Origin of the sequence: Plantactinospora sp. ZYX-F-223, from assembly GCF_039649625.1 — a bacterium.
In the GTDB taxonomy this organism is placed as follows: domain Bacteria; phylum Actinomycetota; class Actinomycetes; order Mycobacteriales; family Micromonosporaceae; genus Plantactinospora.
In genome coordinates this window covers 230,311-277,060 of sequence record NZ_JBDJAV010000007.1, presented here as the reverse complement: position 1 = coordinate 277,060, position 46,750 = coordinate 230,311, and the positions used below count along the sequence as shown (strand labels likewise).

General features: G+C 70.9%; 32 protein-coding genes (1 of these 32 cut by a window edge). 19 read left to right on the top strand and 13 right to left on the bottom strand.

The window, feature by feature from the left end:
* Positions 1-149: 149 nt before the first annotated feature.
* Positions 150-2,597 (bottom strand): M14 family metallopeptidase, encoded by a 2,448-nt coding sequence (locus AAH979_RS10105; protein WP_346257805.1) that lies wholly within the window; start codon positions 2,595-2,597, stop codon positions 150-152.
* Positions 2,598-3,355: 758 nt separating this feature from the next.
* Between AAH979_RS10105 and AAH979_RS10100 the strand changes: the two genes are divergently transcribed.
* Genes AAH979_RS10100 through AAH979_RS10085 form a run of 4 tightly spaced genes read left to right on the top strand, consistent with a single transcriptional unit; the run spans position 3,356 to position 7,237 of the window.
* The gene (locus AAH979_RS10100) at positions 3,356-5,878 is read left to right on the top strand and encodes a nitrate- and nitrite sensing domain-containing protein (protein WP_346257804.1); all 2,523 of its coding nucleotides are present in this window, start codon (positions 3,356-3,358) and stop codon (positions 5,876-5,878) included.
* Positions 5,875-6,312 (top strand): roadblock/LC7 domain-containing protein, encoded by a 438-nt coding sequence (locus AAH979_RS10095; RefSeq protein WP_346257803.1) that lies wholly within the window; start codon positions 5,875-5,877, stop codon positions 6,310-6,312. Before AAH979_RS10100 ends, AAH979_RS10095 begins: the two co-directional genes overlap by 4 nt.
* Positions 6,302-6,667, top strand: coding sequence for a DUF742 domain-containing protein (locus tag AAH979_RS10090; protein ID WP_346257802.1), 366 nt, complete (start codon positions 6,302-6,304; stop codon positions 6,665-6,667). The genes AAH979_RS10095 and AAH979_RS10090 overlap by 11 nt, the downstream gene beginning before the upstream one ends.
* Positions 6,668-6,682: 15 nt before the next feature.
* Positions 6,683-7,237, top strand: coding sequence for an ATP/GTP-binding protein (locus AAH979_RS10085; RefSeq protein WP_346257801.1), 555 nt, complete (start codon positions 6,683-6,685; stop codon positions 7,235-7,237).
* A gap of 47 nt (positions 7,238-7,284) precedes the next feature.
* Here the strand turns inward: AAH979_RS10085 and AAH979_RS10080 are convergent, their stop codons facing one another.
* The 5 genes from AAH979_RS10080 to AAH979_RS10060 form a co-directional block, all read right to left on the bottom strand.
* On the bottom strand, positions 7,285-8,115 hold the full coding sequence (locus AAH979_RS10080) for a hypothetical protein (RefSeq protein WP_346257800.1): 831 nt from the start codon (positions 8,113-8,115) through the stop codon (positions 7,285-7,287).
* On the bottom strand, positions 8,112-9,845 hold the full coding sequence (locus AAH979_RS10075; RefSeq protein ID WP_346257799.1) for a hypothetical protein: 1,734 nt from the start codon (positions 9,843-9,845) through the stop codon (positions 8,112-8,114). The genes AAH979_RS10080 and AAH979_RS10075 overlap by 4 nt, the downstream gene beginning before the upstream one ends.
* A gap of 996 nt (positions 9,846-10,841) precedes the next feature.
* Positions 10,842-12,413 carry a pectate lyase gene (locus AAH979_RS10070; protein WP_346257798.1) on the bottom strand — a complete coding sequence of 524 codons (1,572 nt, stop codon included), beginning with the start codon at positions 12,411-12,413 and terminating at the stop codon, positions 10,842-10,844.
* Positions 12,414-13,140: 727 nt separating this feature from the next.
* Positions 13,141-13,941: an aminoglycoside phosphotransferase family protein gene (locus AAH979_RS10065; protein ID WP_346257797.1), complete on the bottom strand. Its 801-nt coding sequence runs from the start codon at positions 13,939-13,941 to the stop codon at positions 13,141-13,143.
* A gap of 95 nt (positions 13,942-14,036) precedes the next feature.
* On the bottom strand, positions 14,037-14,945 hold the full coding sequence (locus AAH979_RS10060; RefSeq protein WP_346257796.1) for an AraC family transcriptional regulator: 909 nt from the start codon (positions 14,943-14,945) through the stop codon (positions 14,037-14,039).
* Positions 14,946-15,092: 147 nt separating this feature from the next.
* Here AAH979_RS10060 and AAH979_RS10055 point away from each other — a divergent pair, with 147 nt between their 5' ends.
* From AAH979_RS10055 to AAH979_RS10040, 4 genes are all read left to right on the top strand, one after another.
* Complete coding sequence (locus AAH979_RS10055; RefSeq protein ID WP_346257795.1) at positions 15,093-15,266, top strand: hypothetical protein; 174 nt, start codon at positions 15,093-15,095, stop codon at positions 15,264-15,266.
* A gap of 25 nt (positions 15,267-15,291) precedes the next feature.
* Positions 15,292-16,287, top strand: a complete 996-nt coding sequence (locus AAH979_RS10050) for an alpha/beta hydrolase (RefSeq protein ID WP_346257794.1) — start codon at positions 15,292-15,294, stop codon at positions 16,285-16,287.
* Positions 16,288-16,539: 252 nt separating this feature from the next.
* Complete coding sequence (locus tag AAH979_RS10045; protein ID WP_346257793.1) at positions 16,540-17,457, top strand: hypothetical protein; 918 nt, start codon at positions 16,540-16,542, stop codon at positions 17,455-17,457.
* Between the two features lie 188 nt (positions 17,458-17,645).
* Positions 17,646-18,875 (top strand): epoxide hydrolase family protein, encoded by a 1,230-nt coding sequence (locus AAH979_RS10040; protein WP_346257792.1) that lies wholly within the window; start codon positions 17,646-17,648, stop codon positions 18,873-18,875.
* A gap of 68 nt (positions 18,876-18,943) precedes the next feature.
* Here the strand turns inward: AAH979_RS10040 and AAH979_RS10035 are convergent, their stop codons facing one another.
* Together AAH979_RS10035 and AAH979_RS10030 are read right to left on the bottom strand one after the other, a co-directional pair.
* Positions 18,944-19,888 carry an acyltransferase domain-containing protein gene (locus tag AAH979_RS10035; protein WP_346257791.1) on the bottom strand — a complete coding sequence of 315 codons (945 nt, stop codon included), beginning with the start codon at positions 19,886-19,888 and terminating at the stop codon, positions 18,944-18,946.
* 204 nt (positions 19,889-20,092) lie between these two features.
* Positions 20,093-21,397 (bottom strand): M20/M25/M40 family metallo-hydrolase, encoded by a 1,305-nt coding sequence (locus tag AAH979_RS10030; RefSeq protein WP_346257790.1) that lies wholly within the window; start codon positions 21,395-21,397, stop codon positions 20,093-20,095.
* 1,158 nt (positions 21,398-22,555) lie between these two features.
* On the opposite strand from AAH979_RS10030, the gene araA reads away from it, so the two are divergent.
* The 10 genes from araA to AAH979_RS09980 all read left to right on the top strand — a co-directional run bounded on the left by araA (position 22,556) and on the right by AAH979_RS09980 (position 40,585).
* Positions 22,556-24,058, top strand: coding sequence for an L-arabinose isomerase (gene araA / locus AAH979_RS10025; protein WP_346257789.1), 1,503 nt, complete (start codon positions 22,556-22,558; stop codon positions 24,056-24,058).
* Positions 24,059-24,119: 61 nt separating this feature from the next.
* On the top strand, positions 24,120-25,421 hold the full coding sequence (locus AAH979_RS10020; RefSeq protein ID WP_346257788.1) for a sugar ABC transporter substrate-binding protein: 1,302 nt from the start codon (positions 24,120-24,122) through the stop codon (positions 25,419-25,421).
* Between the two features lie 121 nt (positions 25,422-25,542).
* Positions 25,543-26,460 (top strand): sugar ABC transporter permease, encoded by a 918-nt coding sequence (locus AAH979_RS10015; protein ID WP_346257787.1) that lies wholly within the window; start codon positions 25,543-25,545, stop codon positions 26,458-26,460.
* 4 nt (positions 26,461-26,464) lie between these two features.
* Positions 26,465-27,379 (top strand): carbohydrate ABC transporter permease, encoded by a 915-nt coding sequence (locus AAH979_RS10010; protein ID WP_346257786.1) that lies wholly within the window; start codon positions 26,465-26,467, stop codon positions 27,377-27,379.
* 2 nt (positions 27,380-27,381) lie between these two features.
* Positions 27,382-29,304 carry a beta-L-arabinofuranosidase domain-containing protein gene (locus AAH979_RS10005; RefSeq protein WP_346257785.1) on the top strand — a complete coding sequence of 641 codons (1,923 nt, stop codon included), beginning with the start codon at positions 27,382-27,384 and terminating at the stop codon, positions 29,302-29,304.
* Between the two features lie 30 nt (positions 29,305-29,334).
* Entirely contained in the window at positions 29,335-34,074 is a 4,740-nt protein-coding gene (locus tag AAH979_RS10000; RefSeq protein WP_346257784.1) for a discoidin domain-containing protein, read from the top strand.
* Between the two features lie 135 nt (positions 34,075-34,209).
* Positions 34,210-37,335: a family 43 glycosylhydrolase gene (locus tag AAH979_RS09995; RefSeq protein WP_346257815.1), complete on the top strand. Its 3,126-nt coding sequence runs from the start codon at positions 34,210-34,212 to the stop codon at positions 37,333-37,335.
* A gap of 43 nt (positions 37,336-37,378) precedes the next feature.
* A complete protein-coding gene (locus AAH979_RS09990) occupies positions 37,379-38,011 on the top strand; it encodes a hypothetical protein (RefSeq protein WP_346257783.1) in 633 nt (210 codons plus the stop codon).
* A 62-nt stretch (positions 38,012-38,073) separates the two neighbouring features.
* A complete protein-coding gene (locus AAH979_RS09985; RefSeq protein WP_346257782.1) occupies positions 38,074-39,147 on the top strand; it encodes a hypothetical protein in 1,074 nt (357 codons plus the stop codon).
* A gap of 214 nt (positions 39,148-39,361) precedes the next feature.
* Complete coding sequence (locus tag AAH979_RS09980; protein WP_346257781.1) at positions 39,362-40,585, top strand: hypothetical protein; 1,224 nt, start codon at positions 39,362-39,364, stop codon at positions 40,583-40,585.
* A gap of 244 nt (positions 40,586-40,829) precedes the next feature.
* Here the strand turns inward: AAH979_RS09980 and AAH979_RS09975 are convergent, their stop codons facing one another.
* Positions 40,830-41,180, bottom strand: a complete 351-nt coding sequence (locus AAH979_RS09975) for a hypothetical protein (protein WP_346257780.1) — start codon at positions 41,178-41,180, stop codon at positions 40,830-40,832.
* Positions 41,181-41,391: 211 nt separating this feature from the next.
* Here AAH979_RS09975 and AAH979_RS09970 point away from each other — a divergent pair, with 211 nt between their 5' ends.
* Positions 41,392-41,799 (top strand): BTAD domain-containing putative transcriptional regulator, encoded by a 408-nt coding sequence (locus AAH979_RS09970; protein ID WP_346257779.1) that lies wholly within the window; start codon positions 41,392-41,394, stop codon positions 41,797-41,799.
* A gap of 249 nt (positions 41,800-42,048) precedes the next feature.
* On the opposite strand, the gene AAH979_RS09965 is transcribed toward AAH979_RS09970, so the two are convergent.
* The 4 genes from AAH979_RS09965 to AAH979_RS09950 form a co-directional block, all read right to left on the bottom strand.
* The gene (locus tag AAH979_RS09965; RefSeq protein ID WP_346257778.1) at positions 42,049-44,142 is read right to left on the bottom strand and encodes a cellulase family glycosylhydrolase; all 2,094 of its coding nucleotides are present in this window, start codon (positions 44,140-44,142) and stop codon (positions 42,049-42,051) included.
* Positions 44,143-44,324: 182 nt separating this feature from the next.
* The gene (locus tag AAH979_RS09960; RefSeq protein ID WP_346257777.1) at positions 44,325-44,966 is read right to left on the bottom strand and encodes a response regulator transcription factor; all 642 of its coding nucleotides are present in this window, start codon (positions 44,964-44,966) and stop codon (positions 44,325-44,327) included.
* The gene (locus tag AAH979_RS09955; protein ID WP_346257814.1) at positions 44,954-46,159 is read right to left on the bottom strand and encodes a sensor domain-containing protein; all 1,206 of its coding nucleotides are present in this window, start codon (positions 46,157-46,159) and stop codon (positions 44,954-44,956) included. The genes AAH979_RS09960 and AAH979_RS09955 overlap by 13 nt, the downstream gene beginning before the upstream one ends.
* Positions 46,159-46,750: the final stretch of an MMPL family transporter gene (locus AAH979_RS09950; protein WP_346257776.1), read on the bottom strand. Its footprint extends 1,538 nt past the window's final position; the window shows 592 of its 2,130 coding nt (coding positions 1,539-2,130); the start codon falls outside the window, past its right edge; its stop codon occupies positions 46,159-46,161. The genes AAH979_RS09955 and AAH979_RS09950 overlap by 1 nt, the downstream gene beginning before the upstream one ends.

Sequence of the window (46,750 nt, the reverse complement as noted above, 5' to 3'; positions counted from 1 at the left end):
ACCGGCGGGGGGGGGGGGGGGGGGGGGGGGGGGCCGCGCGGGATGGCGGTCGCCCGGATGTCCGGGTACCCCGAGCACCCGGCTCCCGGCGCGGCCGCGGCACCCGGAGGTGCCGCGGCCGCTGGACCGTCGGATCAACGGCGCGGTCATCACCGCCTGGGTGGGATGGCGACGCCCTTGCGGTAGTTCTTGCCCCGGCCGTCGGGACGGTAGTTGTTCTCGACGTTGCCGGCGGCGTCCACCGAGAACCAGTTGATCCTGGTTCCGTACGGGACGGTCAGGGTCTCCCCGCCCTCGCGGATGCCGGCCGAGCCGTAGAGCGTGGACGAGTACGTCGGCTTGCGGCCGTCCAGCGTGTAGAAGACCGCCGCCGGTTCGCTCACCTCGAACGTGACGTCCACCATCCCGGGCGTGGCGCTGCGGGTCACCGACAGGTCGCTCTCCGGCCGCCTGCGGTCGGTGTCGAAGTCCCGCGCCACCCGCATCAGCTCGACGAGGCCGTTGGCGAACTCCATCGTCTCGTCGTGCGCCTCGGCCCACTCCGGCTGGAACGAGGTGCCGACCTCGAAGTTCCAGGCGTAGATGCCGTACTTGTACCAGAGCATGTCGCCGGAGTTCCCCGCCGCCGAGTAGAGCACGTCGGAGATCGGACCGGTACGCGCCGGGGTGACCGCCATGTTCCGGTGCCGCTTGATCGAGGTCAGGATCCGCGACGAGGCGCCCCAGAAGAACGACTCCTCGCCGAGGGTCGGCCGGGGTGCCGAGATCCGGCCCGGCGTCGCGTACGCGCCCGGCGACCACATGAAGTAGTTGCCGGAGGAGTGCAGGTTCATCGAGAACTTGATGTTCGGCCGGGAGGCGAGCCAGTCGAGGTTCCTGTTCTCCGGCTCCGACAGCTCGCTCGGCCCGGCGTAGGTGCCGCTGGTGCAGCTCGGCGACGCACCCGAGTAGCCGTCGAAGAGGCTGTACTCGGTGTAGTTGCGGTTGTTGTCCACGCCCCACGAGTTGCGGCCGAGAGCGTCCGCCGACCCGGTCTGCGGGCAGTGGTTCGTCATGTTCTTGCGCTGCGAGTTGAAGTCGTAGAACGAGTAGTGGCCGCCGTCGGGGTTGATCGACGGGGCGATCCAGATGTCGAGGTTGTCCAGGAGGTCCCTGGTCCGGCGGTCGTGGCCGTAGTTGCGCAGCAGCCGCTCGGCGGTCTCGATCGTGACCAGCGGCGGCACCCATTCGCGCGCGTGCTCCTGGGCGTAGGCGAGGACACCCAGCTTGGAGCTGTTGCGGTGCTTGCCGATCCGGATCGCGTACACCGGATGCGGATCACGCGAGACGCTGGCCGGGGCGCTCAGGCCGTCGGTCAGCGGCGTCGGCGCGGCCGGCGCGACGAGGCCGGCACCGGCGTCACCCCGGTAGGTGTACGCGGCGACGAGCGATCCGGCGGTGGCGTTCAGCGCCGCGACGACCTCGGCGGCGGTGCTGGTCACCGCGCCGGTGGCGTCGGTGGCCAGGCTGACCCGGATCGCGTTGCCGGTCACGCCGACCGAGAGCGGCTGGCCGGCGGCACCGGGGTCGGCGAGCTCGACGGAGACCTCGTTGCCGCCCTCGTGCCCCCAGGCCCGGGAGTCGACCGCCACCCGGCTCGCGTTCGCGCTGCCGAGTACGGCCTGCGCCTTACGCCGATAGCCGTTCGTCTTGTACGGCAACTCGACGATCTCGGCCAGCTTCGGGTACTGCGCGGCGAGCTGGTGGATCCGGTCGTAGAGTTCGGTCGGGGTCAGGTAGCTGGCGACGAAGTCCTTCTGGTAGCCGGGCCCCTCCGGGTTCTCCCTCGGGATGGGCAGCCAGTGGTTCACCTTGGCCACCGCCACGCCGCCACCGGGGCTCGTGATCTGGACGTAGTTCGGGCGGGCCGTCACCGTCGACGCGCCACGGTGGTAGAGATACACCCCGGCGTCCACGAAGCGCGAGATTGTCTGGGTGCCACCGGAGCCCATCGGCGTGCCGGGACCGCTGTCCCGGGTGACGGTGAGGGCGTCGGTGGCGGTCTGCCCCTGCGCCCACTTCGCCTCGACGGAGAGGACCTGATCGGTGCCGGAGGTGTAGTAGTCGGCTCGGATGATCTTGACGTCGGAGGTCGCCTGGGTGCCCCGGCGCGCCTGGTTCTCGGTGAGCGCCTCGTTCTCCGCGACGTGGGCCGCGATGGTCGCCTCGCGCTCCGCGATCCGCTGCGCCGAGTCGTCCGGGGTGAAGAGCACGTCGCCCAGCCGGTAGCCGCGCGCCCGCAACGTGGCGACCTCGTTCGGGGTGACGACGGCGTGCACCACGATGCCGCTCGGGGTGCGGCTCACGTGGTGGTCGAGATCGACGCCGGTAGCGACCAGTTTGTCCAACTCGTTACTGTCGGCGAGCAGAACCTCTACGACGCTCGTCTCCTCGCCTGCGAGCCGTCCGAGCTCGATGTCCCCGCCGGAAGCCGAACCCGACGAACCCGGGTCGGGCGCGACCGCCGAGGCCGGGGTGACCAGTAGCAGGCCGGCGAGGGCGACCGATGCCGCGAGGAAGACGCGGCGCCGCCACCCGGGGCCAGGAAGATCTGACATGACGTTGCATTCCTTTCTGCGCAGTTCTCCCTCTCGGGATCGGCCGCCGAGACACGGCGAACCGTTGGATGACACGCAGGATGCAAATACCGCCCGACCGGCGGCGGTCGTCGCCCACTGCCCAGGCTGGATAAATCTTCGAGCCGCCATGATCGATCTGTCAATCACCGGGCACAGATGAATGACCACGCATCGTCACACGGTGCCGTCGTCGCCGGCATGTGGCACCGTGACCACGGTGCCTCGATGTCGCCGCCAAGGGCGTGATCCGGCCAGCGCCACGGTGACGGCGAAAACCCAGCTGGGTCGGTCCGTTCCCTGGCCGGACCAGGTGGGAGCGGAGCGGTGGGGGACCGGGGCCGCCACCGAGGGGCGGCGTGTAACCTCCTTATCCGGCGACGGCGGCTCCGGATTTCAGCCGGCCCGGCCGTCCGGATCCCGTCACAGGCTGCGGCAACTCAGGTCGGGAATATGACGGCCGAGGCGCTGCGGTGCCGTCCAGAAACGCTACGCCGCCCGGCCCACGAGCGGGGGCAGGTGCGTCGGCCGACCGCATCCACTGTGGATGTCGCGACCGACCTCGCCGGGCCCGCCGAGGGGTGGCATCGGCCCGGCGGGCACGGGCGAACGGCTGATTCGGGGTCTGGCCGGACGGGCTAGTGCGAGACCGGACAGATTGGTAGGGTTGCCCACACATCGGCACCGGCCGGCCGTCCCAAGCCGCTGGTTCCTCCGGGCTGCCCACGATTGGATCGAAGTTGGCGGACAAGCAAGCCGACAGCACGAGCCGGCAACCTGATCCGGAAGTGCAGCATCAGTCGACGGCGAGTCGTCGGCGTGGTCGGCAGCAGTCGATCAGGCGGCGCGTCATCAGACTGGTGCTCATCCCCAGTGTCGTCGCCGTCGTCATCTGGCTCGTAGCCTCCGGATACCTTGTTTTCCAAGGTTTTTACAACCGCGAGGTCGCCAACAGCGTCCGTAACGTATCGATCCCGGCGGTTCCCGCGTTGGCCTCACTCCAGCAGGAGCGCCGGCTGAGTGTCACCTATCTGGCCCAGCCGTCGAGGGACCTGCAGCCGCTGGCCGACCAGCGGAAGCAGACCGACCAGCGACTGATCGAGCTGCGCAGTGCCGCCAAGGAGGCGCTGGCCAGCGCCCCACAGTCCATCACCACCCGTTGGCAGGCGTTGACGGACCAGCTCGACCAGCTGCCGAACGTACGGGCGACGATCGACTCCAGGACGGCCGGCGGCTCCCGGGTCTACGACTTCTACAATGGACTGCTGGCTGCCGCGACCACGCTCTTCGACACCCAGGCCCGGGTGGTGCCCGACGTCGCGGCGAGCCTCGGCGGCGTCACGGCGACGGAGGCGTTCCGGGTCAGCGACCAGATGTCCCGGGCCGGCTCCACGATCGACGGCGCGTTCAGCTCCCGTACGCTCACCGAGCAGAGTCACCTGGAGTTCGTGGCCCTGGTCGGCGCCTACCGTGCCGCGCTCACCAACATCGCGCCGCACCTCGAACCATCCGCGCGAGAGCGGTACGAGGCCATCACGGCCAGTGGTCCATGGAAGGAACTCGTCGCTGCGGAGAACGCACTGATCGCGGCCGGCGCCTGGGACGACGGCGTGCCCCGGGGGCTCCCGGTCAACCGGACCCGCTGGGAGACGCTCACCCGGCAGGTCTCCGACGACCTGATCAGCCTGGCGGTGTTGCAGGCCGACGGGGTCTCGGCCGAGGCCCTCCATACCGGTAACAACCAGTTGTTGACCGCGTCGCTCGGCAGTCTGCTCGCGTTGTCGATCGCGATCGCCGCGATCCTGTGGGCGCTCCGCCAGTCACACATCCTGGTGGACCAGGCCCTCTCCATCCGGTTGGCCAAGCTGGGCCAGGACGCCGCCGCGATCGTGGACGAGCGCCTCCCGCTGATGATGGCGCGGCTGCGGCGCCGCGAGAAGGTCGACCTCGCGGTCGAGTTGCCCAGCCACGACTACGGCAGCGACGAGATCGGCCAGGTCGCCGCGGTCATCAACAGGTCCCTGAAGGCGGCCGCGGCCGCCGCGATCGACGAGGCGAAGACCCGGGCCGCCGGTATCGCGATGCTGATGGGCGTGGCCCGCCGTCCGCAACGTCCGTTGCAGCGCGGCCTGAAGGTGATCGAGGAGTTGCAGGACCGGGTCGGCGACGAGAAGCTGCTGACCGAACTCTTCGACATCAACCACCAGCTCACCCAGACCCGGCGCTTCCTGGAGAACCTGGTCATCCTCGCCGGTGGACAGATCGGCCGCCGGTTCCAGAACCCCGTCCCGATCCGCCGGGTGCTGCTGGCCGCGTTCGCGGAGGCGCAGCATTACCAGCGGATCACCCTGCGTGGCGCGCCCGACCTGGCGCTGACCGGCCGTGCCGTCGCCGGCACCATCCACCTGCTGGCCGAGTTGCTGGACAACGCGCTCGCCTTCTCCCCGCCGAAGACGACGGTCTGGGTGACCTGTAACGAGGTCAAGCACGGCGTCGCGATCGAGATCGAGGACGGCGGCGTGGGGATGAACGCCGACGCGCTGGAGAGCGCGAACGACCTGCTGGCGAAGGCGCCCATCCCGGACGTGGCGGCGCTGAAGGACGGTGCGCAGGTCGGTCTGCACGTCGTCGCCGAGCTTGCCAAGCGCGACGGCATCCAGGTGAGCCTTCGTACCTCTGCCTATGGTGGCCTGCTCGCCATCGTGCTGCTGCCCGATCGGCTGATCACCCCCGAACTCCCCGGCCCCGGTGCGGACCGGACGGATCCCGACCTCCAACTGCCGGCGATGGCCGGGGCGGTTCCGGCCCGGGCCGGGGCAGGCCAGCGAGCTCCACGCCCCGCGGCCGGCGGCCCGGGTGGCGCGGTCGGCACGGTCACGAACGGATCGACCCAGGCACGCCGCGACCCTCGAACGGCCGACAACCGACGAACCGATCGGGCGGGCGACATGATGAGTGAGCGTCAGGCCAACGGCAGCGCCAGCACACCGAAGACCTCCGCTCCCCGCCCGGCCGACGCGGGCGCGCCGCGGCCGGTCTCCCGTCCGCCCCTGCCGAGCCGGCAGCCGCAACAGCACATCGCGCCCGAACTGCGCGACGACACCAAGGCCACCGGCAGTGCGTCGCCGGCGGCCGGGACGGCGCGGTCGCCGGAGGAGGCCCGGGACCGCTTCACGAGGTACCAGCGGGCGTGGGCCGCCGGTAAGGCGGACGGCAACGACGAAGCGTCAACCAGCGACAACAACCAAGGCGGCAAAGCGTGACCAACTCGACCTCCGGGAACGACCTCACCTGGATGCTGGACGAGCTAGTAGAAGTTCCCGACGTTGTCTACGCCGTTGTCCTGTCAACCGACGGGCTGATCGTCCAGAAATCCACCTCGCTGACCCAGGATGCGGCGGAGCTCCTGGCAGCCGGCGCATCCTCGTTGCACAGCGTCGCCGCCGGGATGGGCCGACGGTTCGACAGCGGGCAGGTGCAGCAGGTCATCATCGAGTACGACGGCCGGACCCTGTTCGTCGCGGCCGCCGGCCAGAACGCCCGGCTGGCCGTACTCTGTGAGCAGAGCGTCGACATGGGAACCGTCGCGTACGAGATGAGCCGGCTGGTGACCCGGATCGGCGAGCACCTCGGCGCCGAGGTACGCCGGACCGCAACGGTCGTCAACGGTCAGCAGGGCAGGGGTTATGGCGTATGACGTGTGGGACGGCGACGACGAGGCGCAGGCCGGGCGGTTAGTCCCGCTCTACATCCTCGTCAACGGGCGGACGAGTCCGCGCAACACGAACCTCGACCTGGCCACCCAGGTCATTGCCCTGCCGGTCGACCCGAGTCGACTGGAGCTGGAGTACCGGGAGATCATCGACCGCTGCGCCCGCTGGGTATCGATTGCCGAGATCGGCGCCTATCTGCACCGACCACTCACCATCACAAAGGTCATGGTGGACGTGCTGCTCGAGCAGGGCTACCTGCGCGTCGGCGCTCCGGCACAGCAGAAGATCGCGGATCGGCGGCTTCTGGAAACGGTTCTCGCTGGTCTCGAGAGACTCTAGGCAAAGGGCTGGAACGTGGATCGCAAGTCGGTCAAGGTCGTCGTGGCGGGCGGCTTCGGTACGGGCAAGACCACCCTGGTCGGCTCGGTCAGCGAGATTCCGCCGCTGACCACCGAGGAGGTGCTGACCCAGGCCAGCGTCGGCGTGGACGACGTCACCGGGGTGGAGGGCAAGACGCGTACGACCGTCGCGCTCGACTTCGGCCGGATCACCATCACCAACGACGTGGTGCTCTATCTGTTCGGTACACCCGGGCAGGACCGGTTCTGGTTCATCTGGGACGAACTGGCGCAGGGGGCGGTCGGCGCGGTCGTGCTGATCGACACCCGGCGGCTGGACACCAGTTTTCCCGCGGTCGACTATTTCGAGCGGCGGGGAATCCCGTTCGTCGCCGCGGTGAACCGGTTCTTCGGCGAGTGTCTCTACACCGAGGCGGAGATCCGGTCCGCGCTGAAGCTCGACGACACGGTTCCGCTCCTCTGGTGCGACGCTCGCGACCGGGAGTCCAGCAAGCAGGCGCTGATCGGACTGGTCCGGCACGCGCTTGCCCGGATGCCGGTCGTCAGCTGAGGAAGCCGGCTCGGACTCAGTCGCCGAGCCGGCGCCGCCACCGGTAGTCAGTCGCCCAGTCGGCGCCGCCACCGGGTGAAGGCGGCCACCAGGCCCGGCGCGTCCGCCTGGCGCAGGCGCCGTGCCTGGTCTTCGGCGTAACGCTGGTAGAGGTGGCGGAGGCTGGTGGCCAGCAGGGGCGCCGCCTCCGCCGGGTCCAGCGGCGCTCCTGCCCTGACCCTTGCGGCCAGCCGGACCAGGGGCGTCGCGACGGCGCCAGGCTGGGCCAGATACCAGGCGATGGCCTCGTCGTTGGTGGCGGCACGCCCCATGGTCATGGCGCTGCTGTAGAAGAAGCGGACCGGGAAGAGTACGGCCTTGGTGAACCACACCGGGTCGTCGAGGAGCCGGCGGGGTCGGTGGATCTCCGCGATCACCTCGTCGGTGGCCAGCACGTCGACGGCGAACCCCGCGCTGTCGACGAGCAACTCGCCAGCGGTGGGGACGGCGACCTGCCGGGCCACGTCGGAGCCGAGCAGGAGCAGACCGTGATCGGCCAGGTCGAGGCGGTCGATGGCGGGGAACCGCCCGTCGTCGCGACCCTGGCGCAGCGCGACCAGGGAGCCCCAGAACACCGAGAGCTTGCGGTGCAGTTCGGTACGTTCGCGCAGGCCCCGGCTGGTTTCCGCGACGGTGTCGGCGTCCCCGCCGCGGGTGTCGGTGAGGATGACCGCCAGGTCGATGTCGCTGACCGCCGGGGCGTAGCCGCCATGCGCGAGGCTGCCCAGCGCGTAGGCGGCGACGAAGCGGTCGGCGAAGACGGTCCGGTAGGCGTGGGCGGCGTCCAGCGCGACCGCCCGGGCCTCGGCCGCCGGGTCGGATCCGAGGAGAGCGCTCACGTGGCGGTGTCGCGGAGGGCGCACTCGGCGATGCGGTCGGAGACCACGGTGATCACCTGCCAGGCGCGATCGAGTACGGTCACGATCTCGTCCACGGTCCAGTCGGTGCGCTGCCGGAGGATCTGGTAGCCCATCTCGAGGTGCTCGACGTCGGCCTCGTCGTGCAGCGAGAAGTACGGGTCGTTCGGGAAGGCCTGGACACCGGCCTTGCTCAGGGCGAGGCTGCCGGCCTCCAGGGCCAGGTGTGCGAGGATCGCGCGCTGCACGCCCGGAAGGGTGGCGAACTGGTCGACGAACCAGGAGGCACCCGCCTCGATGATCGGATCCCAGACCACCCGCTGGTCCTCCGCCCGGGTTCGGGCCAGGATCTCGTCGTGGCCGATCTCCTCCTTCTGGTGTTCGAGGGCGATCGTCCGGAGGGAGAGGTCGGACTCGTACGTGACGCGAGCGCTGATCATGCGCTGGAAGGCGTTCGACCAGGGCTGAAGGTAGGTCAGTACGGCCTTCTTGGTGGTGTCCGGCGTCGTCTCGTCCGCCAACAGCCGGATGAGCCGGGACGCTTCGTACTCCTCTTGCCGCGCGGCGTTGTAGTCGGCGACGCGCTGCACGTCGGGGTGGCTCAAGGTGGTGCTCCTCTCCACGAGGTCGACAGCTGCGACCGGCAGGGGCGCGGGCTGGGGATAGACGGGGAAGCGGAAGTAGGTGGTCAGGTCGCTCGGGCGTCGCGCCGCCCGGTAGCTGACCAGCTCCAGGAGGCCCCGGCTCTCCGGCAGGCTCGTCGGGGCCAGCGCGGCGGCGACGGCGTACAACGGCCGTGGGTCCACGCCCTGACGGCGCAGCAGATCCGCGGCACGATCCACCGCCTCCTGGTCCCCCGAGGCCAGGCTCGACATCCGCAGGTACGTCGTGGACTCGGCGGCCCGGCGCAGCCCGGACCGGAACGCGAGGCAGGTCAGCGCCTCCCGCCCGGCGTCGGCACGCGCCCCGGCCAGCGTCCGGTACGCGGACAGCGCCTCTTCGGTGTTGTGGTCCACCGCCACCGACGCCATGCGGTTCAGCTCGTGGATGTCGACGTCGTGGTTCCGGTAGTAGATCTTCACCCGGGACTCCGCCGTGTCGGTCAGGTCGAGCCCGAGGAACTCGACCTCACGCCGGTCGCTGCGGCCGTCCGCGTCCACCCGCCGGCGGGCGTCGTTCCACGCCTCCGCTATGCCCAGCCGCTGCATTGCCTGGTCCAGCGCGGCGAAGCGCCGCTCGGCCGGCCAGGTGTACAACCCGAAGTACGCCTTGCGGGCCACTCGGCCGGGCGGACGCCACGCCATCGAATACCACAGGGGGGCCGCCGCGAAGATCTCGCTCAGCTGGCGGAAGCGACGCGAGGTCGTGGTCAGGGTGGACCGCAGGCTGTCCGCGTCGGACAGGCAGTCGACCAGTATCCGGAGCTCGGGCCGCCCGCCCGACCAGTTCAGTGACATCTCGGCTGGAAACCCGTCGGCGGCGACGAACGACGGTTGGCGCGGCGCGTCCCCGATCCGTTCGCCGGCCCACGCGGGAAGCATCTCGCGCAACTCCTGGGTGGTGCGCGCGGCCTCCTCGGCGGGCACCGTGAGCGCATCGCACGCGTCGGCCCACAGTCCACAGAGGAACTCGCCAAACCGCAAATCTCGTCTGCGGGAGCCCTCGGACCACGGGACGGTCACCGCCCGGTCCGGCCGATGGTCCGAGTTCATGCGGCATAGAGTGACCCAATCCGCCCCTGGGTGTCAATGTGAGGAAGGGCTTTCCGGGCGCGTGAGCGGCGGCTTCCCTCAACGGAACACCGGCACCGGCGTGGCCGATTATCGCGCAGCGTAATATTGACGTATCTCGATTGTTCTCTGTGTAACTGAGCTCCTTTCTGTGAAGTGCGGACATACCGCGTCCGCTTGCCGGTCGTAATGATTGCCCCGGCCGAGTCGATCACCCAGAGCGAACAAGATCCCCAGGGAGTCGCCGGGGTCGGGGAGGGGTCGGGGTGTCGTCGACGACGGTGACCGTGCCATGTGGACCCGGCCCGGCCGGTGTGCCGGCCCTCCGGCCCGGTGCCGTCCAGAGGTGGGTGTGCTGGTCCTGCGCGACGAAGGACCGCCCGGCGCAAGGTGACGCCATGCTGCCGGTGAGGGCTGGCCGGCGTGGTCCCGGTGGCGTCCCCGCGGCGCGGCGGGGTGGAATCCCGTGCCCCGGCGCCCCGTGAAGGTGGTCGACCTAATGCGGCAGTCGGACCTCGGGCGTGGCCGAGTAGACCGCGTGATGGTTCTCGCATCCGCACCCGAGGACGTTCGGGAGGTGAATGCCCGAGCCGCATGGCGACGGGATGGGCGGCGTCCTGTCGAGTGAGACAATTGTCACAAGCAATGGCCCGCCAACCCGTACAGTGACGTTAACTGATTCGTCGGCCGCTGTTGCGGTCGCTTGGATTTCCATTGAAGTGCGTAAACGCGTTTCGCTTGAACCCGCTCCTCGGCCGGAATCGCTCACGGAGCGCGAACCCGTGGTCGGCGGAGGGTCCGGCCGCGGCGCGGCGGCCCGGTCCGGCGGCCGCCACCCGGCCGCCGTTCTGGATCCGGATCGGCCGGGGCGGGGCCCGTCGTGGCTGACGGCCCCGCCCCGAGGACCATGCCGGGTGGGTTCTGATGCCCGGCGCTCATCCGGGTGGTGTCGGACCCGGAGTACGGCGGGCGGCGCTGCTACCCGGCGTAGGTCTCGAACTCGGCGACCCTCGGCGTGCCGGTCGAACTGGTGATCTCAAAGGTGATTTTGCGTAGCGAGGTCGCGGGGAAGGTGATGACGCCGGCTCCGCTGCCGGAGGTCAGGACGGCGCCGGTGTCGTGGTTGACCACCCGCCAGGACCCGATGTTGCCCGCAGAGCCTGACGCCTCACGGATGTTGATCCTGGAAACAGTGGTGGCGGAACCCCACTTGATCGAGATGGAGCCGGTCGAGCCGGCCGGTGACCAGTAGGTGCTCATGTTGCCGTCCCGCACGTTGCCGTAGCCCGTACCGGCGGCCTTGCTGGATCCGTCGGAGCCGGCCCCGATGCTGAGGTTGGTCCCGCTGGGCTGGGTCGGCGTCGGCGTGGGGGCGGTCGGGGTGGGTGTGGGCGAGGTAGGCGTCGGCGTGGGCCTCGTCGGCGTCGGCGTCGGTCCCTGCGGCGAGCAGCTGCCGTCCGACACCCGCAGCCCCGTGTTGGCGCCCGCCGTCTGGCGGACGAGGTCCGGCACGCAACTGGCACCGTCCAGGCTGAAGGAGTACGGGATGCTGACGGTGGTGTTGGACTGCGGGTTGGGGCCGGCGGGGTTGTTCTCGCTGCCCGGGCTGGACCAGGTCACGTTGTCGAAGATGTTGCCGCTGACCTGCCAGTAGCCGGCCTCGGAGGTGTAGAAGGTGCCCAGGACGTCCTTGGAGTTCCTGAAGTAGTTGTTCTCCACCCTGGCCCGAGCCCCGGCCCGGGAGTTGATGCCGGACTCGTGCAGGCTCACGTAGTGGTTGTTGTAGATGTGCGCTATGCCGCCCCGGAGCAGCGGGGTACGGGAGTCGATGTTCTCGTACAGGTTGTGGTGGTACGTGATGAAGCCGTTCGAGCGGTCGCTCTCGCTGGACCCGACGAGGCCGCCACGGCCTGAGTTGCGCAGGATGCTGTAGGAGAGCGTGACGTACTGGGTGTTGTCCTTCATGTCGAAGAGGCCGTCGAAGCCCTCCGACTCCCCACCCGACGCCTCCAGGGTGACGTGATCGACCCAGACGTTGCGGACGGTGCTCTCCATGCCGATGGCGTCACCGCCGTTGGACGTGGGCGAGCCCGACTTCTTGACGTTCCGGATGGTCACGTTCTGGATGATGATGTTGCTGGAGTCGCGGATGTGGATGCCGAGCTGGTCAAAGACGGCCCCGCCACCGACCCCGATGATCGTGACGTTGCTGATCTCCTTGAGCTCGATCTTGTCGGCGGCGGTGTTGCAGCTGTCGCCCGACACCTTGCTGGTGTTGCCGTGGTTGATGGTCCCCGAGACCTCGATGATGATCGGGGTACTACTACTGGCCCGGCCGCACAGGGCCGCATGGATCGCGGTCCCCGTGCTGGCCCGCACCGTCTGCCCGCCCGCGCCGCCGGTGGTCCCGCCGTTCTGGGTCGCGTAGCCGGTGGCGCTGCCGGATGCCGCCGATGCCTGGTGCATCGGCAGTGCGATGCCGACCGCGACCGTGACGGCCCCGGTAGCCAGCGCCGCCTGGAGTCGCAATGCGACTGTTCGTCGTCTCATCTCCGCCTCACCTTCGTCTCCAAGTGCTGGGGTGTTGCGTTGCCGGTACCTTCCGGGGTCATTTCGCCGGCCCGGTCCCGACTGCCGACCCGCCGCGCCGCCCGTCGGCCGTCGCCCGGGATGGACGGTGCTCCTCGGTACGCGGATCTGGGCGCGGTTCCGCCACGGCCCGGACCTTCGCGGCGGTCGGCGCCGGCCGCGAGGTCGCTGGCGCGGTGGACAGGGCGCCAGCGTCGAAGCGGAATGGAAAGCGCTTTCCACAGCGAGGATAGGGAAGTGTCTATCAATAAGGCAAGATCGCGTCCGGATTGCGGGGAAGTGCGCCGGGACACCCGGCGCGGAAGCCTCTTCGCCACCGCCGGTGGTTACGCTTCGGCGCGCGCCAGCGGTCTCAGCTTCGCGAGCGCCGGACCGACCTCGGGGCGGGCCAGCGGCGCAGCGGCGCAGGCGCGGTGGCGGTCGTGCCGGCCTGGGTCAGCGCCATCCTTCGGCCGGACCCACGGGTGCCACGCGGTATCCCGGTTGGCAGGACGGCTCGGAGTTGGCGCTCCGGGTGCCATGCGGCCTCCACGGGGCATCCGGCGGCCGGTCCGAGCCGGTCGGCGTGCAGCAGGCCCTGACGTGACCGAGCACCTCGGGCCTGAATGGTCAGGCGCCCGGCCGGCGGCAATGACTTCGATCGCGACCTATGTCGTCGTGGCTGAGGGGCCACCGGTGGGATTGCTGATCATCGCAGGGCTGCCCGGGTCAGCAGGTCGCGGTGTTCGAGTGTCCAGAGTGCGGCGCGCGACTGCCAGGCCAATGTCCAGAGTCCTTCGCCGTTGCGTGACTCCCGGGTGAAGCCCTGGGTGCGCGCGTACCAGCCGTTGTCGATGATCGCGAATCGGAGGATCCGCTCGACGAGGTCTGCCCGCGCCGCGCGGGCCAGGCCGTAGCCGTCGAGGAAGCATCGAAACCACTCGGCGCGGGTCGCGGCCGGTGGGAGTCCGATCCGTTCGGCGATGTCGTCGTCGAACATCTGGACGCAGTACCAGGCGGTGACGGCGATCTCGTCGACGGGGTCGACCGGGCCGGAGTATTCCCAGCCGATCAGGCCGACCGGGCGGCCGTGCCGGAACACGACGTGCCAGGGCGCGACGTTGCCGTGGCTGATCACCGCGTCGGCGGCACTGCTCCGCAACGACCACGGCATCCACCGCGCGTCCGGTGGTGGTGCGAACGTGCGTCCCAGCTCGTGCAGTCGACGGAGGGTCGTCCCGACATCGTGGAGCGAGAGTTCCGGATCCGGCCACACCGCCTCGGCGAAGATCGTGCCGTCTATCCAGCTCAAGATCTCGTTTCCGGCATCGTCGAACCCCGATCCCACGACCCGCGGTGCGGCCTCGAACCCCTCGGCCGCCAGATGCCGCAGAAACGCGTGAGTGCTCGATGTCCACGGCTGGGCCGGATGGGCCACCGTCGATCCGCGGCGGCGGGTGGGATTCGTGTGGTTGAGATCTTTGGTGCGGTCGTACGGCTGCCCCTGCATGGCCGGAACCTAGGGAGCCGTCGGGCGGAGAGCCAAACCATTTTCGGCAGGTGGCGACGAACCGCCTCGGGGCGCCCGGCGGTCGGGGCGGGCAGTCAGACCAGGGCGGCAGGTGCGGTGTCCGGCGTGGTGCCGCGCAGCCGGGCCGCGTCCTGGCTGGGGGCCGTGCCGAACTGGCGGCGGTACTCGCGGCTGAACTGGGACGGGCTGTCGTAGCCGACCCGGTGGCCCACCCCGGTGACGTCGTTGGGATGGGTGGCGAGCAGGAGCCGGGCCTGCTGGAGCCGGATCTGTTTCTGGAACTGGATCGGGCTCATCGCGGTGACGGCCTGGAAGTTGCGGTAGAAGGCGGACGGGCTCATCCCCGCGAGCTGCGCCACGTCGTCGACCCGGAACGACTGCGTGTAGTGGTCGCGGATCCACCGGACCGCCCGGGCGATGTGACTGAGGCTGCTGTCGGCGAGGCCGAGTTGGCGGACGGCCCCGCCCTGCTCGCCGGTGATGACCCGCCACAGGATCTCCCGCTTGATCAGCGGGGCGAGCACCGTCAGGTCGCGTGGCCGGTCGAGCAGGCGTAGCAGCCGGATCACCGCGTCGAGGAGTTCGTCGGGTGCGGAGCTGACGGCCATGCCGGACGGCGGGCCGCTGTCGGCGGGCGGCAGGTCCCCCGGGGCCGCCTGCAACAGCAGTTCCGCGACGGTGGCCGGGTGCAGGGTCAGGCCGAAGCCCAGTGCGGGCCGTTCGAGGCTGGCCTCGGTGAAGTGACCGGTGATCGGCAGGTCGACCGAGGCGATGAGGTACTGCCCGGCGCGGTACTCGTAGACCCGCTCACCCAGCGCGATCCGTTTCGCGCCCTGGACGATGAGTGCCAGCACCGTGCCGGACATCGACGGCGACGGCGGATAGGGCCGCTCGACCTTCGAGACCAGGACACCCTCGATCGGGGTGCGTTGATCGGGTCGGGCGTGCCGGGCGATCAGTGCGGCTAGCTCGTCAAGGCTCACGAGCTGATTCAATCACGGCTTGATCCTCGCTGTGTTAGTAGGATCAGGCAAGGGTCCAGGAGCATCGTTCTGACATTTCTCCTACTCACGATGGTTTTATGGGTTGGTCGCTATCCCAGGAGCCTGCGATTGCTCCGCGAATGAGAGGTGTGGCCGCCCATCCGCGTCGAGCCCGGTTTCCGGGCCACCATGACCGCCCGGCCCGGGAACGGCGACGAGGTGGTGGAGCTGCTGCTCGCCGCGCCGCCGCTGTCCAACGCCGCCGAGCAGCCACGGGGCCGACGTGCCATTCCTTGCTCGACCGTCTCCCCGGTCAGCTGACCGAGTTTCACTGAAGGGACCCACCGTGACACGTACCCGACCCGACACCGATCCCGAACTGCGCGCGTTGCTCGCCGACCTGCCGCTGAGGTCCGAGCTCAGTTCCGAGGTGCTCGCGCAACTGCGCCGGTTCCCGACGCCGCCGGTCGAGAGCCTCCTGGAAGGGCATGCGGTCGATCGGCGCGAGGTCACCATCCCGAGCCCGGACGGGGCGCAGATCCCGCTGTCCATCTTGACTCCCGCCGGCGCCGACCGTGCCGTGCCGGCGCCCTGCGTCTACTGGATCCACGGCGGGGGCATGGTCATGGGCGACCGGTTCTCGCAGCTCGACATCCCGCTGGACTGGCTCGACCGGTTCGGTGCCGTGGTGGTCTCGGTGGACCACCGGTTGGCGCCGGAGGCCACCGGCACGACCCTGGTCGACGACTGCTACCACGGCGTGCTCTGGGTCGCCGAGCACGCCGACGAGCTGGGCATCGACCCTGCCCGTATCGTCGTCGCGGGCATCAGTGCCGGAGGTGGCCTCGCCGCCGGGGTCACCCTGATGGCACGCGATCGAGGTACCCCGGCGATCGCCGCCCAGGTGCTGATCTGCCCCATGCTCGACCACCGCAACGACAGCACCTCCAGCCGCCAGTACGCCGGCGTGCCCGGACCCTGGACCCGGGAGATGAACCAGTTCGGCTGGCGGTCGGTACTCGGCGACCTCACCGACGGGGACGTGACCGGTTACGTCTCACCGGCGGTGGCCGACGACCTCTCGGGCCTGCCGACCAGCTACGTCGATGCCGGCACGGCCGAGGTCTTCCGCGACGAGGACGTCGAGTACGCCAGCCGGATCTGGGCGGCCGGCGGCCAGGCGGAACTGCACGTCTGGGCGGGTGGCTTCCACGGATTCGACGCCCTGTTCCCGACGGCGGGGGTGTCGGCCGCCGCGCGCCGAACCCGTACCGAGTGGCTTGCCCGGGTGCTCGGCCGGGCCTCCGACGCACCCGCGCCGACCCAGTACCGGCGTTCGTAGCTGTCCGAACTGGACGCCCACTCCGGGGTTGCCGCGACCGCCGTCGGTGTCGGCGCGGCCCCCGAGGTGGGCGCCGGCGTGCTTTTGGAGCCGTCGTGGCGGCACCGTTAGCCTGTGCAGACCGGCGGCCGAGCAGGGTGCCGACCCAGGTGACCCGGGCGGTGGACCGGCCCGGCCGAACCGACCACGGGGTTGGCGGGACCGGACGATGGGCAGCCGGCGCTACGGCGGGCCGGTTGAGGAGGCGAGGGTGTGACGGCAGGACCGTTCGGTCGGCTCACCGAGGCGATGCTGGGCGGCGTACGGTCTGCCCGTGACAAGGCCCGCGAGCTGCGCGACGAGTTCCGCACCAGCGACGAACCCGAGCGCCTGATCGTCGCGCCGCTGCTGCCCGGAGAGCAGCTCCGCTACGTCGGGCTCGCTCCGCTGGGTGCTCCAGAGACACATCGGGCCGGCAGCCAGATCGCCGACCGGATGGCCGGCGAGCTGGCCGAGGCGGTCGATCCGCGCGCGCTGTTCGGACTGCTGCACATCGTCAACCCGGCCGCCTGGTTGGACGCGGTGATGACGCCGGTCCGGCTCGCCTCGGGCATGCTGCTGCATCCGGCCGGGGCCGCCGCGGTCGCCGACGGTCTGCCCGAGCGGACGACGCCGGAGCCTGCACCGCGGCACCAGCCGCCGCACCGGGAACCGCCGCCGCACCGGGAGCCGCTGGCGTTGACCGACGAGCAGGAGGCTTTCCGGGCACTGTTCCGGTTGAGCCGGTACCGCCCACTGGCCGACCAGCTCGCCGAGATCGCCTACCGGCGTCGGTACGTCTTCAGCGGCGATCTCGGCACCCTCGCCGGCAGCCTGCTGCTCTTCCTCGACCGCTACACCGGCACCCCGCTCGCGGTGACCGACACGCACCTGCACCTGCTGCGGATGGGCCGCCGGCCCGACGAGGGTCGGCCTGACCGGCGCCAGCCCCGGCTGCTCTGGACCATGCCGCGTGCTCGGGTGGCCCGGATCGACTCCGAGGGTGGCCGGGCCCGGCTGCTGGGATTTCCGTCCACCATCGTCTTCGACGACGGCTCGTGGATCCGGACCGTCAACCCGGCGACCCGCGACGACCAGTCCCGGTTCCTCGCCGCGATCCGGGAGATCCCCGGCCACCGGCCGACGTCCTGAGTCGCCGAACTCCCGGACATCCGCGCTCCGCCCGGGTGGCGCCTGACGGGCGGGCGATCCGAGAGTTCGGCCGGACGGAGCTTCCCGTGCGCTTATGCTCGGACATGGGGAGCGAATCGCTCGGATCACCACAGTCCGGGCAGCTTCACCCAGGACGTCCCTCGTGTGGAATCTGCAAGGAGCCCCACATGCCCGGCACCTCGGATGGGGCGGCCGTCCGGCCGTTCACGGTCGAGATCCCCGACGCGGAACTCGACGCGCTGCGCGCGCGCATCGTGGCCACGCGCTGGCCGGAGAAGGAGACCGTGCCGGACCAGTCGCAGGGTACGCAGCTCGGCACGGTCCAGGAACTCGCCCGTTACTGGGCATCGGAGTACGACTGGCGTAGCTGTGAGGCGAGGCTGAACTCCCTGCCGCAGTTCATCACCGAGATCGACGGACTGGACATCCATTTCCTCCACGTCCGCTCCCGGCACGAGGACGCCCTGCCCCTGATCGTGACGCACGGGTGGCCGGGTTCGGTGGTCGAGCAACTGAAGATCATCGAGCCGTTGACCGATCCGACGGCACATGGCGGCAGCGCGTCGGACGCCTTCCATGTGGTGATCCCGTCGCTGCCCGGCTACGGGTTCTCGGGCCGGCCGACGACGCCCGGCTGGGGCCCCGACCGTATCGCCCGGGCCTGGGCGGAGCTGATGAACCGCCTCGGGTACTCGAGGTTCGTGGCACAGGGCGGCGACTGGGGTGCGATCATCGTGGACCTGATGGCCGTACAGGCGCCGCCGGGGCTGCTCGGCATCCACACCAACATGCCAGGTGTGGTCCCACCCGAGATCGACAAGCTGTTCCAGGGCGATATCACGGCGGCGAACAACGCGCTCGGTTCGCTGCCGCCCGATCTGTCGGACGACGAGAGGCGTGCGTGCGAGCAACTCGATTTCGTCTGGAAGCACGTCGGCTACGCCGTCATGATGGCGTCCCGCCCGCAGACCCTGACCGGGCTCGCGGACTCCCCGGTCGGTCTGGCGGCCTTCCTGCTCGATCACGACGCGCGCAGCCTGGAGCTGATCTCCCGGGCCTTCGCCGGAGAGCCCACGGGCCTGACCAGGGACGATGTCCTGGACAACATCACGCTCTACTGGTTGACGAACACGGCGATCTCCGCGGCCCGTCTCTACGCCGAGAACCCGTACTCGTTCTTCGCCGTCAAGGGCGTCGCCATCCCGGCCGCCGTGAGCGTCTTCCCCGACGAGCTCTACCAGGCTCCGAAGAGTTGGACGGAGCGGGCGTACCCGAAGCTCATCCACTACAACAGGCTCGACACGGGCGGGCACTTCGCGGCCTGGGAGCGGCCGGATCTGTTCGTGGCGGAGCTTCGGGCGGGCCTCCGGTCGCTTCGCCAGCCGATGGGTGCCTAGGCCGTGCCCTGTCGGTCATTGCCGGCCTGAGTCCGGCCCAGATGGTGGAACCCGGCTAGGGATGTGGCCTAGATAGGGAAGCGGCCGCGGCGGACCTGCCAGTGGCGGCCGGCCTTCAGGTGGTCGACGATCGCGCGCTGGAGCACGGTGCGGCGGGGTAGCTGGTCGAGCGGCGTGGTCAGGGTGCGGAACACGAACCGCAGCACCTCGACGTCGGCGTCCAGCCCTTCCGGCTCCTCGTAGGGCTCCAGCTCGAACCTCCGCTGGAACCGGACGATGTTGGAGTCCCCGGGCAGGTACTCCAGTAGCTGCGGGTCGAGCAGCCACGAGCCGCAGGAGAACGCCGTGTAGCGCTCGTCGGGAAAGTGGCGCGGGAAGAACACGCGAGCCTCGTCGAGCGATGCCGCGACCGCCGCCGGGGTCAACGGCCCCGACTCGGGGATGTGCAGGTCGATGGCGGTGCCGCCGCGCTGGTGCTGCAGCCGGCCCAGCTCGTAGAGGCCGCCGCGCGCGTGCAGCGTCAGCCAGCTCTGCATGACCGGCCAGCCCTCGCGGTGCATCCGCCGGTCGATCGCGAGGTTGCGGCCCAGGTCCGCGAGGGTCACCCACGACACGGCATCGGCGATGCCGTGGTCGCGGTGGTACCCCGTGACGACGTCGACCAGGGCCAGGTACGCGTACACGTAGAGATGCCGCCAGGCGGGCCCCCGTTCGCGCGGCAGCTCCGGACCGGGCGACAGCCAGCCGTGGCCCCCGAGATCGGCGCGGACCAGGGCGATCGAGCGGTCGAGCAGCCAGCGCAGCTCTGGAGTCCACAGTGGAGAGCCGGGATCGGGCCAGCCCGCCATGATCTCGGCGGCGTCGTCCGGCCGCACCGCGAGCCGGTCGAGGATCGCGGGCGCGTCGGCCTTGGCGGGCAGCGGAGCCGACGGCCGGTCACCGGCGAGCCGGTGCACGCGGTCGACGTCCTCGACGGGTACCCCGAGGCGGGCGGCGGTGTCGTCCAGATCCACCAGGACGATCCTACCGGCGGCGGGATCGCCCCTCCTGCTGCCCGTTCTCCGCGATCCCCGGAGACTACTCACCGCACTGACCGTGCGACACCACCGTCCACCGCTGCAGCTCTGGGCGTGCTCCCGATGGCGCCGACGACACCGGTACCAGGCCCGCCTCTGCCAGTACCGACGAGACGGCTACCCCTGGCGCCGCCGTTGGTACTAGGCGCGGGTGCGCCCGGCCAGCCAGCCGGCCATCGCGCGGACGCCGTACCCGATGGCCCGCTCGTCCGGGTCGAAGGTGCCGAAGTGCGGAGCGCTGGTCTCGACGCCGGCTCCGGGCGCCCGGACACCGAGGAAGGTGTAGGTGCCGGGTAGCCGGTCGAGAAACAACGCGAAGTCCTCACCGTTGAACGGAACCGGGGCGTGCAGGGTCCGCACCCGGGCGTGGCCGACGTTCTGGCGCAGGTAGCGCCGCAGTGCCAGGCCCTCCTGCTCGGGGCAGAGCATGGCCGGGAACGGGTCGTTCGGGAAGCTCACCGCCCCGCCGTACGGCCTCGCGAGCCGGCGGACCTGCTCACGGATCTCGGGGTACCGGTGCTCGGGCCAGCAGCGGTAGCGGATTTCGACCTCGGCCGGGCCCTCGGCGTCGGGCGCCGCTGCCCCCATGAAGACGAATTCGGCCAACGGCCCGTCCGGGGTGAGGATGTCCGCTACGAGCCGTTCGAGGTCCGCGGGCGTGGCGGGCGGAGTGACCGTACCGAGGGCGTTGATCTCGGCGGCGAGCCGCTGTGCCCGGGCCGTCGCGTCCGGGCCCGTCAGCGTCACGACGCCGCGGTCCTGGCCGGGGAGCCCGCACCCGGGAGTGACGACGAACTGGCCGACCGGGAAGGGGCCGCAATGCAGGGCATGGATCTCCGCCGGCCGGGCCTGGGCGAACACGCCGTCGTCGAGCATGGCGGCGGCACCGGCGAGCGCCTCCTCGGCGGGTTGGAAGACGAACACCACCGAGCCGGTGAGTCGGTTGCGCAGCAGTGCCAGAACCTCCGCGACGCCCACACCCACGGTGGTGTGCACGTCGTGTCCGCACAGGTGGGCCGGCAGCGTACCGCCGCCGAACTGGTCGCCCGGCGGTACCGCGTCCATGTCCGCCCGGTAGGCGACCGTCCGGCCGGGACGGGCACCGGTGAGGACGGCCACGACGCCGTGCCCGCCGACGCCGGTCCTGACGTCGAGGCCGGCCGCGCGAAGCCGCCGCGCGACCACGGCGGCGGTCCGCCGCTCCGTACCCGCCGTTTCGGGGTGCCGGTGGATGTCACGGCGCAACTCGACGAGGTCGCGGTCCAGCCGAGACGCCACGGCGTCCACCGACTTCCGGTCCACCGGCCGACGTGTCGAACCGCCGAGGCCGGGTGCCGGACCGTCGGCCCGCGCAGCCAGTGGTGGCGCCAGCCCGCTGCCCAGCAGAGCGGCGGCGCCACCGAGCACCGCGCGTCGACTGACGCGGAGCTTCTCCGAGTTCGACATGGTTCCTCCCAGAAGAGCGCGACTGCCACCCGGGCAGAAGTCGGTCGACAAAGTCTGTGCCGCGCGACCGTCCGGGCGCACTGAAGCTGGCCCCTCCCTTTGACCGAGGGGTACCCCTACCGCACACCTCTGAGCAGCGAGGACAGTCGAACGGGCCCGCGCGGCGGGCGTAGGCTCGGCGGCGGTCGGCGGCTGAGCCGGTGGCACGCGCCGACGTTCCGGTCCTTACCACCGAGAGCGGTGCCCGGGCGCCGACGGGGTCTTCGCCGGGGCGCGCGGGAGCGGCGCGGCGGGGGCGTGTCGAGGCCCTCCGCCCAGCCCGCAGGATGTTGATCTTCTTGGCCGCGATTCGTGGCGGCGTCACCGCTCCCTTTCCGGCCGCCCGACGGTGTGACCGTTCCGGCTACTCGTCGTGCGGGGGAGGGCCGAGGGTGGTTCCTGCCAAACGGCAGCGGCATTGAAACCCGGCCGAAAAGGCTTTCAGGTCGGGGCCGAGTAAGGAGCGGTGTCCGGGACCCAGTTTGTCGCCGCGGACCCGTGGGGGGTGCCGTCGCCGAGGAGGGAGCGTCGGATGGGTACCGAGCCGGAGGTCCCCGCGATGCGCATCGTCATCGAGCGGCCCGACTCCACCGCCCCCGTCGGCTGAGTCCCGGGCCGCATCTTCGCCGGACCCCGCCGGGTGGCGCCGCCCGGCCGGCGGCCCCGGAGAGAACGCCGCCCGGCCGGCGGCCCCGGGGAGCACGCCGCGGCTGATGTCCCCGGCTGAGCCCCGGCGCGAGCGCGGCCGCGACACGGGCGCGCCGACCGGGGGCCGATGTGCTCGGGGTGTCGCTCTCCTTCGGGCATCCCGAAAGCATTTCGGTAGGTGTCGACGGCCGGGCGCGGCGCTGTCGATCCTGGTCGATGATCCGTAGCCAGGCCCGAAATCCACTGTTGACACGACCGTAACCTGGCCACCAGAATCCTCCGAAAAGGTTTTCGGTGCGAGAGGGAGCCGGTGACCGTGACGACGACTCGGCGCCCCGGTGCGCCCCGGCGCGGAGCACCGCGTCCGGTTGGCCCGCGGCTGCTTCTGGCCGCCAGCGACCTTGACCGGCCCGATCCGCGCTACCGGAGCGGATCCGGCCGGCCGGGTGGAACGGAGTGACGCAGGTGGGCATGGCGAACGAACCGGCGGAGATCTGGTTCCTGACGGGAAGCCAGTCACTGTACGGCGAAGAGGTGCTCGAACAGGTCGCGGCACAGTCCCGCGAGGTGTGCCAGCGGCTCGCCGGCGGGCTGCGGGCACACCCTCGCCTCGTCTGGAAGCCGGTGCTGACCACCGCCGACGCGATCCGCCGGACGTGTCTGGACGCCACCGCCGACGATCGGGTGGTCGGTGTGGTCGCGTGGATGCACACGTTCTCGCCGGCGAAGATGTGGATCGCCGGTCTCTCCGCACTCGGCAAGCCGCTGCTGCACCTGCACACCCAGGCCAACCGGTCGCTGCCGTGGGCCGAGCTCGACATGGACTTCATGAACCTCAACCAGGCGGCACACGGTGACCGCGAGTTCGGGTACGTCCAGTCGCGGTTGGGGATGGCCCGCAAGACGGTCGCCGGCTTCGCCGGTGATCCGTCGGTGCACGACAGGGTCAGCGACTGGGCCCGTGCGGCGACCGGCGCTCGCGCGGCGCGGTCGCTGCGGATGGCCCGCTTCGGCGACAACATGCGGGACGTCGCCGTGACCGACGGTGACAAGGTGGGTGCCCAGGCGACCTTGGGTGTCTCCGTCAACGCCTACGGGGTCAACGCCCTCGTCGCCGCGGTCGACGAGGTCGCGGAGCCGGACGTCACCCGGCTCGTCGCCGACTACGAGGAGCGCTACGACGTCGTACCGGAGCTGCGGCGCGGCGGCGAGCGCCACGAGTCCCTGCGCTACGGCGCCCGGATCGAGCTGGGCCTTCGGCAGTTTCTCGAGGCCGGTGGCTTCGACGCGTTCACCACCAACTTCGAGGACCTGGGCGGCCTGCGGCAGCTTCCCGGACTCGCCGTGCAGAACCTGATGGCCGACGGCTACGGGTTCGGCGGCGAAGGCGACTGGAAGACGGCCGCATTGCTGCGCATCCTGAAGGTGGTCGCCGGTGACCGGCCGGGTGGGACCTCGTTCATGGAGGACTACACCTACCACTGGGGTCCCGGCGAGCCGAAGATCCTCGGCGCGCACATGCTCGAGGTCTGTCCCAGCATTGCCGCCACCCGGCCGAGCCTCGAAGTCCATCCGTTGTCGATCGGCGACCGGGAGGACCCGGTCCGGCTGGTCTTCACCGCCGCACCCGGTCCGGGGCTCGTCGTCGGCCTCGCCGACGTGGGCGGGCGGCTGCGGCTGACCGCCAACGAGATCGACCTGGTCGAGCCGGACGAGCCGCTGTCCCGGCTGCCGGTCGCCCGCGCGATCTGGGTTCCGCGTCCCGGCCTCGCCACCTCCGCCGAGTGCTGGCTGCTCGCCGGCGGCCCGCACCACACCGTGCTCAGTACGGCGGTCGGCGCGGAGGCCCTCGCCGACTTCGCCGACATGTCCGGTGTCGAACTGCTCATGATCGACGCCGCGACCGACTACCGGTCGTTCGCCAACCACCTGCGCTGGAACAGCGGCTACCACCGACTGGCGCAGCGGCTGTAGTCACCCGCTACCGCAACAACAGGGAGAACGGCGCACATCTCACACGAACCCGAGGAGAATCATGAAAAGAAGATCGGGCGGGCGGACCGTCCTGCGGTCGCTCGCCGGAGTCCTGGCGGCGACGCTGGTCCTCAGCACGGCGGCGTGCGGTGACGACGGCCCGGGCGACCAGGGCGGCGTGGCCGAGGCGGGCCCCACCGGAGTCGACGACGGCAGCGAGTTGACGCTCTGGACCCGGGCCCCGCTGGAGAAACAGGCGAAACTTCTGGTCGAGGCGTACAACGCCGGTCACCAGAACAAGGTGGAGCTGACCGTCGTCCCCAACGACGACTACGTCGCGAAGGTGGGCGCGGCGGCCGGCTCCGGCGGCCTGCCGGACCTCTTCGCCGCCGACATCGTGTACGTGCCGAACTGGGTCAACCAGGGTCTGTTCCAGGATCTCAGCACCAACATCGACGGTCTCGGCTTCAAGGACTCCATCAACAAGGGCCACCTCTCGGCCGGTACCCGGGACGGCAAGGCGCACGTGCTGCCCTTCGTACTCGACCTGTCGATGCTGTTCTGGAACAAGCAACTGTTCAAGGACGCCGGGCTGGACCCGGAGAAGGCACCGGCGAGCCTGGAGGAGTACGCCGCGGCCGCGAAGGCCGTCCAGGCCGCGAAGAAGCCCGGCGTCTACGGCACGGCGGCCGGCCTGAACTGCGGCGGTTGCCTGCTCTTCACCTGGTTCCCGGCCATCTGGGCCGGCGGCGGCGAGGTACTCAGCGAGGACGGCACCGAGGCCAGGCTGGCCGACGAGACCGCGCAGAAGGTGTACAGCGTCTGGGCCGACCTGTGGAAGTCCGGCGCCGTCCTGCCGGCCTCGGCCGGCGAGACCGGACCGACCTGGACGGCGGCCTTCACCGAAGGCAAGGTCGGGCTGATGTTCTACCCGGCGACGCTGCTGTCGTCGACGCCGTTCGACGTCGGTGTCGCCGGCATCCCCGGTCCGGGCGGTGGCGCCTCGACCTTCGTCGGCGGCGACGGCATCGGCGTCTCGAAGGACTCCAAGAAGGCCGCGCAGGCCTGGAACTTCCTGAGCTGGATGATGTCCGAGGAAGCCCAGGTGGAGGTGCTGGCCAAGAACAAGGACGTGGTGTCCCGCTCCGACCTGGCCAACAACAAGTACGCCGCCCAGGACCCCCGCCTGGTCACCATCAACCAGGTCGCCGGCAAGGGCGACACCCCGGTCGCGCTCAACTTCCAGCAGGCGTTCAACGCACCGGGCAGCCCCTGGCTGACCCTGGTACGCAACCAGGTGCTCAACGGCAGCGGCGACCTCCAGAAGGACAACAAGGAAATCACCGCGGTACTCCAGCAATAGACAGGGTCGCCGCAGGCGTATGCCGGCCCAGCCGCCGCTGTGCGGACCCGGCATACGCCCGCCGCGCGGCACCGCAACGCGTCGCCGGTCCGGCCCGTCGCCGATCGAACGAGGAGTTGTCATGAACGTCAGCGCACCGGCACGCCCACCCGGCGCGGCGCCGCGGAGCCGGGTCCGCCCCAGCCGGCGGCAGGCCCTACTCGGTTGGATCTACGCCACGCCGACCGCGGCATTCGTCGCGGCGCTGTTCGTGCTGCCGCTGCTGCTCGTGGTCAAGATGTCGGTGTCGCGATGGCCGCTGCTCAGCGGCGACCAGGGTCTCAACGCGCCGGACAACTTCACCAAGGCGGTCAACCACCGCTTCTTCACCGACTCGGTGGTCTTCACCATCAAGTACACGGTGATCGCGACCGTGCTGCTGCTGGCCCTCGGCCTGGGGATGGCCCTGCTGGTGCAGGAGTCCAGCCGGTGGAACAACCTGCTCCGGGCGTCCTTCCTGGTGCCCAGCGCGCTCGGGCTCGCCTCGGCGTCGCTGCTGTTCTACGTGCTCTACTCGCCGTACGCGAGCCCGCTGGCGCCGGTGGTGGAGCGCCTCGGCATCACCTTCCTCGGCTCGCCGAACGCGGCGCTCTTCTCGACGGTGTTTCTCATCGTCTGGCGCTACGCCGGCTTCTACATGGTGCTCATGCTGGTCGGGCTACAGAGCATCCCGGCGGATGTCTTCGAGGCGGCACGTTCGGACGGGGCCACCCGCTGGCAGACCTTCCGGAGCGTCACCCTGCCGCTGCTCCGCCCGACGCTGGCGCTGACCACCGTGCTCTGCGTGACCGGCTCCCTGCTCGCCTTCGAGCAGTTCTACATCCTCACCAAGGGCGGCCCGGACAACAGCACCATCACGGTGGTCCAGCTCATCTACATGATCGCGTTTCAGGGACAGAACGACCTCGGCGTCGCGGCGGCGCTCTCGGTCATCGTGCTGGCGGCCCTGGTCCTCATCAACGCGCTGCAACTGCGCGCCTTCCGGTCCGAGGAGAACTGACCCCATGACCGTGGACTCCAGCCCCACCCGGGCCGCCGTCGCCGGACCGCCCCGGCCAGCGGAGAAGGTGCCGACCAGGCCGAGGCCGCGCGGCCTCACCATCGCCGGTGTCGCGTACCGGACGCCCTACTGGGTCTTCACCGGAGCCGTGGCGGTGATCTTCCTTTTCCCGCTGGTGTGGACCGCCGTCGCCTCGGTCTCCCCGCAGGCGGGCACCAACCAGGTGACCGGATGGGGCTTCGGCAACTACACGACCCTCGCCGACTACCAGGCCGGGATCTGGCGCTACCTCGCCAACTCGGCGTTCGTCTCCCTGCTGACGGTCGTCCTCACGCTGCTGATCTCGCTGCTCGGCGGGTACGCCTTCGCGCGGTTCCGCTTCCCCGGCCGGAACGTCCTGTTCCTGCTCACCCTGGCCATCCTGATGGTCCCGTACGCGACCCTGCTCATCCCGCTCTACGTCCTGCTCAACGAGGTCGGGCTACAGAACTCGCTGGTCGGTGTCGCGCTGGTGCTCACCATGTTCCAGTTGCCGTTCTCCACCTTCCTGATGCGGATCTCCTTCGAGGCGGTGCCGCGCGAACTCGACGAGGCGGCGAAGGTCGACGGCTGCTCCTCGTTCAGTGCGCTGTGCCGGGTGCTCGTCCCCGCGGTCAAGCCGGGCCTGATCACGGTGGGACTCTTCGCGTTCCTCGCCGCCTGGAACGACTTCATGGCGCCGCTGATCCTGATCAACGACTCCGAGCGGATGACGCTGCCGCTCGCCGTCTCCAACCTCCGCGGCCAGGTGCAGGGTGTCGTCGACTACGGCGCGACGGAAGCCGGCGTCGTCGTCCTCGCGCTGCCGTGCGTCGTGCTGTTCCTGCTGCTCCAACGACACTACGTGCGCGGCTTCATGTCCGGCGCACTGAAGGGATGACCATGGCATCCAGCGCCTCCACGGCGGCCCCTGTCCTGCCGAGCCGCGGGCGGCTCCGGCCGCTCGGACTGGACGAGGTCCGCATCACCGGCGGCTTCTGGGCCGAACGTCAATCCGTCAACGCGGCGGCCAGTCTCGAACACATCGCGCACTGGCTCGAACGGGAGGGCTGGATCCGCAACTTCGACCTGGTGGCCACCGGCGGCGACCTGGCCGGGCAGCGCCGGGGGCGCGAGTTCTCCGACTCGGAGGTCTACAAGTTCCTGGAGGCGATGGCCTGGGAGGTCGGCCGGACCGGCGACCCCGGAGTGGAGGCGAGGTTCCGGGCCGTCGTGCACCGGGTGGCCCGGGCGCAGGACGCCGACGGCTACCTCAACACCAGGTTCGGCCATGCCGGCCAGCCACCGCGCTGGTCCGACCTGCAATGGGGCCACGAACTCTACTGCGTCGGCCATCTCCTCCAGGCGGCCGTGGCGCGGGCCCGTACCCGGCCGGACGCGGACGACGGGCTGGTGGCGGTCGCCCGGCGGGCCGCCGACAACGTCTGCGAGACCTTCGGGCCGGACGGCATCGACGGCCTCTGCGGGCACCCGGAGATCGAGCCCGCGCTGGTGGAGTTCGCCCGGGTCACCGGCGACGACCGCTACCTGGACCAGGCGGCGCTCTTCGTCGAACGGCGCGGCCACGGCCGGCTGGGCGACGTGGAGTGGCGTCGGGAGTACTTCCAGGACGAGACCCCGGTACGCCAGGCGACGGTGCTGCGCGGGCACGCGGTACGGGCGAACTACCTCGCCGCCGGTGCCGTCGACGTCGCCACCGAGACGGACGACCCCGGCCTGCTCAAGGCGGTACGCGACCAGTGGCGGACCGCGGTGGCGCGGCGCACGTACGTCACCGGTGGGCAGGGCTCCCGGCACCAGGACGAGGCGTTCGGCGAGGACTGGGTGTTGCCGCCCGACCGCGCCTACTCGGAGACCTGTGCCGGGGTCGGGTCGGTGATGCTGGCCTGGCGGCTGCTGCTGGCCTGCGGCGACTCCGGGTACGCCGACCTGATCGAGCGGACGCTCTTCAACGTGGTGTCGACGTCACCGGCGGCCGACGGCCGGAGCTTCTTCTACACGAACACCCTGCACCGCCGGGAGCCCGGCACCGTCCCGGACGACGACCGGCCGAGCATCCGGGCCGCCGCCGCGCAGCGGGCGCCCTGGTACGAGGTGTCGTGCTGCCCGACCAACGTGGCACGTACCCTGGCCAGCCTCGCCGGGTACGTCGCCAGCACCGACGACGAGGGCCTGCAGATCCACCAGTACCTGCCCGGGACGATCGTGCAGCGCCCGGCGGACGGACTGGAGCGGCGGATCACCGTCAGCACCGGCTACCCCGCCGACGGAGAGATCCGGGTGCGGATCGACGGTGACGACGACAGCCCCTGGACGCTGTCGCTGCGGGTGCCGGGCTGGGCGGAACAGGGCGGCACGCTGACCGTGGGCGCGGACACCCGGCCGGTGCGCCCCGGCTACGCCACCGAGCGCCGGGTGTGGCGGGCCGGCGACGAGGTGGTGCTGAAGCTGCCCATGGCGCCCCGGTTCACGTACCCGGATCCGCGCATCGACGCGGTACGCGGCTGCGTCGCCGTGCAGCGCGGCCCGCTGGTGTACGCGGTCGAGTCGGTGGACCTGCCGGGGGGCGGGAGCGTCGACGAACTCCGGGTCGACCTCAGCCGGCCACCCACGCTGGCCGGCGGCCGGGTCGTGGTGCACTGCCGGCGCCTCGACCCGCCGGACCGGGACTGGCCCTACCACGGGGACGGGGTCGGGCCGGCGGGCGCGGCGGAGCGGGAGCCCGTCGAGGTTCCGCTGGTCGCGTACCACGCCTGGGCCAACCGCGGGCCCTCCACCATGCGGGTCTGGATCCCGACGAGCTGACTTTCCCACCCCCACCACCAGGAGGATCGGATGAGCAATAGACGCACCAGGAGGGCGCCCACCTGGGCGGCTCTCGCCGCGCTCGTGGCGGGCGGGGTGGTCGGGCTGCCCTCACCCGCGCACGCCGCGCCCCCGGTCCTGCCGGGCAACGAGGGCGACGTGGGCGTCTACACCGACGGGCAGCACCACGTCATGGAGATCGGAGACCCGGTCTACACAGGCGTCGCCGAGGTGGCTGAGCAGCTCAAGCCGGGCGTGCCGTTCACCGCGTCGAGCATGTACCAGTCGATCTTCGACAAGGATCTCGCGGCCGGCGGCACGGACTACTACCTCGACCGGGTGCTGGGGGTGCGCGGCACGCTCGGCTCGGCGGTGCTGATGACCCGGGGCCGCTCGCTCTACCTGCGCGGTGCCAGCAACAACAACTTCACCGTGATGGGCTTCGCCGGCAACACCTTCGTCGGCGGCCCCAACAACCTGGGCAACCTCTACACCGTCACGGTGCCCGGGCAGACGGTCACCGAGATCGGCGCCGACCGGTTCAACGCACCGAGCCACGCCAAGGGCCGCTACACGATCGGCAGCACCGGAGTCACGGCCGACCTGACGAAGTTCATCACCTACGACAACGTCGCGGTCACCGCGATCGACCTGCGTAACCCGGGTGCGGAGGCGGCGACCTTCACCGTCCGGGCCGCGTCGCCGCTGGCGACCGAGGCCGGCGAGGGGAACGCCGAACTCACCGGCACCCGCACCATCACCAGCGGCGCCAACAACGGCCTCGTCGACACCGCCTGGAACACCGTCCGGATCGGCCTCACCGGCGCCGGCTTCACCCGCAGCGGCAGCAACCTGGACCGGGAGGTCACCGTGCCGGCCGGCGGCCGGGTCTCGCTCTCCGTCGTCGGCGCGGTCTCCTCGGCGACCCTGCCGGAAACCGTCGAGAGCTACCGGCAGTACGCCGAGATGCCCGCAGGCGAGGCGGTCCGGACCGGCATCACCGACTTCAACCGGCGCTGGGCGCAGGACGTCCCGTACGTCGACGTCCCCGATCCGGCCCTGGAGAAGGCGATCGTCTACCGGTGGTGGGGCGAGCGCTACAACAGCCTGGACGCCAACGCCCCCGGCCACGTCTACCAGTACCCGACGACGATCGAGGGGGTGAACCTCTACCAGAACTCGGTGGCGCTGACCCAGCCGATGCACCTCCAGGACACCAAGTGGCTGCGTACGCCCTACCTGCCGTACGGCCAGATCCTCAACATCGGCGAACTCTCCGGCTCCTCGGCGTTCCTGGACAGCCCCGGTCACACGAGCTGGAACAACCACTACTCGCAGTACCTCGGCACCGCCGGGCTGGAGGCGTACAACGTGCACGGCGGCGGCCGGGAGATCGCCCGGAAGTTCGCCGACTACTTCGCGGGCGACGGCGTCGGGCAGCTCGAACACTACGACGGCAACGACGACAAGCTGATCGCCTACGACACCAACTACATGCCGGGCAACGACGCCGACGCGATCTCATTCGGCTTCCCCAAGGCCAACGCCGGGGCACCCGGGGCACGCACGATCGAGCGCCCCGAGTCGGCGTACGTCTGGGGCGCCTTCGACGCGGCCCGGCAGCTCCACCAGATCGCCGGCAGCGACCAGGCCAAGGTCGACGAGATGGCCACCAGCGCGAACGCGATCCGGGAGGCGATCCTGAACCGGTTGTGGAGCCCGGACATGCGGATGTTCCTGGCCGGCACGTCACACGGCGCCACCAGCGCGGCCAGCTCCAACGGCAAGCCCAACCCGCTGCCCGAGTCGGCCCGCACGCTGATCCCGGCGAAGGAGTCGAACCTCTACGACGTCTACGCCGAGAACCTCATCCCGTTCGACCAGTGGCAGAAGTACGTCGACGGGTACCGCTTCCTCACCTACGGCGACAACTTCCCGATCTTCCCGTTCTACACCGCCAACCAGTACGACCGGACGGCCTACGGGATCGGCGGCTCCAACAACTTCTCGAACATCAACTTCACTGTGCAATATCGCGGGGTCCGCTCGGCGTTGCGGCACTACGACCCGGAGCAGAAGTACATCACCCCGGAGTACGCCAAGCGGTTGCTGGACTGGATGGCCTGGAGCATCTACCCGGGCGCGGACGTCCGGGCGCCGAACCAGGCCGAGTACTACTCCAACTGGAACCCGACGACGAAGACCTACAACCGGAACAACCCGAACCACGTGATGCTCGGGAACATGAGCTACATCTTCGTCGAGGACATGGCGGGGCTCCAGCCGCGCTCCGACGACAAGATCGAGCTGTGGCCGATCCGGTTCGGTTACGACCACTTCATGGTCAACAATCTGCGTTACCACGGGCAGGACGTCACCATCGTCTGGGACCCGGACGGCACGAAGTACGGCCTGGGCGCCGGTTACAGCCTCTTCCTGAACGGCGAGAAGAAGGTCAGCACCGACCGGATCGGCAAGCTGACCTATGACCCGGGCACCAACCAGGTGCAGGCCGAGGCGGGCCTGACCGTCACCTTCACCGCCGCCACCGGGACCGACTTCCCGAGCGCGGTGGAGACTCCGGTGCAGGACGACCGGGTCGTCGGGTACCTCAAGACGGCCGGCATCGACCTCACCGAGGACGCCCCGAACCTGGCGCCCGGCGCCGAGCTGCGCTCCTCGTACACCCAGCAGGGCGTCCGGCCGACCCCGTGGCGGCAGTTCCACACGCCCGGCTGGAGCAGTACCTCGATGAACCACACGCCGGGGGCGATAAAGGAGACCGAGCGGCCGGTGTCGCTGGCCGCCGTGACCGACGGCGTCACCGCGAACGAGCCGTACTGGGGCAACTACGGCAGCACCGAGAAGAACGGCTTCGTCGAACTCGACCTGGGGTCGGCGAAGTCCTTCGACAACGTGAAGGTGTTCTTCGTCAGCGACCGGCAGGCCGGCGGCTACCGCGAGCCGGCGCGCTGGTGGATCCAGGTGCCGGACGGCAACGGCGGCTGGCGGGAGGTGCCGGGCCAGTTCAAGAACCCGACCGTACCCTCGGCGAAGTTCAACGAGGCGCTCTTCGAGACCGTGACCTCGGACAAGCTGCGCATCGCCTTCACCAACAACCCGACCTTCTTCACCGCGATCTCCGAGATCCAGGTCTTCGACTCCGGGCGGGACGTGCCGGACGTGGCCAACCAGGCGCCGGCGGTCACCGCCAGCCGGGACGGCTCGGCGGACGGGAACCTCTCCACCCGGCTGGTCGGCACGGCCTCCGACGACGGCATCCCGTACGACGAGGAGCTGCGCTTCGGCTGGGAGACCGTCTCGGCGCCGCCGGGCGCGGGGGTGATCTTCGCCGACGCGTCGGCGCTGGCGACCCGGGTCACCGGCACGGTCGCGGGTGACTACGTGTTCCGGTTCTTCGCCGACGACGGCGAGAAGCGGTCGGAGGCGACCGTGGCGGTGACCCTCGCCGAGCGGGAGGTCACCGCGGAGTTCGGCTCCTCGGCGACGATCACCACCAGTGGCACCACCTCGTGGGAGAACCACCAGCGGGTGAACGAGGCCACCACACCGGCGAACTCGAACCCGGGGGCCGGGAACGGCTGGGGCACCTGGAACCTGCCGCAGAACGGCACCAGCCCGGAGCGGGAGGCGTGGATCCAGTACCGGTGGACCTCGCCGGTGCGGCTGTCGTCGACCGACATCTACTGGTACGACGACAACGGCGGCACCCGCCGGCCCACCGCCACCACGTACGCGGTCGAGTCCTCCACCGACGGCACCACCTGGACCCCGGTCACCCTCACCAACGGGTCCACGTACGCCGACGCGCTGGCCACCAACACCTACAACCACCTCGACTTCGCGCCGATCACCACCAGCCAGTTGCGGATCCGCATCTGGGGCGTCCAGGGCAGCGGGGCCGGCACCGGGGTGCTGCGCTGGCGTGCCAACGGCGAGACGGTCGAGTCGGTGCGGTCGCCGGTGCTGATCCGGACCACGGTGGGTCAGGTGCCGACCCTGCCGAGCGAACTCGACGGGATCTACGCCAGCGGCGCCCGGGGCAAGGTCGGGTTCGGTTGGCAGGAGATCACTCCGGAGATGGTCGCCGAGACCAACGTCGAGCCGTTCGTGGTCTACGGCACGAACGACGCGTACGGGCTGATCGCCGAGGCCCGCATCTACGTGCGGCCGGAGACCGCCCCGGACGGCATCTCGATCCAGGGTGCCGAGACGTTCCAGCAGAGCGTCGAGCTGGGCGAACTGCCCTACCTGCCGGAGCGGGTGGAGGTCTCCTACAACGACGGTTCCCGGGACAACCAGGCCATCGGCGTCGACTGGGACTTCGACGAGAGCATCGTCGACACCCCCGGCCGGTACACCGTGGTCGGAAATCTGGTCCTGCCCGACTACGTCAGCGAGGCCGGCACCACCCGGACCACCCTGACCCTGACCGTGGGCGACCCGCCGGAGGAGCCGGCGTGGGACGTCCGGGTGCAGACCCGTACCCAGTGCATCGGCCGCAACGCCTATGTCTCGGTCAACGCGGTCAACGCCGAGGCGGTGCCGCTGACGATCGAGCTGGTCACGCCGTACGGGTCGCGCACGGTCGCCGAGGTGGCCCCGGGCAAGGCCGCCTACCAGGCGTTCAATACCCGGGTGGCGGCGGTGCAGGCCGGGACCGCGACGGTGAAGGCCACCGGAACCGTCGACGGCCAGCCGGTGACGGCGCAGCTCACCGCGCCCTACGGCGCACTCAACTGCGGCTAGCCCGCCGGGGTGGCGGCGCCGCTGTGGCGCCGCCGCCCCGCCTGCCCCCGAAAGCAGCCCTCGCCGCAGAAAGAGGAGATCGACACCGTGAACACCACCGTGGGGCGCGGCGCCGCTCCAGCACACCCCCGACCGATGCGCCGGTTCCGCAGCACGGTCGCCGCGGTGGTGGTCGCCGGGCTCCTCGCCGGCAGCCTGGTCGGCGCGCCGGCCCACGCCGCTGAGCCGAACACCGACACCGACACCTTCACCAACACCGGCAACCCGATCCTCGGCGACGGCAGCTACTACTCGGCCGACCCCGCCCCGCTGGTGGTGCCGGCCGGTGCACCCGGCAACTCCACCGGCCGGGACGAGCTGTACATCTACACCGGTCACGACGAGGCCGGGCCGTCCACCAACGACTTCATCATGAACGAGTGGGGCGCGTTCCGGACCACCGACGTCGGGGCGGGGCAGTGGACCCACTACCCGTCGCTGATGCGGCCGGAGCAGGTCTTCGACTGGGCGACACCGGGCCGGGCGTACGCCGGCCAGGTGGTCCGGGGCGTCGATGGCCGCTACTACTGGTACGTCCCGATCCACGAGCGGGACAGCCCGGCGGCCGACAAGTTCGCCATCGGGGTGGCCGTCTCGGCGAGCCCGACCGGCCCGTGGACCGACCACGCCGGCGGACCGATCATCTCCCAGCGGGTCCCCACGGCCAACACCATCCACAACATCGACCCGACGATCCTGATCGACGGCCAGGCCCCCGACCAGCGGGTGTACGTCTACTGGGGCTCGTTCGGCCAGCTCCGGATGCTGGAACTCCAGCAGGACATGAAGACCCCGGTCGGCACCCCGAGTGCCGTCACCGGCCTGACCGGCTTCTTCGAGGCGCCCTGGATCTTCCAGCGCGGCGGCACCTACTACTTCGCGTACGCCGGGAACAACGCCGGACCGACCTCGCCGTGCACCCCGGCGAACTACCACGCCTGCATCGGTTACGCGACGGCGTCGTCGCCGACGGGGCCGTGGACCTATCGGGGCACGATCCTCCGGCCGGTCTCCTCGACCACGAGCCACCCGGGCATCCTGGAGTTCGACGGCCAGTGGTACCTGGCGTACCACACCGCCGACGCGGTGGGCGGCGGCCACTTCCGCCGGTCAGTGGCGATCGACCGGCTGGAGTGGGACGACACCCAGACCCCGCCCCGGATGAAGCCGGTCACGCCGACACCGGTCCGGGGACGTGACCTGACACCCCGGCCGAACATCGCACAGGAGGCGAGGGTCACCGTCTCCAACGAACCCGTCCCCACGCAGTACTGGGTGAAGGCGCTCAACGACGAGATCGTCCGGTCGAACCCGCTGCCGCCGGACATGTGGGGGACCTGGACCGGCAACAACCCGCCCCAGCAGTGGGTGCAGTACACCTGGGACCAGCCGATGCGGATCGCCGGTTCGCAGATCGAGTTCTGGAACGACCAGCCGCAGGGCAGCGGGGTGGGTGTCGCCGCGCCGGCCCGCTGGCGCATCCAGTACTGGGACCTCGCGGCCGGGCAGTGGGCCGAGGTGCCGAACCCGAGCGGCTACCCGACCGGTACGCAGGGCTTCCAGGACACCAGCTTCGACCCGGTGACCACCACACAGCTCCGGGCCACCTTCGACGCGTCGACCAACGGCAGCAGCTATTCGGCGGTGGCGGTGGAGGAGTGGAAGGTGCTCGCCGCGCAGCCGGAGTCCGTCACCGCGCCGCCGATGACGGTCGAGGTCGGCGAGGCCGAACTGCCCGGCACCCTGCCGGTGCCATTCGGCGCCGAGACGCTGCGGGTGCCGGTCTTCTGGGACCCGGTCACCCCGGAGCAGGTCGCCCGGCCCGGCACGTTCACCGTCCAGGGCAGCGTGCTCGGCTACGCGGCCGGCCGGGTCTCCGGGCAGGTCACCGTTATTTCGCCGGACGACACCGAGGGCGACGAGACCGCGCCGACCCTGACCCTCACCCCGAGCGGCAGCGCCGGCACCGCCGGCTGGTACCGGTCCGCGGTGCGGGTGCGGGCCGCCGGGGCCGACGACCGTGGCGGCCGGCTGACCATCGAGTCCCGGGTCGACGACGGTGAGCCGAGCATCGCCACCGAGGTACGCCAGGTCGACGTCACGGTCTCCGGCGACGGCCAGCACACCGTCACGGCCACCGCGACCGACCGGGCCGGCAACGTCTCCGCCCCGGCGGACCTCGCCGTACGGATCGACGCGACGGCACCGGTCAGCACGGCCACCCTGGACGGGGCCACCCGGAGGGTCACGGTGACCGCCAGCGACGCCACCTCCGGGGTCGCCCGGGTCGAGTACGCCGTCGACACCGGGGCCTGGGCCCCCTACACCGGCCCGATCGCGGCTCCGGACGCGAACCGGCACACCGTCTCGTTCCGGGCGCTCGACGCGGCCGGAAACCTGGAGACCGCCCGGAGCGTCAGCATCCCGGCCGACCTGTCCGGGCCGCTCACCGGCAACATCGGGCCGGTCGGCACCCCGACCGCCTCCTACACGGCGGGCTGGAACAGCGTCACCGCGCTCAACGACAACGCCGACCCGCAGAACCCGGCCCAGGCACAGCTCTGGGGCACCTGGTCCGGCACCCGCCCGGCGACCCAGTGGGTGCAGTACGACTGGGCCCGGCCGGTGCGGATCACCGGTACCGAGCTGAAGTTCTGGCGGGACGCCAACCAGGGCAGCGGTGACGGCGTCGCCGAGCCCGACGGCTGGGTGTTGCAGTACTGGGACGAGGCCGGCCCGGCCTGGCGCGACGTCATCGGCGCGTCCGGTTACGGCACCAGCACCACCGCGTTCAACACGGTCACCTTCGACCCGGTCAGCACGCCCCGGCTCCGGGCCACGGTCCGGGCCAACGGCAACGGCAGCACCTACTCCGCGGTCGCGATCACGGAATGGCGGGTCTTTGCCGACGATCCGGGCGTACGGCCCGAGGTGCCGGTCACCGTCACCGTCGCGCCGCGCTGCCTGGCCGGCCGGGCGTACGTCGCCGTGCAGGCCCGCAACGACCACGACGCGCCGGTGACCGTCGTGCTGGAGACCGCGTACGGCGAGCGGTCCGTCCCGGACGTCGCGCCCGGGGCCAACGCCTACCAGTCGTTCGCCACCCGGGCGGCCTCGGTCGGGGCCGGCCCGGTGACCGTGCGCGCCACCGGGACGGTGGACGGCAAGGAGGTGACCACCGTCCACCCCGCCGAACACCCGGCCATCACCTGCACCGACTGATCTCCGCCATCCCCACCAACCACCAAGAACAACGGAGACTCTGATGAGCACATCGAATCGCAGCCGGCTGGTCGCGGCCGGCGCGGCCAGTGTCGTGCTGGCCGGGACCATGGCGCTGTCGTCGCCGGCCATGGCCGAGCCCGGCGACAGTGCCGACGTCGAGGTGACGGTCGAGATCGAGGAGATCGAGGAACCGGGCGTACTCGCCCTGTCGATCGCCGCCGACTCGGTCGCGCTCGCCGAGGACGGCTCGACCCTGCTGGTCCGCCAGTTCGTCGGTACCCTGCCGACGGTGACGGTCTCCGACACCCGTACCCCGGAGGAGGTGCCCGACGGCGCCGCCTGGGCCGTACTCGGCAGCGCCACCGATTTCGTCGGCAGCGCCGGCCAGGCACCGATCAGTGCCGGCCACTTCGGCTGGAAGCCGCGGCTGCTCGACGGCGGCGAGACGGGTCAGGTCAGCGAGGGCGAGGAGGTGGTGACCGTACTCGACGAGCCGACCCAGCCCGGCAACAACGTCGGCCTGGTCGACCAGGAGCTGCTGGTGTCGACGTTCGACTCCGGGGCGGTCACCGGCGACTCGTACTCCGTCGACGCCGACCTGTACCTGCGCACCCCGGTGGACGTCGCCGCCGGCGAGTACGCCTCGACGTTGACCCTGTCCCTGTTCGAATAGCCGCACGGGTGGGCGCCGTAACCACCCGGCTCCCACCACACCCCGCCGCGAAGGACTCCGCCATGATCCGTTCGTTGTCGCGGCTGCTCGCCGTGCTGGCCGTACTGCTCGGCACCGTGCCGTTCGCGCCCGCCGATGCCGGGGCGGAGCCGACCGGGCCGGCGCTCACCTGGGCGGTGCAGCCGGCCGACCCACACGGTCCGGACGGCCGCCGGTGGATCGAGCACACCCTCGACCCCGGCCAGGTGGTGACCGAGCACCTGGCGGTGCGGAACTTCAGCGATGCCCCCGTGGTCTTCGCGCTGAAGGCGGCCGACGGCTACCTCACCGACAAGGGACGCTTCAACATGCTCCCCTCCCACCGCCCGTCGGTGGACGGCGGCACCTGGATCGGGGTGCAGGGGCAGGTCACCGTCGGGGCCAAGGCGACGAAGGTGGTGCCGTTCACCGTCACCGTGCCGCGGGACGCCACGCCCGGCGACCACCCGGCCGGGATCGCGGCGACGGTCACCAGCACCGGGGGGACGGTAGCGGTGGAGAGCCGGGTCGGGTTCCGGGTCATGATGCGGGTCAGCGGCACGGTCGCGGCGAGCCTGGCGATCGACGACCTCACCGCCAGCTACCGGCACTCGTGGAATCCCTTGTCGGCCGGCACCGTCCGGGTCAGGTACACCACGACGAACGACGGCAACGTCGCGGTGACCGGTACCAGCCGGGTGACCACCGGCGAGCTGTTCGGCCTGCTCGACCACGGTACCCGGGCCGACGCCGAGGAGATGCTGCCGGGCGGCGGCCGCCAGGTCGAGGTACGGGTCGGCGGAGTCTGGGCGCTGGGACCCCTGCGTACCAGCGTCGAGGTCACCCCGGCCGTCCTCGGCGGCCCCCCGACCGGCGCGCAGCTCCGGCCCGCCTCGGCAACCGTGACGGTCTGGACCCTGCCCTGGCCGCACCTGGTCCTCGCCGCCGCCCTCGGAGCCGTCGCCCTCGCCTTTCGGATCGTCCTGCGGCGACGCCGGCGGCGGCTCGCGGAACTCCTCGCCCGCGCCCGGGACGAGGGCCGGGCAGAGGGCCGGGACTCCGCGCTCGTCGGCGCTCCGGGCAAGGAGTCCGGCAACCCGACGTCGGCGGCCGGCTGACCGGCAGCCCTTCCCGGGTACCCACTCGTCGTCCGGGACCTCCCGCCCGGAGGCCGCCGGGACCCCACGGCAGCGTGCCGGCGCGGCGGGCTGGGTGTCCGTGTCCAATGTTGTCCAACGGTGTCCGGGCAGACCTCTCGGCCCGGCCGCGCGCGGCTACCTTGTCGAATCGAGGTACCCGCATGTATCGCGCCGGTCCAGGGAGGATGTGCCGATGAAATCGAGAGCCGGGATGGCAGTGGCGGCCGCGGTGGTGCTCGGTCTGGTGTCGACGTCCGGGCAACCGGCGCCGGTCTTCGCCGCGCCGGGCGGAGTGCGACCGAATCCGGTCGGGACGATCCGGCAGGACGAGGCCCAGGCCCTGGCGGCGGACCTGGCGACGCTGGCGCGGGAGCGGGGGTGGACGGTGGCCCAGGCCCGCGCCCGACACGAGCTGGCGGAGCGGGTACGCCCGCTGCACCGGGCGATGGCGACCCGACTGCCCGACACGTACGTCGGCGGGGTTCTGCCCGACGTACCGGGGGAGGCGCCCACGTTCCTGGTCAAGGGGAAGGCCCCGGAGTCCGTCCGGGCCATGGTGGCCGCCTCCGGGCTCCGGATCAGGATCGTCGACGGCCAGCCGTACTCGGCCCGGGAACTCGCCGACCGGTCCAGGGCGGTGCACGGGCACCTCAAGGCGATGGGACACACCTCCGTCACCACCGCCGCCGACATCCGGTCCGGGCAGGTGAAGGCCACCGTCACGGCCAAGCCGGGGGGCGACCTCCGGGCCACCACGGTCGCCGCGACGCTGCCGGCGGCGTTGCGGACCGGGCTGGACCTCGACGTCGTCGAGGGTCCCGCCAACCTCCGGCACACGAGCCTCTTCGGCGGTCTCGCCACCACCCGGCCCGGTGCCGGACTGCTCTGCACCACCGGATTCTCGGTGAGCCCGGGGGGATTCGTCGGCGTGACGACCGCCGCGCACTGCAACAACAGCCAGGCGGTCCACAACGGTGCCCGCCATCCCCTCAACCTCTTCGACGAACATCTTGGAGACTTCGGGGACGTCGAATGGTCGACGACCTCCGGGGTACCCGTGACGGACGACTTCGTCGGCGGCTCCACCGAGATCCGGGACGTGACGGGCGTCCGGGCCCTCGCGGACATGATGATCGGTGACCAGGCGTGCGTCTTCGGCCAGAGCACCGGCCTGCGCCGTTGCTCCCTGATCGCCGACCTGGACGTGTCGATCACCGACCGGCGGGGCACCTCGCACCGGCAGGTGGCGGTGCAGGACAACCTCGCGCAGGTCGGCGACAGCGGCGGCCCCTGGTTCGTCGGCACCGTGGCGTACGGCACCCATGTCGGCAACGCCCAGGTGGACGGTGACACGGTCTCGGCCTTCAGCGTCGCCGACCTCTTCGACGAGGCCCTTGGCGTGGAGGTCATGAGGTAGCGGACGCCGCCAGGTCACGCCCGGGCGCTGCCGTCGAATCGTCGGGGGCCGGACGCCCCGCCGCCCGAGCTCGTAACCGACTTGTCTCATCACCCAGCCCCCGGCACCCCGGTCCAGCGGTGTCGGGCGGCGGGAACCGTTGCAGCGGTGACCGTCCGCGAGACCCCTGGCCTCCCCTGCCGGGGGTCGCTGCGTTTCCGACCAAGCCAGACGACCGCCGCCGAGCCATGCCGGGCTTCCTGGTTCAGTGCTCGCCGGCCGCCGGGTCGTCGTGGGCCTGCATCTCGCGCAGCGCCTCGTCGGCCGCAATGACTTCCTGGTACCACTGCCGGTGCACCTTGTACGTGCGGTCGAGCTCGATTTTGTAGTACATCCCGGTCGGCTTGCCGAACCAGAAGTCGCGCGGAAGGCGCTGTACCTCGCCACGGCCCACGATGAGGATCGCGCGGTCGGTGACCACGAACGTCTCCGCCGGTACCGTGAAGATCCCCGAACCGGTCACCGTGACGAATCCCGTCTGGATCTGCTCGCCGGACTCCAGATGCGGCGCCGCCCGGGTGGCGATCATCTTGACCCGTCGTTCCTTGTAGCCCACGGCTTTCCTCCGATACCAGACGCGTCCGGGCGGCCTGATCCTAGGGCAGGTGTGCACTGGGGATTTGACCTTATCACTGTCATCCGGTCCACCCCGATAACCACCTATCCGGCCATATCGCTACCTTGCGAAGACCCTGTCCTGGACCGCGATCTGGGTCCCGAGCGGCGGGACCGGACGCGCATCCTGGCCGGTCGAGGTGCAGAACCGGGTGTCGGCGCTGCGTCGGCGGTTGGGGCTGACAGAGTCGGGTACGAGCATGATCGCCACCCGGGGTTCCGGGTACGTGATCCAGGTCGAGGACGGGCGGCTGGACGTGCAACGCCACGACCAGCTCGTGTCCTGGGCCGAGGCGGTCGTGGCCGAGGGAGATCACGAGAAGGCGGCGGCAGTGCTGCGGGAGGCTCTGGCGCTGTGGCGTGGGCCGGCCCTCGACATCCCCGGAACGCCGGTGCTGGAAGCCGCGGCCCGACGAGGAAGAAGAAGCCGCCGGAGACCCAGATCCCCCAGGGAGAGCGCCGCGGAGCGGACGTCGATCAGCGCCAGGACGGTGCCGACGGTGAAGGCCACCAGGCCGTACCCGATCCCGACGAATGCCAGTGTGCGGTCACCGCGGTAGCTGCGGTGGATCTCCATGTCCCTGCTCCGTGACCGGCGTCGACCACGGCGGGCCGTACCCGGTGCGGCGCCTTCGATGCCCGGGTCGCGAACCGTCTGGCACTCCCCGGCGGACTGCCTCCGGATGCTGGCCGCCGCCGTCACACGTCCCTCATCCGTTGATCAGGCGGGAGGGTTGTCGTGCCGGCCGGGGCCGGGCGCGAGGCGGGACCGGGGTGTCGGGGCCGCTGCCCCGACACCCCGGCGCCGGTCACGAGGTGGTGCCGGTGACGTTGCCACCCGACTCGGTGACGTAGTAGGTGACGGTCGTGCCGCTCCAGAAGTGGAAGGTGAGGGTGACCCGCTGCCCGTCGTTCACCTCGGCGAAGAACTCGGGCTTGAGCGTGATGGAGTTGGCGCTGTGGTTCGGGGCGAAGGCGACGTCGAACTCCTTGAACGAGGTCCAGTTGTGCGGGCCGGCGTTGCTGCCGTCGGCGTACTTCGCCTCCATCGTGGCGAGTTGGTCGCCCCGGAACTGGGTGGGTACGGCGAACGAGCCGGTCGGCCCGGTCGCGCCCGCCAGCACCGGCGGGTCGTACGTGATGATGCTGATCCGCCACGGCACGCCCTGGGAGAACCGCGCCTGGATGGTGGCGTTGACGCCGTACGCCCGGTTGCCGACCAGCCGGGTCACGGCGGCGGCGGTGAGCGTGAGCGTGTTGCCGGAGACGGTGTAGTCGGCGCCGTTGGCCAACTCGGTGTTGCCCTGGCGCAGGCCGGCGAAGGTGGTGCCGTTCAGGTTGAGCGTCAGGCTCTTGGCGGTGACCGAGCCGGTACGCGGCACGTACACCTGGTCGCTCGACGCGGTGCCGGAGCGGGTGGTCCAGCTCGACCTGATCTGCGCGAACAGTTCCGGGTCGCTCCACTGGAACGAGGTACGGCCGAAGTGCTGCCCATTGTCCCAGAGCTGGGTGGTGATCCTCCGGTTGCGCGCGTAGTAGCCGAGGTATTCGAAGAACTTCAGTTTCTCGCCCTGCTGGACCGTGCCGGTGTGCCGGTCGAAGCCGAGTAACCCGTACTCGCCGATGATCACCGGGATGTTGCGGGACACGAACGCGTTGTAGACGCGGTCGAAGACGCCGGTCAGGTCCTGCTGCACGGTGGCGTCGAAGCGGGTCCCGCCGGCGACGTTCACGCTGAACGGCCAGTACCCGTAGAAGTGCACGGTCGCGATCAGGTTGGGGTCGTTCAACGTGTTGAAGGTGCTCACCAGTTCGTCCACCCGGGGCTGGTCGGCCGAGGTGTGCAGGGTCGGCAGCACCAGCAGCCGGGTGGCGTTGCCGCCGCCGGACTGCCGGACGATCCGGTGGAACGACGTGTTGAGCTCGTGCAGCAGCGTCGCGTTCTGGGCGTCGCCGGAGCTGCCGGTGAACTGCGGCTCGTTGACGCTCTCGAAGGTCAGCCGGGGTGAGGCGTCCCGGAAGGCGGCGGCGATCTGCGTCCAGAGCGCGTTGTAGCGGTTCAGCACGTTTGTGCGGTCAGTCGGCATCGTGTTGATCCACTGCCACGAGTCGTGGTGAATGTTGATCATCACGTAGAAGCCGTCGGCGAGCGCCCAGTTGACCACCTCGCGTACCCGGTTGAGCCAGGCCGCGTCGATGGTGTAGCTCGGCGCCGGGCCGTGGTGGTTGCTCCAGGTGACCGGGATCCGGATGCTGTTGAAGCCCTGCGCCCGGACGTTGTCCAGCAGCGCCTCGGTCACCCGGGGGTTGCCCCAGGCGGTCTCGTCGGCGCCGACCGCGTCGAACGAGTTGCCGAGGTTCCAGCCCGGCTGCATCGCGGCCACCGCGGCCATCGCGTTGCCGGCCGGGGGCGGCGTGGTCGGCGGCGGGCTGGTCGGCGGCCGGGTGGTCGGCTGGCCCGTCGGCCCCCCGACGTCGCCGGTGCAGGCGACGCCGTTGAGCGCGAACGACGTGGGCGTGGTGTTCGTGCCGGTCCAGGAGCCGTTGAAGCCGAACGACACGGTGGCGTTGGTCGCGATCGTGCCGTTGTGGCTGACGTTGGTCGCGGTCACCTGGCTGCCCGAGGAGGCGACGTTCGCGTTCCACGCCTGGGTGACCCGCTGCCCGGACGGGAACGTCCAGACCAGACTCCAGCCGTTGACCGGGTCGCCGAGGTTGGTGATGCCGACGCTGGCGGTGAAGCCACCTGACCACTGCGCCGAGGTCGAGTACGCCACCCGGCAGCCGGCGGCCGCCTGGGCGCTGACCGCCACCGTCACCCCCGAGACCAGCAGTACCGCGGCGCTCGCCGCGACCAGGCCGACCCGCCAGCGGGCTCTTGGCACCGTGCTCTGCAGACTCACAATGGGACTCCTTGCCTGGATTCGGCGGCGGGACGGTGCCGGGGCGCGCCGCAGGCGAGGGCGCCGCGGTGCCCCCGGAGAGCCGACACTAAGTTTGGAGACCAAACTTTGTCAATCGGCGTCTGGCTATACGTGGAATGCCGAGCCGCACATCGGTGACCGGCGTACCCGCACCCGGCCGGTCAGCCGCCCAGGTACGCCAGCACCGCCAGTACCCGCCGGTGGTCGTCGTCCGACGGCGGCAGGTCGAGCTTGGTCAGGATGCTGTTGATGTGCTTGCTGACCGCCTTCTCGGTGATCACGAGCCGGGCGGCGATCGCGCCGTTGGACCGCCCCTCGGCCATCACCGCCAGCACCTCCCGCTCGCGCGGCGTCAGCGTCGCCAACTGCGCCGCCCGGCCGCTGCCGAGCAACTGGGCCACCACGTCCGGGTCCAGCACCGTCCCGCCGGCCGCCACCCGACGGATCGCGTCGGTGAACTCCCGCACCTCGCCGACCCGGTCCTTGAGCAGGTAGCCGGCCCCGCCGGTCCGGTCGCCGAGCAGTTCGCGGGCGTAGACCTGCTCGACGTACTGGGAGAGGATCAGCACCGGCAGGCCGGGGACCTCGCGGCGGGCGGCGATCGCGGCACGCAGGCCCTCGTCGGTGAAGGTCGGCGGCAGGCGTACGTCCACCACCGCCACGTCGGGACGCAGCGACACGAGGGTCTCCGTGAGCCCGGCACCGTCGGCGACGGCGGCCACCACGTCGAAGCCGTACGCGGTGAGCATCCGCACCATGCCGTCCCGCAGCAGCACCAGGTCCTCGGCGATCACGACCCGCACGGGAGCACCGCCTCCACCAGGGTGGGGCCGCCGGGCGGGCTGGTGACCGTGACACTGCCGTCGAACGCGCCCAGCCGCCGCTCGATGCCGCGCAGCCCGGTACCGAACGCGGGATCGGCGCCACCCCGGCCGTCGTCGCGGACCCGCAGCCGGAGCCGCGTCTCCTCGTCCACGATGGACATCTCGATGTGCCCGGCACCGGCGTGCCTGATGGCGTTGGTGAGCGCCTCGGCGAGCACGAAATAGGCCGCCGACTCGACCGGCGCGCCGAGCCGCCGCCCGAGCCGCAGGTCGAGGTCGACCGGCACCGGGCTGGCCGCGGCGAGCGCCTCGGCCGCCCCGGCCAGGCCACGGTCGGCGAGCATCGGCGGGTGGATGCCGCGTACCAGGTCGCGCAGCTCGCTCATCGCGGTCTGCGCGCCGGCCCGGGCGTCGGCGAGCATCGCCTTGGCCGCCACCGGGTCGGTGTCGAACATGTCCTCCGCCATCCCGAGGTTCATGGTCAGCGCCACCAGCCGGGCCTGCGCGCCGTCGTGCAGGTCGCGTTCGATCCGGCGCAGCTCGGTGGCGGAGGCGTCCACCACGGCCGTGCGCGTCTCGACGAGCCGCTCGACCCGGGCGCTGAGCCGCGCGGCGGCGGTGGGCGAGAGCAGCCACCGGGCCAACCCCGCCTCGCCGGCCCGGTACGCCCAGGGCAGGAAGTAGGCCCCGAACAGGATCAGTACGCCCATCGGCACGGTGAGCAACGACCGGGTGGTGCTGGTGATCGGCAGGCCCTGGTATTGGAGCTCCACGTCGGCGGGCAGGAGCTGATACAGCACCGGGATGACGAGGCCCTGTAGGCCGGCGGGCCATTGCCCCACGACGAACATCGCCATCGTGCCGGTCACCGCGTGGCCGACCAGCCATCCGAGGTCGCGTCCGAAGGCCGGATCGGTCACGATGTCGCGGATCCCGCCCGGAGCGGCGGGGTACGGCGACGGGATCGGTGTCCCGACCCGGCGCCGCTGCCGGTCCGCCAGCCGGCGGGTGAGTCCGGTCACCAACCGCAGCACGGGCGCACCCACCGGCGGCAGCAGGCAGAGCACCAACGCCACGACGGTGAGCGGCAGCAGCCCCAGCGCCGCCAATCCGAGCATGGTGCTGACCAGCAGGTGGCCCGCGTCCCGCACCGCTCGCCGCCACCACATCATCACGGCACCATTGTCGCCGACACCGGCGCCCCGGTCGGGTCTGCGGCCGGGGGCGCCGCCGTTCTTCCCACCCGCGCCGGCCAGAAGGCCGCCCGGCCGAGCAGCGCGGTCAGCGCCGGTACCAGCAGCCAGGAGAGCACGAAGGTGGAGAGCAGCACTCCCACCGCCACCGCGAAACCGACCTCGGCGAGGGTCGCCGAGACGGTCAGCGCGCCGAACGACGCCGCCAGGATCACCCCGGCCGCGGCGACCGGCGGGCCGGCCTGGCGCAGCGCCATCCGTACCGCCTCGCGCCGGGAGGCGCCGTCGCGCAACTCCTCCCTGATCCGGGCGATGATCAGGATGTTGTAGTCGGTACCGATCGACGCGACGAACATGTACACGATCAGCGGAAGCGTGAAGGTCAGCCCCGGCCGCCCCACGGCACCCTGGAAGACCAGCACCGCCGCGCCGAGCGTGGCGACGAAGCCACCGACCACCGCGCCGAGCAGGTACGCCGGGGCGAGTACCCCGCGCAGCATGAGCAGCAGCACGAGCCCGATCAGCAGGCCGGCGGCGGGCAGGATCACCCGCAGGTCCACCTCGACCACC

What these genes read in the sequence shown, in the direction of transcription:
- AAH979_RS10105 (WP_346257805.1), bottom strand. Translation starts at nt 2,597, where the DNA reads ATGTCAGATCTTCCTGGCCCCGGGTGGCGGCGCCGCGTCTTCCTCGCG.
- AAH979_RS09995 (WP_346257815.1), top strand. Translation starts at nt 34,210, where the DNA reads ATGCGCCGGTTCCGCAGCACGGTCGCCGCGGTGGTGGTCGCCGGGCTC.
- AAH979_RS09985 (WP_346257782.1), top strand. Translation starts at nt 38,074, where the DNA reads ATGATCCGTTCGTTGTCGCGGCTGCTCGCCGTGCTGGCCGTACTGCTC.
- AAH979_RS10040 (WP_346257792.1), top strand. Translation starts at nt 17,646, where the DNA reads ATGCCCGGCACCTCGGATGGGGCGGCCGTCCGGCCGTTCACGGTCGAG.
- AAH979_RS09980 (WP_346257781.1), top strand. Translation starts at nt 39,362, where the DNA reads ATGAAATCGAGAGCCGGGATGGCAGTGGCGGCCGCGGTGGTGCTCGGT.
- araA (WP_346257789.1), top strand. Translation starts at nt 22,556, where the DNA reads ATGGCGAACGAACCGGCGGAGATCTGGTTCCTGACGGGAAGCCAGTCA.
- AAH979_RS10000 (WP_346257784.1), top strand. Translation starts at nt 29,335, where the DNA reads ATGAGCAATAGACGCACCAGGAGGGCGCCCACCTGGGCGGCTCTCGCC.
- AAH979_RS10010 (WP_346257786.1), top strand. Translation starts at nt 26,465, where the DNA reads ATGACCGTGGACTCCAGCCCCACCCGGGCCGCCGTCGCCGGACCGCCC.
- AAH979_RS10015 (WP_346257787.1), top strand. Translation starts at nt 25,543, where the DNA reads ATGAACGTCAGCGCACCGGCACGCCCACCCGGCGCGGCGCCGCGGAGC.
- AAH979_RS10075 (WP_346257799.1), bottom strand. Translation starts at nt 9,845, where the DNA reads ATGAACTCGGACCATCGGCCGGACCGGGCGGTGACCGTCCCGTGGTCC.
- AAH979_RS09955 (WP_346257814.1), bottom strand. Translation starts at nt 46,159, where the DNA reads ATGATGTGGTGGCGGCGAGCGGTGCGGGACGCGGGCCACCTGCTGGTC.
- AAH979_RS10005 (WP_346257785.1), top strand. Translation starts at nt 27,382, where the DNA reads ATGGCATCCAGCGCCTCCACGGCGGCCCCTGTCCTGCCGAGCCGCGGG.
- AAH979_RS09990 (WP_346257783.1), top strand. Translation starts at nt 37,379, where the DNA reads ATGAGCACATCGAATCGCAGCCGGCTGGTCGCGGCCGGCGCGGCCAGT.
- AAH979_RS10020 (WP_346257788.1), top strand. Translation starts at nt 24,120, where the DNA reads ATGAAAAGAAGATCGGGCGGGCGGACCGTCCTGCGGTCGCTCGCCGGA.
- AAH979_RS10065 (WP_346257797.1), bottom strand. Translation starts at nt 13,941, where the DNA reads ATGCAGGGGCAGCCGTACGACCGCACCAAAGATCTCAACCACACGAAT.
- AAH979_RS10090 (WP_346257802.1), top strand. Translation starts at nt 6,302, where the DNA reads ATGGCGTATGACGTGTGGGACGGCGACGACGAGGCGCAGGCCGGGCGG.
- AAH979_RS10070 (WP_346257798.1), bottom strand. Translation starts at nt 12,413, where the DNA reads ATGAGACGACGAACAGTCGCATTGCGACTCCAGGCGGCGCTGGCTACC.
- AAH979_RS10030 (WP_346257790.1), bottom strand. Translation starts at nt 21,397, where the DNA reads ATGTCGAACTCGGAGAAGCTCCGCGTCAGTCGACGCGCGGTGCTCGGT.